Source organism: Haloarcula salinisoli (assembly GCF_019599405.1).
In the GTDB taxonomy this organism is placed as follows: Archaea; Halobacteriota; Halobacteria; order Halobacteriales; family Haloarculaceae; genus Haloarcula; species Haloarcula salinisoli.
Genome location: NZ_RKLQ01000002.1, coordinates 1,168,536 through 1,222,276, shown reverse-complemented (window position 1 = coordinate 1,222,276; position 53,741 = coordinate 1,168,536). Strand labels below are relative to the sequence as shown.

Annotated in this window: 63 protein-coding genes (2 of these 63 cut by a window edge); 27 read left to right on the top strand and 36 right to left on the bottom strand. The window is 64.5% G+C overall.

Annotation, left to right across the window (positions count from 1 at the left end):
- Together arcS and EGD98_RS15555 are read left to right on the top strand one after the other, a co-directional pair.
- On the top strand, positions 1-1,125 hold the 3' portion of the coding sequence (gene arcS, locus EGD98_RS15560; protein WP_220589278.1) for an archaeosine synthase subunit alpha. The gene continues 663 nt to the left of window position 1, outside the view; the window shows 1,125 of its 1,788 coding nt (coding positions 664-1,788); the start codon falls outside the window, past its left edge; its stop codon occupies positions 1,123-1,125.
- 25 nt (positions 1,126-1,150) lie between these two features.
- Positions 1,151-1,546 carry a VanZ family protein gene (locus tag EGD98_RS15555; protein ID WP_220589277.1) on the top strand — a complete coding sequence of 132 codons (396 nt, stop codon included), beginning with the start codon at positions 1,151-1,153 and terminating at the stop codon, positions 1,544-1,546.
- On the opposite strand, the gene EGD98_RS15550 is transcribed toward EGD98_RS15555, so the two are convergent.
- On the bottom strand, positions 1,535-1,804 hold the full coding sequence (locus EGD98_RS15550; protein ID WP_220589276.1) for a hypothetical protein: 270 nt from the start codon (positions 1,802-1,804) through the stop codon (positions 1,535-1,537). The genes EGD98_RS15555 and EGD98_RS15550 overlap by 12 nt on opposite strands.
- Before the next feature lie 154 nt (positions 1,805-1,958).
- Between EGD98_RS15550 and EGD98_RS15545 the strand changes: the two genes are divergently transcribed.
- The gene (locus EGD98_RS15545; protein WP_220589275.1) at positions 1,959-3,035 is read left to right on the top strand and encodes an archaeosine biosynthesis radical SAM protein RaSEA; all 1,077 of its coding nucleotides are present in this window, start codon (positions 1,959-1,961) and stop codon (positions 3,033-3,035) included.
- 1 nt (position 3,036) lies between these two features.
- On the opposite strand, the gene EGD98_RS15540 is transcribed toward EGD98_RS15545, so the two are convergent.
- From EGD98_RS15540 to EGD98_RS15515, 6 genes are all read right to left on the bottom strand, one after another.
- The gene (locus EGD98_RS15540) at positions 3,037-3,336 is read right to left on the bottom strand and encodes a DUF7967 family protein (protein ID WP_220589274.1); all 300 of its coding nucleotides are present in this window, start codon (positions 3,334-3,336) and stop codon (positions 3,037-3,039) included.
- Between the two features lie 196 nt (positions 3,337-3,532).
- The gene (locus tag EGD98_RS15535; RefSeq protein ID WP_220589273.1) at positions 3,533-4,441 is read right to left on the bottom strand and encodes a hypothetical protein; all 909 of its coding nucleotides are present in this window, start codon (positions 4,439-4,441) and stop codon (positions 3,533-3,535) included.
- 87 nt (positions 4,442-4,528) lie between these two features.
- Entirely contained in the window at positions 4,529-5,206 is a 678-nt protein-coding gene (purQ, locus tag EGD98_RS15530) for a phosphoribosylformylglycinamidine synthase I (RefSeq protein ID WP_220589272.1), read from the bottom strand.
- 55 nt (positions 5,207-5,261) lie between these two features.
- The gene (purS, locus tag EGD98_RS15525; protein WP_220589271.1) at positions 5,262-5,513 is read right to left on the bottom strand and encodes a phosphoribosylformylglycinamidine synthase subunit PurS; all 252 of its coding nucleotides are present in this window, start codon (positions 5,511-5,513) and stop codon (positions 5,262-5,264) included.
- A gap of 38 nt (positions 5,514-5,551) precedes the next feature.
- Positions 5,552-6,202, bottom strand: a complete 651-nt coding sequence (locus EGD98_RS15520; RefSeq protein ID WP_220589270.1) for a DUF7504 family protein — start codon at positions 6,200-6,202, stop codon at positions 5,552-5,554.
- A gap of 7 nt (positions 6,203-6,209) precedes the next feature.
- Positions 6,210-7,091, bottom strand: a complete 882-nt coding sequence (locus EGD98_RS15515; RefSeq protein ID WP_220589269.1) for a GAF domain-containing protein — start codon at positions 7,089-7,091, stop codon at positions 6,210-6,212.
- A gap of 122 nt (positions 7,092-7,213) precedes the next feature.
- On the opposite strand from EGD98_RS15515, the gene EGD98_RS15510 reads away from it, so the two are divergent.
- Complete coding sequence (locus EGD98_RS15510; RefSeq protein WP_220589268.1) at positions 7,214-8,191, top strand: formyltetrahydrofolate deformylase; 978 nt, start codon at positions 7,214-7,216, stop codon at positions 8,189-8,191.
- A 221-nt stretch (positions 8,192-8,412) separates the two neighbouring features.
- Here the strand turns inward: EGD98_RS15510 and EGD98_RS15505 are convergent, their stop codons facing one another.
- Positions 8,413-8,565: a hypothetical protein gene (locus EGD98_RS15505; RefSeq protein WP_220589267.1), complete on the bottom strand. Its 153-nt coding sequence runs from the start codon at positions 8,563-8,565 to the stop codon at positions 8,413-8,415.
- A gap of 202 nt (positions 8,566-8,767) precedes the next feature.
- Between EGD98_RS15505 and EGD98_RS15500 the strand changes: the two genes are divergently transcribed.
- Together EGD98_RS15500 and EGD98_RS15495 are read left to right on the top strand one after the other, a co-directional pair.
- Positions 8,768-8,971 (top strand): DUF1328 family protein, encoded by a 204-nt coding sequence (locus tag EGD98_RS15500; protein ID WP_220589266.1) that lies wholly within the window; start codon positions 8,768-8,770, stop codon positions 8,969-8,971.
- Positions 8,972-9,086: 115 nt separating this feature from the next.
- Positions 9,087-9,299, top strand: coding sequence for a hypothetical protein (locus tag EGD98_RS15495; RefSeq protein WP_220589265.1), 213 nt, complete (start codon positions 9,087-9,089; stop codon positions 9,297-9,299).
- A gap of 10 nt (positions 9,300-9,309) precedes the next feature.
- On the opposite strand, the gene EGD98_RS15490 is transcribed toward EGD98_RS15495, so the two are convergent.
- Complete coding sequence (locus tag EGD98_RS15490) at positions 9,310-10,338, bottom strand: phosphoribosylaminoimidazolesuccinocarboxamide synthase (RefSeq protein ID WP_220589264.1); 1,029 nt, start codon at positions 10,336-10,338, stop codon at positions 9,310-9,312.
- A gap of 71 nt (positions 10,339-10,409) precedes the next feature.
- Positions 10,410-11,285, bottom strand: coding sequence for an NAD+ synthase (locus EGD98_RS15485; protein ID WP_220589263.1), 876 nt, complete (start codon positions 11,283-11,285; stop codon positions 10,410-10,412).
- A gap of 184 nt (positions 11,286-11,469) precedes the next feature.
- Here EGD98_RS15485 and EGD98_RS15480 point away from each other — a divergent pair, with 184 nt between their 5' ends.
- From EGD98_RS15480 to EGD98_RS15470, 3 genes are all read left to right on the top strand, one after another.
- On the top strand, positions 11,470-12,480 hold the full coding sequence (locus EGD98_RS15480; RefSeq protein WP_220589262.1) for a sodium:calcium antiporter: 1,011 nt from the start codon (positions 11,470-11,472) through the stop codon (positions 12,478-12,480).
- Positions 12,481-12,643: 163 nt separating this feature from the next.
- On the top strand, positions 12,644-13,984 hold the full coding sequence (gene cofH, locus EGD98_RS15475; protein ID WP_220589261.1) for a 7,8-didemethyl-8-hydroxy-5-deazariboflavin synthase subunit CofH: 1,341 nt from the start codon (positions 12,644-12,646) through the stop codon (positions 13,982-13,984).
- Between the two features lie 217 nt (positions 13,985-14,201).
- Positions 14,202-14,861, top strand: a complete 660-nt coding sequence (locus tag EGD98_RS15470; RefSeq protein WP_220589260.1) for a hypothetical protein — start codon at positions 14,202-14,204, stop codon at positions 14,859-14,861.
- On the opposite strand, the gene EGD98_RS15465 is transcribed toward EGD98_RS15470, so the two are convergent.
- Positions 14,836-16,194 carry a cytochrome P450 gene (locus EGD98_RS15465; RefSeq protein ID WP_220589259.1) on the bottom strand — a complete coding sequence of 453 codons (1,359 nt, stop codon included), beginning with the start codon at positions 16,192-16,194 and terminating at the stop codon, positions 14,836-14,838. The genes EGD98_RS15470 and EGD98_RS15465 overlap by 26 nt on opposite strands.
- A 296-nt stretch (positions 16,195-16,490) precedes the next feature.
- On the opposite strand from EGD98_RS15465, the gene EGD98_RS15460 reads away from it, so the two are divergent.
- Positions 16,491-17,147: a helix-turn-helix domain-containing protein gene (locus EGD98_RS15460; RefSeq protein WP_220589258.1), complete on the top strand. Its 657-nt coding sequence runs from the start codon at positions 16,491-16,493 to the stop codon at positions 17,145-17,147.
- Here EGD98_RS15460 and cofG read toward each other — a convergent pair.
- Genes cofG through EGD98_RS15445 form a run of 3 tightly spaced genes read right to left on the bottom strand, consistent with a single transcriptional unit; the run spans position 17,134 to position 19,490 of the window.
- Entirely contained in the window at positions 17,134-18,252 is a 1,119-nt protein-coding gene (cofG, locus tag EGD98_RS15455; protein ID WP_220589257.1) for a 7,8-didemethyl-8-hydroxy-5-deazariboflavin synthase subunit CofG, read from the bottom strand. The two genes, EGD98_RS15460 and cofG, sit on opposite strands and share 14 nt — an antisense overlap.
- Positions 18,253-18,306: 54 nt before the next feature.
- On the bottom strand, positions 18,307-19,110 hold the full coding sequence (gene speB / locus EGD98_RS15450) for an agmatinase (RefSeq protein ID WP_220589256.1): 804 nt from the start codon (positions 19,108-19,110) through the stop codon (positions 18,307-18,309).
- Positions 19,110-19,490 (bottom strand): translation initiation factor IF-5A, encoded by a 381-nt coding sequence (locus EGD98_RS15445; protein ID WP_220589255.1) that lies wholly within the window; start codon positions 19,488-19,490, stop codon positions 19,110-19,112. Before EGD98_RS15445 ends, speB begins: the two co-directional genes overlap by 1 nt.
- Before the next feature lie 126 nt (positions 19,491-19,616).
- On the opposite strand from EGD98_RS15445, the gene EGD98_RS15440 reads away from it, so the two are divergent.
- From EGD98_RS15440 to EGD98_RS15430, 3 genes are read left to right on the top strand one after another with little or no spacing between them, the layout of a single operon-like run.
- Positions 19,617-20,387, top strand: coding sequence for a phytanoyl-CoA dioxygenase family protein (locus EGD98_RS15440; protein ID WP_220589254.1), 771 nt, complete (start codon positions 19,617-19,619; stop codon positions 20,385-20,387).
- Complete coding sequence (locus tag EGD98_RS15435; protein ID WP_220589253.1) at positions 20,388-21,737, top strand: NRAMP family divalent metal transporter; 1,350 nt, start codon at positions 20,388-20,390, stop codon at positions 21,735-21,737.
- The gene (locus EGD98_RS15430) at positions 21,738-22,289 is read left to right on the top strand and encodes a hypothetical protein (protein ID WP_220589252.1); all 552 of its coding nucleotides are present in this window, start codon (positions 21,738-21,740) and stop codon (positions 22,287-22,289) included. It abuts the gene before it with no gap.
- A 172-nt stretch (positions 22,290-22,461) separates the two neighbouring features.
- Here EGD98_RS15430 and EGD98_RS15425 read toward each other — a convergent pair whose 3' ends face one another.
- The 8 genes from EGD98_RS15425 to EGD98_RS15390 all read right to left on the bottom strand — a co-directional run bounded on the left by EGD98_RS15425 (position 22,462) and on the right by EGD98_RS15390 (position 31,811).
- Positions 22,462-22,707: a DUF4242 domain-containing protein gene (locus EGD98_RS15425; RefSeq protein WP_220589251.1), complete on the bottom strand. Its 246-nt coding sequence runs from the start codon at positions 22,705-22,707 to the stop codon at positions 22,462-22,464.
- A gap of 184 nt (positions 22,708-22,891) precedes the next feature.
- Positions 22,892-23,650 carry a response regulator gene (locus EGD98_RS15420; protein ID WP_220589250.1) on the bottom strand — a complete coding sequence of 253 codons (759 nt, stop codon included), beginning with the start codon at positions 23,648-23,650 and terminating at the stop codon, positions 22,892-22,894.
- 86 nt (positions 23,651-23,736) lie between these two features.
- Positions 23,737-25,431: an ABC1 kinase family protein gene (locus EGD98_RS15415; RefSeq protein WP_220589249.1), complete on the bottom strand. Its 1,695-nt coding sequence runs from the start codon at positions 25,429-25,431 to the stop codon at positions 23,737-23,739.
- A 17-nt stretch (positions 25,432-25,448) separates the two neighbouring features.
- Entirely contained in the window at positions 25,449-25,805 is a 357-nt protein-coding gene (locus EGD98_RS15410; RefSeq protein ID WP_220589248.1) for an Hsp20/alpha crystallin family protein, read from the bottom strand.
- A gap of 1,121 nt (positions 25,806-26,926) precedes the next feature.
- Positions 26,927-27,511: an FkbM family methyltransferase gene (locus EGD98_RS15405; protein WP_220589247.1), complete on the bottom strand. Its 585-nt coding sequence runs from the start codon at positions 27,509-27,511 to the stop codon at positions 26,927-26,929.
- A 338-nt stretch (positions 27,512-27,849) separates the two neighbouring features.
- Positions 27,850-29,268: a glycosyltransferase family 87 protein gene (locus tag EGD98_RS15400; RefSeq protein ID WP_220589246.1), complete on the bottom strand. Its 1,419-nt coding sequence runs from the start codon at positions 29,266-29,268 to the stop codon at positions 27,850-27,852.
- 793 nt (positions 29,269-30,061) lie between these two features.
- Positions 30,062-30,838, bottom strand: coding sequence for a GIDE domain-containing protein (locus EGD98_RS15395; protein WP_220589245.1), 777 nt, complete (start codon positions 30,836-30,838; stop codon positions 30,062-30,064).
- A 199-nt stretch (positions 30,839-31,037) separates the two neighbouring features.
- Positions 31,038-31,811, bottom strand: a complete 774-nt coding sequence (locus tag EGD98_RS15390) for a GIDE domain-containing protein (protein WP_220589244.1) — start codon at positions 31,809-31,811, stop codon at positions 31,038-31,040.
- A 99-nt stretch (positions 31,812-31,910) separates the two neighbouring features.
- Here EGD98_RS15390 and EGD98_RS15385 point away from each other — a divergent pair, with 99 nt between their 5' ends.
- From EGD98_RS15385 to EGD98_RS15370, 4 genes are all read left to right on the top strand, one after another.
- Positions 31,911-32,840, top strand: a complete 930-nt coding sequence (locus EGD98_RS15385; RefSeq protein WP_220589243.1) for a molybdopterin-binding protein — start codon at positions 31,911-31,913, stop codon at positions 32,838-32,840.
- Positions 32,841-32,887: 47 nt separating this feature from the next.
- Positions 32,888-33,670 carry a DUF7537 family lipoprotein gene (locus tag EGD98_RS15380; protein WP_220589242.1) on the top strand — a complete coding sequence of 261 codons (783 nt, stop codon included), beginning with the start codon at positions 32,888-32,890 and terminating at the stop codon, positions 33,668-33,670.
- Positions 33,671-33,768: 98 nt separating this feature from the next.
- A complete protein-coding gene (locus EGD98_RS15375) occupies positions 33,769-34,542 on the top strand; it encodes a DUF7537 family lipoprotein (protein WP_220589241.1) in 774 nt (257 codons plus the stop codon).
- 198 nt (positions 34,543-34,740) lie between these two features.
- Positions 34,741-35,643, top strand: coding sequence for a DUF7537 family lipoprotein (locus EGD98_RS15370; RefSeq protein WP_220589240.1), 903 nt, complete (start codon positions 34,741-34,743; stop codon positions 35,641-35,643).
- 49 nt (positions 35,644-35,692) lie between these two features.
- Here EGD98_RS15370 and EGD98_RS15365 read toward each other — a convergent pair whose 3' ends face one another.
- The 6 genes from EGD98_RS15365 to ahbB form a co-directional block, all read right to left on the bottom strand.
- Complete coding sequence (locus EGD98_RS15365) at positions 35,693-36,319, bottom strand: HAD family hydrolase (RefSeq protein ID WP_220589239.1); 627 nt, start codon at positions 36,317-36,319, stop codon at positions 35,693-35,695.
- Between the two features lie 43 nt (positions 36,320-36,362).
- Entirely contained in the window at positions 36,363-36,752 is a 390-nt protein-coding gene (gene lwrS / locus EGD98_RS15360) for an LWR-salt protein (protein WP_220589238.1), read from the bottom strand.
- Between the two features lies 1 nt (position 36,753).
- Positions 36,754-37,032, bottom strand: a complete 279-nt coding sequence (locus EGD98_RS15355) for a 4a-hydroxytetrahydrobiopterin dehydratase (protein ID WP_220589237.1) — start codon at positions 37,030-37,032, stop codon at positions 36,754-36,756.
- 541 nt (positions 37,033-37,573) lie between these two features.
- On the bottom strand, positions 37,574-38,908 hold the full coding sequence (gene hemA / locus EGD98_RS15350; protein WP_220589236.1) for a glutamyl-tRNA reductase: 1,335 nt from the start codon (positions 38,906-38,908) through the stop codon (positions 37,574-37,576).
- Positions 38,905-39,552 (bottom strand): precorrin-2 dehydrogenase/sirohydrochlorin ferrochelatase family protein, encoded by a 648-nt coding sequence (locus EGD98_RS15345; RefSeq protein ID WP_220589235.1) that lies wholly within the window; start codon positions 39,550-39,552, stop codon positions 38,905-38,907. Before EGD98_RS15345 ends, hemA begins: the two co-directional genes overlap by 4 nt.
- Positions 39,552-40,613 (bottom strand): siroheme decarboxylase subunit beta, encoded by a 1,062-nt coding sequence (gene ahbB / locus EGD98_RS15340; RefSeq protein ID WP_220589234.1) that lies wholly within the window; start codon positions 40,611-40,613, stop codon positions 39,552-39,554. Before ahbB ends, EGD98_RS15345 begins: the two co-directional genes overlap by 1 nt.
- Before the next feature lie 83 nt (positions 40,614-40,696).
- On the opposite strand from ahbB, the gene EGD98_RS15335 reads away from it, so the two are divergent.
- Positions 40,697-40,981 carry a DUF7577 domain-containing protein gene (locus tag EGD98_RS15335; protein WP_220589233.1) on the top strand — a complete coding sequence of 95 codons (285 nt, stop codon included), beginning with the start codon at positions 40,697-40,699 and terminating at the stop codon, positions 40,979-40,981.
- Between the two features lie 7 nt (positions 40,982-40,988).
- Here the strand turns inward: EGD98_RS15335 and EGD98_RS15330 are convergent, their stop codons facing one another.
- The 3 genes from EGD98_RS15330 to EGD98_RS15320 form a co-directional block, all read right to left on the bottom strand.
- Positions 40,989-41,399, bottom strand: coding sequence for a DUF5778 family protein (locus EGD98_RS15330; protein ID WP_220589232.1), 411 nt, complete (start codon positions 41,397-41,399; stop codon positions 40,989-40,991).
- 83 nt (positions 41,400-41,482) lie between these two features.
- Positions 41,483-41,677 carry a cold-shock protein gene (locus EGD98_RS15325; RefSeq protein WP_220589231.1) on the bottom strand — a complete coding sequence of 65 codons (195 nt, stop codon included), beginning with the start codon at positions 41,675-41,677 and terminating at the stop codon, positions 41,483-41,485.
- Between the two features lie 2 nt (positions 41,678-41,679).
- Complete coding sequence (locus EGD98_RS15320; protein WP_008312646.1) at positions 41,680-41,874, bottom strand: cold-shock protein; 195 nt, start codon at positions 41,872-41,874, stop codon at positions 41,680-41,682.
- Positions 41,875-41,967: 93 nt separating this feature from the next.
- Between EGD98_RS15320 and uppS the strand changes: the two genes are divergently transcribed.
- On the top strand, positions 41,968-42,897 hold the full coding sequence (gene uppS / locus EGD98_RS15315) for a polyprenyl diphosphate synthase (RefSeq protein WP_425433353.1): 930 nt from the start codon (positions 41,968-41,970) through the stop codon (positions 42,895-42,897).
- A gap of 7 nt (positions 42,898-42,904) precedes the next feature.
- Here the strand turns inward: uppS and EGD98_RS15310 are convergent, their stop codons facing one another.
- Positions 42,905-43,117, bottom strand: coding sequence for a hypothetical protein (locus EGD98_RS15310; protein WP_220589229.1), 213 nt, complete (start codon positions 43,115-43,117; stop codon positions 42,905-42,907).
- A gap of 306 nt (positions 43,118-43,423) precedes the next feature.
- Positions 43,424-44,032, bottom strand: a complete 609-nt coding sequence (locus EGD98_RS15305) for an undecaprenyl diphosphate synthase family protein (protein ID WP_220589228.1) — start codon at positions 44,030-44,032, stop codon at positions 43,424-43,426.
- 541 nt (positions 44,033-44,573) lie between these two features.
- Here EGD98_RS15305 and EGD98_RS15300 point away from each other — a divergent pair.
- Together EGD98_RS15300 and EGD98_RS15295 are read left to right on the top strand one after the other, a co-directional pair.
- Complete coding sequence (locus EGD98_RS15300) at positions 44,574-45,917, top strand: DUF92 domain-containing protein (protein ID WP_220589227.1); 1,344 nt, start codon at positions 44,574-44,576, stop codon at positions 45,915-45,917.
- Positions 45,914-46,336, top strand: coding sequence for a GNAT family N-acetyltransferase (locus EGD98_RS15295; protein ID WP_220589226.1), 423 nt, complete (start codon positions 45,914-45,916; stop codon positions 46,334-46,336). Before EGD98_RS15300 ends, EGD98_RS15295 begins: the two co-directional genes overlap by 4 nt.
- Here EGD98_RS15295 and dnaG read toward each other — a convergent pair.
- Positions 46,333-47,646, bottom strand: coding sequence for a DNA primase DnaG (dnaG, locus tag EGD98_RS15290; protein WP_220589225.1), 1,314 nt, complete (start codon positions 47,644-47,646; stop codon positions 46,333-46,335). The two genes, EGD98_RS15295 and dnaG, sit on opposite strands and share 4 nt — an antisense overlap.
- 242 nt (positions 47,647-47,888) lie before the next feature.
- Here dnaG and EGD98_RS15285 point away from each other — a divergent pair, with 242 nt between their 5' ends.
- The 3 genes from EGD98_RS15285 (at position 47,889) to EGD98_RS15275 (ending at position 49,294) form a co-directional block, all read left to right on the top strand.
- The gene (locus tag EGD98_RS15285) at positions 47,889-48,371 is read left to right on the top strand and encodes a peroxiredoxin family protein (RefSeq protein WP_220589224.1); all 483 of its coding nucleotides are present in this window, start codon (positions 47,889-47,891) and stop codon (positions 48,369-48,371) included.
- A gap of 42 nt (positions 48,372-48,413) precedes the next feature.
- Positions 48,414-48,809: a YgaP family membrane protein gene (locus tag EGD98_RS15280; protein ID WP_220589223.1), complete on the top strand. Its 396-nt coding sequence runs from the start codon at positions 48,414-48,416 to the stop codon at positions 48,807-48,809.
- Positions 48,810-49,024: 215 nt separating this feature from the next.
- Positions 49,025-49,294 (top strand): DUF7571 family protein, encoded by a 270-nt coding sequence (locus tag EGD98_RS15275; protein ID WP_220589222.1) that lies wholly within the window; start codon positions 49,025-49,027, stop codon positions 49,292-49,294.
- A gap of 103 nt (positions 49,295-49,397) precedes the next feature.
- Here EGD98_RS15275 and EGD98_RS15270 read toward each other — a convergent pair whose 3' ends face one another.
- Positions 49,398-50,453: a hypothetical protein gene (locus EGD98_RS15270; protein WP_220589221.1), complete on the bottom strand. Its 1,056-nt coding sequence runs from the start codon at positions 50,451-50,453 to the stop codon at positions 49,398-49,400.
- A gap of 148 nt (positions 50,454-50,601) precedes the next feature.
- Between EGD98_RS15270 and EGD98_RS15265 the strand changes: the two genes are divergently transcribed.
- From EGD98_RS15265 to EGD98_RS15255, 3 genes are all read left to right on the top strand, one after another.
- A complete protein-coding gene (locus tag EGD98_RS15265; protein WP_220589220.1) occupies positions 50,602-51,519 on the top strand; it encodes an HFX_2341 family transcriptional regulator in 918 nt (305 codons plus the stop codon).
- Between the two features lie 124 nt (positions 51,520-51,643).
- On the top strand, positions 51,644-51,862 hold the full coding sequence (locus EGD98_RS15260) for a DUF3311 domain-containing protein (protein WP_220589219.1): 219 nt from the start codon (positions 51,644-51,646) through the stop codon (positions 51,860-51,862).
- Positions 51,855-53,381: a sodium:solute symporter family protein gene (locus EGD98_RS15255; RefSeq protein WP_220589218.1), complete on the top strand. Its 1,527-nt coding sequence runs from the start codon at positions 51,855-51,857 to the stop codon at positions 53,379-53,381. The genes EGD98_RS15260 and EGD98_RS15255 overlap by 8 nt, the downstream gene beginning before the upstream one ends.
- Before the next feature lie 94 nt (positions 53,382-53,475).
- Here EGD98_RS15255 and EGD98_RS15250 read toward each other — a convergent pair whose 3' ends face one another.
- Positions 53,476-53,741, bottom strand: partial view of a CapA family protein gene (locus EGD98_RS15250; RefSeq protein WP_220589217.1) — the final stretch only. It continues 1,087 nt past the right edge of the window; 266 of the gene's 1,353 nt are visible here — the last part of the coding sequence; the start codon falls outside the window, past its right edge — the gene reads right to left on this strand; its stop codon occupies positions 53,476-53,478.

Sequence of the window (53,741 nt, the reverse complement as noted above, 5' to 3'; positions counted from 1 at the left end):
GTCCACGCGCTCGCGGCCGAGCTCGCACGCGTCCGCCGCCGAGTCAGAGACGGCCGGCTGCGCGACTACATCGAAGGCCAGGCCCGCCAGGACAACTGGCTCACCGCGACCGTCCGTTTGCTCGACCAGCGCTACGGCTACGTCGAGCAGCGGACGCCGCTCATCCGCCGGGCCGAACTCGCCGCAACCACTGAGGACGCCATCCGCCGTGTCGAGATACAGCGCTTCGCCCAGCGGGTCACCGAACGCTACGTGCCGAGATTCGACGACCGGCCGCTCGTGCTGGTCCCGTGTTCGGCCCGCAAGCCCTACAGCGACTCACAGAGCCACAAACAGTACCACGACGCCATCCAGTGGCGTGCTCACGTGGTCTCGATGACCTCGCCCATCGGTGTCGTCCCCCAGGAACTCGAACTCACCTACCCCGCTCAGCACTACGACTCCGTGGTGACGGGCAACTGGTCTGCAAACGAGATCGAGTTCGTCTCCCGGGTGCTGGAACGGTACCTCGAAGGGACCGACTACCCCGAAATCATCGCCCACGTCCCCGGCGAGGGGTACCGGGAGATATGTGAGAACGTCGCCGACTCGCTGGGTCGTGAGTTTACTTACACCGTGCGGGACCACCCGACGACGGCGGACTCCCTCGGGAACCTGGCCGCCGAACTGGAGGGATGGGACACCTACCAGAAGTCCACCCGCGAGCACCGTACGATAAAAGCTATCGCGGACTACCAGTTCGGCGCCGGCGCGGGCGACGAGCTGTTCCCCGACATCGGCACGCAGGGGCGCTATCCGCAGCTTCGGGCCGACGACGCGGACGGCGAACAACTGGCCGCGCTCGCCCAGCAGTACGGTGTCCTCTCGCTGACCACCGCCGGCGCCCGCCGCTGGGTCGAGAGCGACGTGCCGACCAAGACGGTAGAAATCGAGCCGTTCGTCCCCCACGGCTCTGTCCTCGCGCCGGGTATCGTCGACGCCAGCGACGACATCCGGGTGGGCGACGAGGTCGTCGTCACTGGCGATGCGGCCTTCGGCGTCGGCCGCGCGGAGATGCACGGCGCGGAGATGACCTCCTCGACGCGGGGCATCGCCGTCCAGATGCGCCACACCGAGGAGCTGTAGGAGCGCGTCGTCCCCGACAGCGACCATGGACCGACCGACACGTCGATATCTGCCCGCGGTCGCCTTCGCCGCTCTGTTACTCGTCGTCTCGCTGGTGCCGACGCCGGAGACCGGAGGACCGCCCCTCCCCGCGCCGCTCGGAATCGCCCTGGACAAGTGGGTCCACGCGGCCAGCTACGGCGCCCTCACCGGCCTGCTCGCCTGGGCTCGCCGGAGCCGCGAGGTGGTGGTCGTGGGGGCACTGGCCGCGTTCGCCGTCGGCTACGGCGTGGGCATCGAACTCCTGCAGGGACTGGTCCCCTCCCGCGGGACGAGCGGCGCAGACGCGGTCGCCAACGCGGTCGGAGCCGTCGGCGGCAGTGTCCTCTGGCTGACTCTGGGGCGGGTCGGCGCCGGGCAGGACAGACAGTCAGAACAGTGATTTAAGCCACGCCAGCAGTCCGCCGCTGTCGGACGCCGTCCGTCCGTTTCTCTCGGTTCGGTTGTCGGCGGTCGTCCCAGTATCGGCCGTCGGCGTCCCCGCAGACTCCGCCGCGTTCGAAGTCGCCGCCTCGTCGTCCGTCCCCAGTTCCGATTCGGGAACCCTGGTTGGTCGCATCTCGTTTTCGCCACACGACGGACAGCTCCCCAGTGACTCGACCACGTCCCCACAGTTCTGGCACTTGTATGCGTCGACCATCCCTCCCCGTTCGTTTACCACGCTGCCTGAAAGGTGTTCGTGGGGATATCACCGAGCTGGCACGTCTCTCGCCTTCGTGAGAGAGCTGCTCCGCCGCTCTGGGCGGCGACGGGGAACACAGGAGCTATACACGCCCGCGAGCTACCCTGGCGTAATGAGCAAGCCCAGTCCCGACGTCTACGAACAGGAAAAGGGGATGGACGCCCACAACGCCGTGATGCGCGAGGTCCGTTCGCGCAACGATTCCACCTACGACCCGCGCGAGCCGACACGCGTCTGGCTCGACGAGGACAACACGCCCGACGGCGTCTACCAGAGCCTGACTATCATCTTAAACACTGGCGGCTGCCGGTGGGCCCGCGCGGGCGGCTGCACGATGTGTGGGTACGTCGCCGAATCCGTCGAGGGCGGACAGGTAGCCCACGAGGACCTCATGGCCCAGATAGAACACTGTCTGGACCACGAGGAGGAGAACGCGGACGAGAAGTCCGGACTCATCAAGATATACACCTCGGGGAGCTTCCTCGACGAGCGCGAGGTCCCCGCCGAGACCCGGCAGGCCATCGCCGACACCTTCGCCGACCGGGAGCGCATCGTCGTCGAGTCCCTGCCGGACTTCGTCGAGGACGAGCGCGTCTCCGATTTCGTCGACGCCGGCCTGGAGACGGACGTGGCTGTCGGCCTGGAGACCGCGACCGACAGAGTGCGCCACGACTGCGTGAACAAGTACTTCGACTTCGCGGACTTCGAGGACGCCTGCGAGGCCGCTCGCGAGGCCGGCGCGGGCATCAAGGCCTATCTCCTGATGAAGCCGCCCTTCCTCACCGAGTCGGAGGCCGTGGAAGATATGAAATCCTCCGTCCGCCGCTGTGGGGCTGTCGATGGCTGTCACACCGTCTCGATGAACCCGTGTAACGTCCAGCGCTACACGATGGTCGAGGAGCTCTACCACGACGGCGGCTACCGGCCGCCGTGGCTCTGGTCGGTCGCCGACGTGTTGGAATCGACCGCCGACGAGGACGTCATCGTCGTCTCGGACCCCGTCGGTCACGGCTCCGACAGGGGACCTCACAACTGCGGGGAGTGTGACGACCGCGTCCAGCGCGCCATCAAAGACTTCGACCTGCGCCAGGACCCGAGCGTCTTCGAGCAGGTGAGCTGTGAGTGCGAGGCGACCTACGAGGCCGCCCTGGCACGGGAACACAGCTACGCGATGCCGCTGACGCGGTAGGCTACAGCGACTCGTCGGGCTCGTGTTTTTCTTGCATCCGTTCGACCTCGGTTGCGTAGCGCTCGCGGGTTTCGGCGTCGTCGACGGTCCCCAGATTATCCGGGGCGACCGCTATCGAGACCGGCGTCTCGCGGTGGTCGCCAGTGAAGGAGGTCAGCGCCCGCTCCTTGCGGAAGTCCTGGTCGCCCTCGGGCGTCGCGTAGGTGAGGATAATCAGGTTCTGCTCGTCGTCGCCGTAGGTCCGCTCGACGAGCCACACCCGAACAGATTCCTCGGCGGCCGCAGTCTCGTCACTTGTCATACGCCCACTACGAACCCTGACGGAAAGAGTGTGGTGACTGTTCTCACTCCGTGAGCCGACCAGTTTCACTTTCACTCCGGTAGGCTGGCGTTTTTACCAACTGGTATCGTTTAGGGACGTAGGGGCCGCGGACCATGTCACACGCTCCACTGGCCCCATCCTATCCCTTTGGACGAATCGGGTAGCAACTGGTGTCTCACTGGCTCTCGTCGCCGTGTGCACGAGCCTCGCCCGCCTGTTCGTCCCGTTCCCGCATGTTCCGGACGGTCGCGAGTCGTGCCCGGAGTGTCCCCATCTTGCTGTGCATCCGGCTCCCGTTGTCCCGTTCGTCCAGCGCCCGTGTGTCCAGTCGCTTTCGGAGTGACAACCATCGGGCCTGCACCCGGAGCCGTACCCGACGGATAGCTGCTTTCATCCGGTCGCGTACCTCGTACCCCAGCAGTTGCAGTAGCTCGACGATCAGGAAGAGTTTCCCCAGGACCTTTGCGAGCCACCGCAGCCCGTCCAGGATTCGGCGGACGGCCGCTCGCAGGACCCCTGCGCCCCGAGACACGAGGTGTCCCGGACCTGCAAGCAGCGTGCCGAGACCGACGACCCCCAGGAGCCCGGCACCGAGGCCCAGTCCCGCCAGCCCGAGGAGGGCCCCAATCGGGCCGACCGCCAGTTCGTGGCCGCCGACGCCGACCATCCGTTCGACACGGACGTCGCCCGAGGCGACGGCTTCACCGAAGGCCGTAGCCGGGTTCTCCGCCCGAAGAACCTCCTCGAGCGCGGGTTTCGAGGCGAAGACGCGCATGGTCTCGTCCTGCGGGGGGCCCCGACTCACGTCCGTGATCCGCATCTCGTCGTCGGTCCACACGCCGTAGACGGCTTCGCCGCCGTCCGCGCCGCTGACGGTGAGTGACACACGCTCGTTCCGGACGAAGCGGTCGCCGACGAACTGTGGGTCCTCGCTGTCGGCCCAGGCGTTGTGGGCCGCGGCGCCCCGCTCGAGGTCGCCCTGGAACTCCTCGGCCCACGCAGGGCCGCCTTGCACAGCCAGCGCGCCCCCAGTGGCGACCACCAGTGCGGCGGTGACGATGAGGGATGTTACCACCCACCTCATGTTAGATTGTTGACCTTGTCCGACCAAAGCTGTTTCGTCGGGTGGTCGCCGAGGAGGGAGTAGTACGAAAAAGCGGTCTCTGGGGCCCTACTCGGCGAACCCGGACAGCACCGGCTGGCCGTCTGTGCGGCCCAGGTCTTCGAGCGAGGCGCGCTCGGGGTGGGGCATCATCACGGCGACGTGGTCAGAGTCGCCGGTGACACCGGCGACGGCGTGTTTCGAGCCGTTGGGGTTGGCTTCGGGCGAGACCTCGCCATCGGCGTCGCAGTACTTGAAGAGGATACGACCGTCGGCTTCGAGTTCGTCGAGGCGGTCGTCGGTAATCTCGTAGCGCCCCTCGCCGTGGGCGATGGGGAGCTCGATAACCTCGCCCTCCTCGTACTGGCTCGTCCAGGGGGTATCGGCGTTCTCGACGCGCAGATGGACGTGCTCACACTGGAAGCGGGCGCTCTCGTTGGTGGTGAACGCACCGGGGGTCAGCGAGGACTCACAGCCGATCTGGGCGCCGTTGCAGACGCCGAGCACCGGCGTCCCGTCGGCGGCGGCCTCGCGAACCTCCTGCATGATTGGCGAGCGGGCCGCCATCGCACCGGCTCGGAGGTAGTCGCCGTACGAGAAGCCGCCGGGGAGCATGATACCCGTGGTGTCCTCGGGCAGGCCGTCCTCGTGCCAGACGAGTTCGGCGTCAAAGCCCATGGCTTCGAGGGCCTGGACGGAGTCGCGGTCGCAGTTCGAGCCGCCGAACTGGATGACGGAGATTGTCACAGTGACCACCCTGTGTGGGAACAGAGAATCGCCGTCATGGTGGAGGCGATGGTCATTATTGCTCGGCGACCGCCACGTCGTAGTCGTGGATGGTCGGGTTCGCCAGCAGCCGTTCGGCCATCTCCTCGGCGCGGTCGGCGGCGTCCTCGGCGTCCTCGGCGTCGAGGTCGAGTTCGAACACGTCAGCCGAGCGCAGGTCCGCCAGTTCGAAGCCGAGGCGTTCGAGCGAGCGCTGCGTGGTCTCGGCCTCGGGGTCGAGCACTCCGCGTTTCAGCCGGACCGTGACGGTCGCGGTAAAGGCAGTCATTACTGAGCACCGGGCGGGCGGTGGAGAAAACGCTTGTGTTATTCCAGCGCCGGGACGGTCGTCCACTCGGCGGGCTGGTCGGGCAGTCCCGTGACACGAAGCTCGATGGTGCCGTCGACCTCACGGACGTCGACGCGGGCGTCGAACGGCTGGGCGATACTGTTTACCACCTGCTCGTCGTGGGCCGAGGGGTCGATAGCACAGATGCCCAGCCCGTCGGCGGTCCGGATACGGCTGGTGACCGTGTTGACGAAGCGGAAGACCGGCCGGACGTCCTCGCTGTACACCAGCAGGGGCGTCAGCGTGTAGATGCCCGTCCGCACGGTGTCGTAGCCGCGGGCATACACCTGTTCGTACTGGCCCGAATACTCGATACCGATGCCGGTGAGGTCGCCGGGCGAGCCGACCGACGAGACGAACTCACCGAGGTCGTCGTCGCGCTCCTGGGTGCAGCTGACGACACGAACTCGCTCGCGGTCGATGCGCCCGCCGACGTCCTCGAACGCCGCGAGCACCTTGCGAGCGCTGGTGTCGGCGGTGATTATCAGCACCCCGTCGTCGCCGAGCAACAGCCGAAGCAGTAGCTCGCGGGCGCCTTCCAGCGTCGGCCCGGTCAGCAGCAGGTTCGTCCCCGCGTCGACGCTGTTCAGTGGGAGGCCCGGAAACTCGTAGCGGCTGCCGTGTCGCATCGACACGTCAATCACCCCCCATTCCCAGTCGACGGCGCAGTGCCAGCTGCTCTTGGACTTCGTCGGCGAAGCGTCTGAGGTCCTCACGCTCGGCCTGCGTGTACGACCGGGGTTCGCCGTGGATACAGCAGACCGCGCCCAGTGCGTTCCCGTCGTCGTCGGTGATGCGGGCGCCGGCGTAGGACCTGATATCGAGTTCTTCGAGGCGCTCGACAGCGGCGAATCGCGGGTCCTCCTGGACGTTCTCGACGACCATCACGTCGTCCGTGAGGATAGTGTGCGTACAGATGGTGTCCTCGCGGGAAAGCGTCCGCCAGTTCGCCCCCTCACAGGCGACGAAGCGCTCCTCCTGGGCGCCGACCAGCCCGACGAAGGCCACGTCGATGTCGAAGTGAGAGGTTATCAGCGACGTCAGCCGTTCGAAGGTATCCAGCGCCGAGAGCTCATCGACGTCGTACTCGGCGAGGGCGGCCAGCCGTTCGGTCTCGTCCTCGGGGAGTGGGTAGGCCGCCTGCGTCACTTCGGTCGCTGCGGCTGTGACGACCTCGACGAGGCGGTCGTGGGCCCCCGGGACCGACCGCGGGACGTACTCGACGACCTGGTCGCGTCCACCCCGGGGCAGGTCGGCCGGCGGGTCACCCGTAAAGAAGATACAGGGACAGTCCGGACGGCGGTCCCGAACCAGTTCGACCACGTCGAATCCATCCCCGTCGGGGAGCGTGGCTGTCGTTACGACACAGCCGACGCTGTCGTCCATGGCAGTTTCGACGGCCACAACGGAGTCACACGGTCGGACCTCGAACCCTGCAGTCTCCAGTGCCTCGACCGTCGCACTGCGTGTTTCGTCGTCGCCGTCGACACAGACGACGGTCGGCAACTCGGCGCTCACGTGCTCGGGTTACAACTGGAAGGACTAAGCTATATCGCCAGTTGTCTGAAAACGAAGCCTTTTGCATAGCGCCCGCCGAACTGCGGGGCAATGACTACCCAGACCGCCCGGAGGTGCCGACTGTGAGGCACGCGCTGACCGAGATTACCGTCGTCGGCGAGGACGACACGGGGCTCATCGCCGAAGTCACGTCGCTGCTCTTCGAGCGCGGCATCAACATCGAGGACCTGGACCAGGCGGTCCGAGAGGGCGTCTTCCGGATGACGATGCACGTCGACACCGCCGATATGGTGACGACGGAGGAGACACTCCGTGAGGACCTGACCGAACTGGGCGAGGAACTCGGCGTCGACACGCAGGTCCGGTTCCCCGCCGACCGCGAGACCCAGTCCATCGCAGTCCTCGTGACGAAGGAATCACACTGTCTCGAAGCCCTCTTCGAGTCCTGGGCCAACGGTGACCTCGGCGCGGACATCGAGGTCGTCATCGGCAACCACGACGACCTGGAACCGCTCGCCCAGAAGTACGACGTCCCGTTCCACGACATCGGCGACGAGAAGGGCACGCCCGACGAGGAGCGCCTGCTCGAACTGCTCGCCGAGTACGACGCGGACCTCATCGCGCTGGCCCGGTACATGCGCATCCTCTCGCCGGACGTCGTCTTCCGCTACGAGAGCCGGATTATCAACGTTCACCCGAGTCTCCTGCCGGCCTTTCCCGGCGCCTCGGCGTATATGCAGGCCATCGAGGAGGGGGTCCGCATCGCCGGCGTCACCGCCCACTACGTGACGACCGACCTCGACCAGGGGCCGATCATCACCCAGCGGGCCTTTAACGTCCCCGACGACGCCACCGAGGAGGAACTCCAGACGCTGGGCCAGCCGCTGGAAGCCGAGGCGCTCATCGAGGCCATCAAGCTCCACCTCAGCGACGAGGTGACGGTCCACCGCGGCCGGACGAAGCTCCGGGACCCCGAGAACACCGACGCGCAACTGGGCGCGCCCGAAGACCTCGACGACGAGAACCCCGACCGGCCTATCGACGGGCTCGGCGAGTTCGTTGCCGAGGAGGACGAACCGGAGGCAGAGGCCGATGACTAGACCAGCGAAGACCGCGCGGTAGCGCGTGTCTGAGTCCGTAGACGTCGGCCTCACAGAGGCAGACGACTAGCGAGGGTCGCGACCCTCGAACGCGAACGGTGAGCGAAGCGAGGGGGGTGTGCGTAGCACGGCCCTCGAGGCGGAACGGGGAACGGAGTGGCCCGTGGAGCGAAGCGAGCCGTGAGCCAAGCAATAGCGGACCGAAGACAGCGCGTGTCCGACTACGGGCTCGTCAGCTGGCGCTGCTGTCGACAGGTGACACAGAGATAGTCGCCGTCCCGGAGCGCCGCGCGCTCGGACGCCGTGGAACTGACTATCTCGGTGGTACTGACCCGTTCACCGCAGTCCGAACAGGTGTATGCTTTCCCCATCATACGTAAAACTACACTATTTATCATTATTAATCTTCCCCGGCAGCTCGGCTCCGGGCGACGACACTCCGATACACCCCTGACTGATGCTATATTACCCCACAGCCCCAGTGAACCCCCTCCGATACCGTCTCACCGGGGTAAGCCAGTCATACCGGGGTGAACGACCCGTTCATGTCAAGTCTTTGAGCGTAGAACTGACGGTATGGCACTCAGCCAGACACTCCCGCCGACGCAACTCGTCCCCCTCCAGGTCGACGGACTACTCGGTCTCGCGGTCCTCTTCCTGGTCTTGGCGCTGGTCGCCGCGGTGCTTGGCGCCCGCGGCATCGCCGGCCTCAGCATGGACATCGCGAAGTGGCTGGTCATCATCTTCATCGTACTGGCGGTCGTCACCTTCCTACTGTAGCGGACCACAGCAGGTTCGGACCGCCTTAGCCCGGACGCTGTGGAGTCCCGGGTAGGCGAGCGATACCGGCTAAACGACGCTGGTGAGCCAAATGCGTGAGCTGTCAACTGCGTGCGTGTCCCTCACAGCACTCGCTCTCCGCGATACCATCTGGCTGTCGGCGTTGCAGTCCGGCCGCGGGACCGCGGAGGGACTGTTCGTGCTCTTCCTGCTCGCCGCTGTGACCAGCGTGCTCGCCTATCGGGGTATCGGGGGGCAGCTGATGCGTCTCGCCAACCTGGTCCTGATACTCCTCTTCGTGGTCGGCATCGTGTTCGTGCTGCTCTGACGCGCGCCGCTCAGAGGTCTCCCACGGCGTCGACTGCGTCGGCGAGCGGCGGCGCGTCGAAGACCTCACCGTCGACGTAGGCGTTCGTCCCGGCACAGTAGAGGTCCCGAGCGGCCCCGATGACGTCGTCGTCGAGTGACTCCGGTGACGTGTCACACAGCGATTTCCAGTCCGCGATACCCTCGGCGGTGGCCCGCTCCTTCGCGTCGCCGACGGCCTCGACCCACTCGGGCTGGGTTCGCTTGTGATACTGGCGGATGACCTCCTTCGATACCTGCTGGCCGTCGTAGGAGAAGCGGTTCTCGTCGAAGGTGCCGACCACGTCGGCAACGCGGACCTGTCCGTCGTGGTAGAGACACTCGATCTTGCCGTCCTCGTGGACGAGGTCGGCCTCGGCGGCGGTGTCGGTGACGATGTGGTCGACCGCGAGTGCCAGTTCCTCCAGCCGGTCGAGGCTCGCTGTCCCGGCGATGCGGTCGGCCGCCTCGCGGTCGAGATAGCGGTCCTGCTCCTCGTACTTCGTGGAGAACTCGACGATGGGCTCGTCCAGTTCGACGACGCGGTCGGGCCACGTCTCGAAGTCCAGACCGTGGTCGGCGGGGTCGGTCCGTCGTCGCAGCGAGGAGCCGGTCCCGACGCGGTTCCGGAAGACGATCTCCAGGGGGATGAGGTAGTTCTCGCCCGCGTCGGCGTGGTAGGCGTCGTAGTCGTACTCGCCGTCGCGCTCGGGGAGGTCCGGGACCTGGGTGAGCGAGATGACCATCTCCTCGGGCGGCGTGCCGGCCGCGAGGGCCTCGCCGAGGTCCATGATGTCGCCGTCTGTCCGCACCCCTTCGTAGTGGGTCGGCACGTGGTTTGCCTCCAGTAGCTGGAAGTTGTACGCACCCATCGTACAGAGCGAGGCGCCCTTGTCCGGAATCTCGTCGGGCATCTTCCCCCAGTCGAACACCGAGTAGTCGTCCGTGAACACGAACGAGCCCCGGCCGAGGTCGGTGGCGGTCGCCGGCTCGTCGACGCGGAACTCCTTGACGCTCGTCATTGGCGGCGATTTGGGACGGGTGACAAAGACGTTTCTCATACCGAGAGCGAAGACAGGGCGCCCGTGACGACTCAGTCCTCGGCCGTCGGCTGGCGGCTGCGGCCGCCGATGTCCGCGACAGGTGGCATCGTCCGCTTGTGTGCGGTCTCGACACACATCGAAATCAATCGCTGCGCCGTCGATTCGTCGATATCGAGCGCCCCCGCGGCCACGTCGACCGGGTCGCCCTCCTCGATGACCCGGTACAGCAGCGAGTCGATGACGTCGTAGGTCGCCCCGAGGTCGTCGGCGTCGGTCTGACCGGGGTACCGGCCCGTGGTCGGGACCTTCTCCACGATGGGGTCGGGCAGCCCGAGGTGGCCGGCCAGCGCCCGGACCTCGGTCTTGTAGAGCCCGCCCAGCGGGAACAGGTCGGCGGCACCGTCGCCGTACTTCGTGACGTACCCAAGCAGGAGCTCGGAACGGTTCGCCGTGCCGACGACCAGTCGATTCCGCCGGTTGGCGGCGTAGTACGTACAGCACATTCGGAGCCGGGCGATGACGTTGTGTCGGGCCCGGTCCGGCGTCGGCGTCGGGCCGCGGGGCTCCTCGCCAGCCAGGTCCGGGGCGAGTTGCTGTTCGAACCCCTGCAGGAGCGGCTGGAGGTGGACCCGCTTGAACTCGATGCCGAGGTGGTCGGCGACGACGCTCGCCTCCATCGTCGCCGAGGCGTCGGTCTTGTGACAGGGCAGCCCCAGCCCGAGCACGCGGTCGGGGCCGAGCGCCCGGACGGCCAGCGTCGCCGTCACCGTCGAATCGAGCCCGCCGCTCATCGCGACGACGACGCCGTCCACACCGGCGCCGTCGACGCGTTCGCGCAGGAACGCCCGGACGGTCGATTCGACCGCCGCCACGTCCTGGGTCTCGTGAGCGAACGAACTCGCGTGTCGCTGTGGTTCGTCCTTCATAATTGTACGCGCGTATTGTTACTACGTTAAGATGACTCGAACGGCGACTAATACGCCTACTCCTTAAACACATGAAACACTCGGGCACACTGCTAGTGCGAAGGTCTGAACCACCCGGGGACACCACCAGTGCGAGTGGCGCCGATGGGAATCGCTTTAGTTCGGGCGCTGGACGGACCCCACAATGGCACTGCTGGTCGACATCGGCTTCATCCTCGCCGCGACGGCGGCCATCTGGAAGGGCAGCGACTGGCTGGAGGCGGCCAGCGAGCGGCTGGCGGCCTACTACGGACTGCCAGACGTGGTCCAGGGCGCCATCATCGTCGCCGTCGGCTCGTCGTTCCCGGAACTGGCGACGGTGGTCGTCGCGGCCATCGGCGGGTCGATGCCGCTGGGCGTCGGCGCCATCGTCGGGTCGGCCATCTTCAACGTGCTCGTCATCCCGGCCGTCGCCGGTATCGCCACCGACGAGGACGTCGATTCGAACCGCACGCTCGTCTACAAGGAGGCGCAGTTCTACATGCTCGCGGTGTCGGTCCTGCTCATCACGTTCGCGCTGGCGGTCATCTACTACCCAGGTCCGGCGACGCTGTCGGGGACCGTCACCCGCTCGCTTGCGGTTATCCCGCTTGCGCTCTACGGGCTGTACATCTTCATCCAGTATCAGGACACTGCCGACTACGAGCAGGACTCCGACGAGGCCGAGGGCATCGACGTCCGCCGTCAGTGGCTCTTCCTGCTTTCGGGACTGCTCGTCATCCTCCTCGCCGTCGAACGACTGGTCCACTCGGTCGAGGAAATCGGTCTCGCGTTCGGCGTCGAGGAGTTCCTGCTGGGCGTGACCATCCTCGCGGCGGCCACGAGCCTCCCGGACACCCTCGTCAGTGTCAGGGCCGCCCGTGACGGTCGCGGCGTCACGTCGCTGGCCAACGTCCTCGGGTCGAACACCTTCGACCTGCTGGTGGCGATTCCCGTCGGCGTCCTCATCATCGGCACCTGGACCGTCGACTTCGCGATGGCGGTACCGATGTTCGGCGTCCTCACCGGCGCGACAATCCTCCTCTTTACCGCGCTGCGGACGGACCTCGCGCTCTCGACGCTGGAATCGTACGTCCTGCTGGGTGCGTATCTCGTGTTCGTCACCTGGGTCGTCGCCGAGACGGCTAGCATTATCACCGGAATTTTGCCTAGCTGATGTAGATATTCTCGACGTCGAGGGCAGCGTAGAGACTGTTCACGATAACTTCACAAGCCGTTGTTAGCGGGGCTTTCTGGCTGTTCTCAAAACCCCTTACACAACGTGACGTGACTAGGGGTGGAACCACACGTTTTTCTCGGTCGTCCCCTACTCTCCGGTAATGTCGGACGCGACGCCACCGGCCGGCGATATCGAGTTCGCCCAGCAGCCGGTGACCGACCAGTCCTTCGAGAACGCCCTGGCGAAGGCCAGGGCGGGCGAGCGGTTGACGGTGGCCGACGGCGTCGAACTCATCACGACGGGGACCGACGTCGAGGGTATCCACCGCCGTCGCAAGGAGCTGGTGCTCGAAGCCGCCGACCGTCGCCGGGCCGAAGTCGTCGGGGACGAGGTCACCTTCGTCGCGAACCTCAACAACAACGTCACCACGGCGTGTAACACGGGCTGTCTGTTCTGTAACTTCAAGGACCGCTCAGAGCAGTTCCGCAGCGACTATCAGCAGGAACACGGCGGGTTCACCAAGACGCCCGCCGAGTCCCGCGAGATCGTCGAAGACGCGCTGGACCGCGGCATCTACGAGGTGTGTTCGGTGTCGGGCCTCCACCCCGCGCTCGCGCTCGACGCCGAGCACGTCGAGATACTCGAAGCCAGCGACCGGGGCGACCTGAACTACCGGCCGGCGAGCGAGTACGACACGGACCCGGGGACCTACTGCGAGCAGATTCGGGCGATGGACGTCGGCGGCGTCCACGTCCACTCGATGACGCCCGAAGAGGCCTACCACGCCCGGCGGGGGACCGACTGGTCTTATCGCGAGGTGTTCCAGCGCCTGAAAGACGCCGGCCTCGACAGCGTCCCCGGGACCGCAGCCGAGATTCTCGTCGACGAGGTCCGGGAGGTCATCTGCCCCGGGAAAATCGGGAGCGCCGAGTGGATCGAGGCGATGGAAGCCGCCGCCGACGTGGGTCTGGGAACGACGGCGACCATCATGTACGGCCACGTCGAGAACGCCCGACACCGGGTCGAACACCTCCGGAAGGTCCGCAAACTCCAGGACCGGACCGGCTCCATTACCGAGTTCGTCCCGCTCTCCTTCGTCCACGAGGAGACGCCGCTGTACGACCGCGGCATGGTCGAGGGTGGGGCAAGCGCCGACGAAGACGAACTGATGATAGCCGTCTCACGGCTTTTCCTCGATAACGTCGCCCACATCCAGTCCTCGTGGGTGAAATACGGGGACTCGGGCGGGCTGAAGATGCTCACCTGCGGTGCCGACGACTTCATGGGGACCATCCTCTCCGAAGAGATAACCAAGCGGGCCGGTGGAGACTACGGCGAGTTCCGCTCGGTGCGGGAGTACGTCGACATGATAACCGCCATCGGCCGGACGCCCGTCGAGCGCTCGACGGACTACGAGCACCGGCGGGTCGTCGACCCCGACGCCGACGTGCTGGGGCCGACACTCGGGCCGCGTGCCGACGGGACGCCGCTGGTCCGGTGACTGTGAGATGTGGCGGGCACTGGTGGTCACTCACTAGTACAAAATTCACCCGGGAGGGCTGTCAGAGGCACGCCCGGGTACATACTGAGTTACTGTTCGGACGGTATTATAGATATCACCTAGCTATCTAGGTGTCCCGGACGAACGCCCCGCTCACACCACTGGGAACAGACATGCAATCGACACTTTCAGGCATACGGTGCCAGAACAGTTTGGTATGTCCCATCGCGTCCTCGACGCCCTCCGTACGCGATGTAACGGATCGACACTTCTGGGCGTGGCTGTCGTGGTCGCCGTCCTGTGGGTGTTCGACGTGTCACCGACGTCTCTCGCGACGACGCTGATGGTGGCCGGCATCACGGGGACGACTAGCGTGGTCGCGGATGCCTACGACCTCCGCGACAGCGTCGAACGCGCCGGTATCGCTTCGCTGGGTATCTTCTACGGTGTGTCGGGAGTCGTGCTGGGGGAGGAACCTGTCTGGCTCCCGGCTGGGCTGTTCGCCCTCGGCGGCTGGTTCGTCCTCGATGCCCTCCAGACGATACGCCACGACGGTGCGACTGTTCCGGACGACGACCGCGACGGCGACGAGGTGTATCAGTCCTACGTCACCAGTCGGGTCCACGAGACGCTACAGGACGAACCGCACACTCGCCGTGAACTCGGCGAACACCTCGCTATCGAGGAACCATACCTCGACACCGCGGTGGCCAGACTCCGCGACCGGGAGGCGGTCGTCAAACGCGGGAGCGAACTCCGGGTCGTCGAGCGAGACACCGGCTGGTGGGCCAGCAGTCGCCGGTGGCTCGCTCGGTTCGTCGGGCGAATCAGCTGGCCGGTCACTATCGAACTCAGCGACGGTTCGAGCGACTCGTAGCGGGAGCCTGTCGGCTGGCTTCCCCCCGTCGTCGCAGCGTCATCTCGACGTCGGTCGCCGGTTTGAGCGTCACCGCCGGTGCGAGCTCCATGCCCTCGTACTCGCGCTCGAAGCGCCACTCCGACAGCAGGGTCGCGAGCACCAGCTGCGCCTCCGTCATGGCGAACTGTCGACCGATGCAGCGCCGGGGACCGCCGCCGAAGGGGAAGTAGGCAAACTCGGGGCGGTCCGAATCGGCGTCGAGCCACCGGGCAGGCCGGAACTGCTCGGGGGCGTCCCAGAACCGCTCGTCGCGGTGAAGCACCCACACCGGGAGGAGAAGGAGCGACCCCTCGGGGACCGTGTGGTCGCCAAACTGGACGGGTTCGCTCGGCTCGCGTCGAATCTCGTAGGCCGGCGGGTAGAGCCGCATCGATTCCTTGACGACGGCCTCGGTGTACTCGAAGGCGAAGACGTCCTCGATTGTCGGGCGACCCGAGAGGGTCTCGTCCAGTTCCGCGTGGAGCCGTCGCTCGGCCTCGGGGTTGCGCGACAGCAGGTCGAGCGTGTAAGTCAGGGCCAACGCCGTCGTCTCGTGGCCCGCGATGAGGAAGGTCAGCATCTCGTCACGTACCTGCTCGTCGGCCATCGCGGTGTCACTGCCGAGCAACATCGACAGCAGGTCTGTCCGGTCCGCGTCGCTCTCGCGGCGCTGTTCGAGGATGTCCGTCACCGTCTCGCGAAGCTCCCCGCGTGCCCGCTCGGCACGGCGCAACATCGGTACCGGCAGCCAGTCAGGCGCGAACAGCGTGATGGGTTGGTTGTCCGGTTCCAGTGGGGTCTGGAGGGTCCTGACGATGTCGTACAGTCCCCGGTCCTCGAAATCCACGTCCGCCCCGAACATACAGTCGAGCAGGATCTCCAGCGTGGTCTGGGTCAACTCTTCGTGGACGTCGACGGTCTCGCCATGAGTGAACCGGTCGGCGGTCGCGGCAGTCCGGTCGACCATCACGTCAGCGTACCGCTTGATGTGGTCCATGTAGAAGGCGGGCTGGATGGCCCCGCGCTGGCGCTCCCACAGTTCGCCCTCGCTGGTGAGCAATCCCGAGCCAACGATTTCGCTGAGCTGGTCGGTGCTGCCCTCGTGTTTGGGAAACGTCTCGGTGTCGGTCAGCACACGCTCTATGTCCTCGGGGTCGGTCAGCAGATACCGCTCCTGTCCGAGCGCCTCGTAGCGGGCGACGCGGCCGTAGTCGGCGAGCTGTTCGTGAAACGCAAGCGGGTCCCGAGCCCAGCCGAGCGTATTCCCGAGCAGCGGGAGGCCGGTCGGCCCCGGGACGTCTGTCTCCGTCATCGTGTGTAGCTGTACAGGGGACAACCCAGTGGCTATGCTGCCTCGCATCCGTGGGGGATTAAAAAGGAACGGGAGCGGCCACGGCGTCGTGGGGTCAGCGCGGGCGACGCCGCGGCAGCGCAGACAGACACACAGGAGCGCCACCGGTCTGGTGTAGTCAGCGGGGACCGCCAGGTGCCGTGTGGGGGGTGGCCGACACCTGACGCGCCGCCCGTTCGTTACCTCGAATCGGTCCACTGATAACTTGCTGCCGTGTATCCACGGTGAATTTATATTAGGGCCCGCTGGGCTCGGGTATGCGATACGTGACGCTCCGGGTCGCCCCCGTCGGCGACCAACCGCTCCATCCGCTGATGGGTGAGCTCGCGGCCGCCGAGGACATCACGCGAGAGGCCATTCACCGTGTCGAGCTGCTCGAAGACGGGACCGTCGTGATGGTCGGCGAGTCGCGGGGGAACCAGGACCACTTCGAACGTATCATGGCCGACAACGACTACGTGCTGGAGTTCACCACGACGGGCGCCGACGGCCAGTGGTACTCCTACTCCAACTTCGAGCCGACCGAAATCAGCGAGCAGATGCTCCTGGCCCAGCAGCAGACGACGGGCCTCATCGAGATGCCAATCGTCCCGAACGCCGACGGCTCGATAGCGTTCACGCTCGTCGGCGACGAGGCGAGTCTGCAGGAATCGATGCCGCCGGAGATGGACGGCTACACGGTGGAGCTGCTGGAGACAGGGGACCGCGAACCCCGGGCCGGGGACCTCTTTGCCTGTCTCACCGAGCGCCAGCAGACCGTCCTCGAAACCGCTATCGACCGCGGCTACTACGCGAACCCCCGCGAGGCGACCCACGACGACCTCGCCGACGCACTCGACTGTTCGCCCAGTACGGTCGGTGAACACCTCCGCAAGATAGAGGCCCGCGTCTTCGCGCAGTTCAGTCGGAGCTGACCGCAGTCGTCGGGTTCTCGCCCCGCTCTAGGACCGCTCGGAACCGCCGGCCGGCCGCCCCCTCGGCGTCGATAGCCCGCTCGATAGCCGACGGGCACCACCCCTCGTCGACGAACCGCTCGTAGACGGGCAGGCGCTCCCTGAGGGGGACGCCGGCGGCGTCGGCGACGGCCTCGAGCTCCTCGAGGGCCGGCCAGGCGTAGTCCGGGTTGATGTGGTCGTCGGTGACCGGCGACACCCCGCCCAGGTCGTCGATACCGCAGTCGACGAGCTCCCGGGCCGGCGCGAGGTTGGGCGGGACCTGGACCGAGACGTCGTCGGGCAGCCCGGCCCGCGCCATCGCCGTTGCCCGCCGCATCGTCGCCAGGTCGGGCGAGCCACCGCGCCAGCGCTCGTTCTCGACGACCGGCTGGACGATGACCTCCTGAACGTGGTCATATCGCTCGTGCATCGCCGCGATAGCGAGGATACTTTCGGCCCGGTCGCGCCAGTCCTCGCCGATACCCACGAGGATACCCGTCGTGAAGGGCACGCCGAGCTCGCCGGCGGTCCGAATCGTCGCCAGCCGCTGGCCCGGCGACTTGGCCCGCGGCCCGCCGTGGGCCTGGACGTCGGCCGTGGTCTCCAGCATCACGCCCATCGAGGCGTTCAGGTCCGCGACGGTGGCCATCTGCTCGCGGGTCTGGTCGCCGGGATTGGCGTGTGGCAGCAGGCCCTCCGAGAGCGCGATCTCGCAGGCCTCCCGGAGGTACTCGTGGATGCTCTCGTGGCCCAGCTCGGCGAGCTGGTCGTATAGCTCGGTGTAGCGGTCGTCGGGGTCGTCGCCGAACGTAAAGAGCGCCTCCGTACAGCCCGCCGCCGCGCCGGCCCGGCAGGTGTCGCGTATCTCCTCAGGCGTCATGAGCGTCGCCTGCCCCGGCGGGTCGTAGTACGTACAGTAGGTGCAGGTGTACCGACACGCCGTCGTCAGCGGAACGAAGACGTTCCGGCAGTAGGAAAGTTCGGGCGCCGCGTCGACGTCCTCGGGCATCACCGACAGCAGCCGCTGGACCTCGCTGTCGGGGATCGCGATGTCGACGTCGTACTCGTCGGCGCCCGGAATCACGTCTCCGAGTCAGTGGCCGACGGACAAAAGCGTCTAGTAACGAGAGTCAGCGGGTCAGCCATCGGCGTGCGCGAAGACGAACGCCCGCAGCAGCTTCGCGGCGAGTGTCGCGGCCTGACCGTCGTCGCGGTCGTTGACCTCCACGACGTCGAACCCGACGGCGTGGGGGGCGACCGCTCGCACGACGTCCTGAAGCTCTCGGGGGGACAGGCCGAACGGTTCGGGCGTGCCGGTCCCCGGCGCGAACCCGGGGTCTGCGGCGTCGATGTCGACGGAGCAGTAGACCCGCTCGCCGTCCAAGTCGGGCGTCCAGTCGGCCACGTCCTCGGGGGGAACGACCGTCACGTCCCCCTCGCTGGCCCGCTCCCACTCGGCCTCGCTTCCGGTACGAGCGCCCAGAACCACTGCCCGGTCGGCCACATCTAACGCGTGGTGGGTCACGGTCGCGTGCGAGAGGTCGTCGCCGGCGTAGGACTCCCGGAGGTCCAGATGGGCGTCGGTACAGACGAACACGTCCGGGTCCAGCGCGCGGACGGCGGCGACGGTGACGGTGTGCTCGCCGCCGACCAGCAGGGGGACAGCGCCGTCCCTGTCGAACTCACTGATGGCGCTCTCGAGGTAGGTGAGGTATTCGGCGGTGTCGGCCGAGGGGCCGATGTCGCCGTGGTCGTACACACCGAGGTTGGAAAAGTGGGCCCCGGTGTGGTGGTCGAAATCGTCGAACTGTTCGCCGAAGTCACGGACGCGGCGCGGGCCAAAGCGGGTGCCGGGCCGAAACGACGTCGAGACGTCGAGCGGGGCCCCCACGAGGGCGTAGGCCGCCGCCTCGCGGTCGGCGACCGCGCCGGGAAAGGTCATTACGAGCGGGTAATCTTGCGCTGTTCCTCGTATTCGAGGTACTCGATCTCGTCGTCCGGCTCCAGGTCCACGTCGTCGGGCATCAGCATGGTGAACGTCTCGTAGGTCTCCAGGTCCATCACCTGGGCGTCGCCGCCGTCGGTCGAGACGACCTGGCCCTGCTTCCGGTCGACGATGGGGACCCATATCTTCGCGTCGACGGGCTGGGAGAGCGAGCGCTTCTTGCTGTCGAAGACGCCGCGGGCGTCGATGCGGGCCTTCGCGCTGCCGTGTTTGCCCGGCTTGGCCGTGCTGTAGGAGTCGATTTTACACGGTGTGTCGTCTATCATCACGTAGCTTCCCTCGTCGAGTTCACGAACTTCCGTCTGCTGTCGAGCCATACCGCCGTGTTGCCGGTGTTGTAGTATAAACGGTTTGGAATCCGGGGCGCCGCCCCGATTGGCTGCCCGGGCCGCATAACTTGGCGGAGTCGAACGGCTTATTACCGGCAGATAGAACCCAGTGGTATGCAGCTATCCGACGCGCAGTTCGAACAGTACCAGCGCGACGGCTACGTCGTCGTCGAGGATTGTCTCGACGGCGCAGTCGTCGAGCGCGTGACCGAGCGTATCGACTCGTATGTCAGGGGCGAGCGCGAGGAGAGCCAGTTCGAGCGGATGCTCGAACCCGAGGCCGACACCGACGCGCTCGGCGACGCCGACCCCGTCCGGAAGTTCGAGGGGCTGGGGATGGTCCGCGAGGACGACGTCTTCGCCGACCTCGTCCACGACGAGAACGTCGTCGATATCGTGACACAGCTCCAGGGGCCGAACTGCTCCTTGCTCCGCAGCGCGGCCATGCTCAAGCCGCCACGCGTGGGCAGCGAGAAGAAGTACCACCAGGACGCCGCCTACTACCCCATCCACCCGATGGACCACGTGACGGTGTGGATGGCCCTGGACCAGTCGACGACCGAGAACGGCTGTATGCAGGTCGTACCGGGGGCCCACAAGGACGGCCTCCTGGGTCACGAGGCCATCGAGTACGACACCGACATCACCATCGCCGAGACCGATTACGGCCCCGAGGACGCCGTCGCCCTGCCGATGGAGCCCGGCGACGTGCTCTTCCAGCACTGCCTGTTGCCCCACTACACCGCGCCCAACGAGACCGACGACTGGCGGCGGGCCTACATCGCCTCCTATATGCGGAACCGGTCGCGATTCACCGACGAGGACCCGCCGGCGTGGGTCGATAGCGAACACGTCTGTGGCGACACGTTCCCGGGGTGCGTGTAGATGGCGACGAGTGACGCGAGCGACGCAAGCGGGATTGTCGGCAAACTCCAGAACATGGGGCCGACGTGGCTCGCAGGGGCCATCGCCGTCGGGCCGGCGACGATTGGCGCGCTCGTGACTGCGGGGGCGGGCTTTGGCTACACGCTCCTGTGGGTCGTCGTCCTCTCGGCGATGATGGGGACGACCGCGCAGTATCTCGCGATGCGGCTGGGACTGCTGACCGAGGCCGGCATCGTCTCCGCGGTCGAGGACAACCTCGGCTCGTCGTGGGCGTGGCTGCTGGTTGCCGATACGGTCATCGCTGCCGGGCTCGCCCAGCTCGTCATCATGAAGACCCTCGCAGGCGTCTCCGCCGAGGTCACGGGGCTTTCCCCCGTCGTCTGGGCAGTCGCCTGGAGCGTCGTCCTGGCGATTGGACTGGCCGGCGGCGGCTACCGCTACGCCGAGTGGGGTGCGAAGATACTGGTCTCGCTGGTCGTCCTGCTGTTCGTCGCGTCGCTCTTTGTCGTCCCCATCGACGTCGGTGCGGCCGCGACCGGGCTCGTCCCGTCCATTCCGGCCGGCGTCGAGGGCGCGCTGCTCGCGGCCGGCATCCTCGGCGGTGCGGTCCACATCGCCCTGGTGACGATGCAGTCCTACACGATGCGAGCCCGCGGCTGGACGACCGAGGAGTCGGCGCTGGCTCGCTTCGACGTGGCCGCGTCGATGCTGGTCGCCTTCGGCGTCGCCAGCCTCGCCATCTTCCTCGTCGCCGCCTCGGTCCTCTCGGACCCGAGCCTCAGCGTCGTGGCCGCCGCGAACGCGCTCGGACCGCTGGTCGGGAGCAACGCCAAGTGGCTGTTCCTGCTGGGCCTGTGGGGCGCGGCCGTGACGACGCTCGGGGGTAACACCGTCGTCCCGCCGTATCTCGTCGCGGACAAGATGGGCTGGGCACAGGACACCTCGGACTCGCGCTACCAGGCCACTGTGGCCGCGTTCGCGCTCGTCAGCGCGCTGGGCGTGTTCATCCCCGGCGCAGTCTTCGGGCTGCTCGTCCAGGCCCTGGCCATCGGCTTCGTCGGCACCCCCTTCGTGCTCGCGCTGGTCCTCTATCTGCTGAACGACCCGACCGCCGTCCCGCAGACCAACTCCGTCGTCGAGAACGTCGGCGGTCTCCTGCTCGTCGGCATCAGCACCGTGGTCGCGGGCCAGTGGCTCCAGCGCGTGGCCGCGGGCGGGGTGACCGACCCGGTCTCGCTGGCCATCCTGGCCTTCGCCGCCGTGCTGGGCGCGGCGATGGTCGGGCTGCTGGGACTCTCGGTCAGGAACTGGCTCGCCGACGACACCGAGCCCGCGATGGCAGCCGACTGAATGGCGCTCTCGGTTCCACTATACGGCACGACCCTCGTCGTCGGCCCCTCGAACGTCGGGAAGACCCAGCTGACAGCCAGAACGCTCGATAGCTGGGTCGACGAACACGGCCCCGAGGGCATCGTCCTCCTCGATTTCGCGCCCACGGTCGAACGTGACGGGAAGATACTCGGCGGACCGCTCACGCAGTTTACGACCGTTCCCGACGGCGCCTACCACGGTGTCGTCGACGCCCACGCACCCCGCTCGGAGGGCACTGACGACGCCGAGACACTGGCGCTGGCGGTGACTAACGCCGACAACGCGGCCGCGATGCTCGACGCCGCACCGGCCGACCCCGCCGCCGTCTTCGTCAACGACGCCACCATCGCGTTACAGAGTGACCGAGCGCTGACCGAGCGTCTGACCGACTACTGCGACCGGGCCGACTGCGCCGTGCTCAACGCGTTCGAGAGCGACGAACTCGGCGTCGAGAATCCGGTGTCGGAGAACGAGCGGGCGGCGCTTGCGGCGCTGCGAGCGTGGGCCGACCGCGTGGTCGAGCTGTCCTGATACTGCCGGCTGTAGCTCGTGAAAATATTTGCCACCCCCGAGGTGACGAATTATTTGCGTTTGTTACAGCCGGCAGTGTGAATCACGTGGGCGTGGCGGTTGTTTGTATCGTCGCCGTCGGCACAGCAAAACACGGTGACAGGTGTGAGACGGGTCTCACGGGCTTCAGGAGCTAGTGGGATGGCTCGCCCTGGTGGACCTTGTGTATCTCGTCGGCGGTGAGACCGTGGGCGTGTTCGTGGACCTTCTCGCCCGCCTCCTTGCTCGGTCCCTCGAAGAGGCAAAAGACCGCACCCTCGTCCTCGTCGACCCAGTAGTTCAGATACTCGACGTCGTACTCTTGCTGTGTCTCGACGTCTTTCTCATGTGCCTCGATAACGTCATCTACGGTCGCGTCTACGTCTCTGTGAACGTCCATAAACAGTGGCATCGTACCTCGGTAGTTGACACTCGCCAAATATAACAGTATTTTGATATTTGAGACGGCTTGCGTGGAGATGGTGGCCAGGTGTCGCCAGTAACGAGTGAATTACTCCCCGAGAACGCCGGGGCCGTCTGTCCACCGACGCGACGATGGCGCTGGGCCGACGGCGTGGTCGAACTCAGTCGCCGCTGACCGACCCCGTCTGGTCGATATCGGAGACGGCGATGAGAAGCCGTTCGTCGTCGAGCGCCGTCACCAGCTTCGACTCGGTGAAGGTGTCGCCGTCGGCGCGGAGCCCCTCGCTTCGTCCCTCCCACTTGCCGCCCTCCCGAACCACTGGCAACACGTTCGACCTGACGTGGTCGACCTCGCTGTCCGGGTGGAGTTCCGTCCAGTGTTTCCCGACGATTTCGTCGGGTTCGTAGCCGTAGACGGACGCGTACAGCTCGTCCACCCGTTCGAAGCGCTCGTCGGGACCGATGATTCCCACCCCGTCCAGCTCCGCCTCGACCGACGCGTCGAACTGTCCCTCCGAGTGGACGGCGTGTTCGACACGCCGGATGAGCATCGTGTACGGCTCCGTCCCGTACCCCTTCTGGAGGTAATCCGAGAGGCCGGCACTGATTATCTCCGCGGCGACGCTGTCGGTCTCCTCCCTGGAGAACAGCAGGACCGGCAAGGTCGGCTCTGTCTCCCGAATCGCGTCGAGCAGTTCGATGCCAGTCATCCCCGGCATCCGGTAATCGGTAACGACACAGTCGAACGCCGTCTCGCTCCCGCGAATGCGCTCTAGGGCATCTCGGGGAGCCGTCTCGGTCGTCACTTCACAACGTAGGCCGCTCTCACCGGCCTCCAAATAGTGCTGGACCAGGTCGCCAAGTCCGGAGCTATCGTCCACGTGGAGCACCTGAACGGGCTCGTCGGTGGTAGTGGCCATTCTGTGCGTACGTTAGCGAGCGGTGAGATAATAGTTCGCTCGCGATTCTCAGCGGTGAAAACAGCCAACAACGTGCAAAGTGTGGCCTACTCGTCCTCGCCGGGCAGCCCCATCGCGCCGACGTTGCCGCCCTCACGTTCGCGCATACTCTGTCGGGTGAACTGCGGTTTCGCGCGGACGCCCTTCTTCTGGCGGAACGACCACCACAGCGCGAGCGCGAGCGCGAGCACCGCGAGGCCGGCGATACCCGAGACGACCAGCCCCGCCTCTGCGTAGAGGAACGCCGTCGAGAACAGCGTGCTGGCGAGCAACATTCCCAGGATGAGGCGTTTGGTCATCGTCGCCAGCAGGCGGTCGGAGTCCTCGATGTCGGCCCGAACGGTGAGTTCCTCCCGCTCGACCCTGTCGAGGACCGATTCGAGTTTCGGTGGGATTCGAACGGCGGACTGGGCGGCGTCGGTCACCTCGGTGGCGCGGTCCTCGACGTAGTTTTTCACGCCGGCGGTGATGTGCCCCTCCTCTCGGAGGAAGCCGGTCGCGACCGAGATGAAGTCGAAATCGGGATCCAGCGTCACACAGACCCCCTCGACGACGGTGGCGACCCGGAGGACGAGCGCCAGGTTCGCGGGCAACCGGAGTGGAAACTCGTAGATGGTGTCCTCTACCTGCTGGACGATCTGCTGGACGCGGTACTGCTCGATGTCCTCCCCGCGGGCGTCGGCGATTGCCAGCTCCATCACGTCGCCCATCACCTGCCGGTCGGCCTCGGGCGAGAGGGTCCCCATCTCGATGAGGGCGTCGAGGATAGCCTCGATGTTCTGGTCGGCGACGGCGGCGTAGAAGTCGACAATCTTCTCCTGGACGAACGGGTCGACCCGGCCCGACATCCCGAAGTCGTAGAAGACGAGCTTGCCGTCCGCCTGGACGGCGAGGTTGCCGGGGTGGGGGTCGGCGTGGAAGACGCCGTCGTCGATTATCATCTGGAGGTACGCCTCCTGCAGCGTCTCCGCGAGTTCGGTCCGGTCGAACCCCCGCTCGTCGAGGTCGTCGATGTCGTTTATCTTCGTGCCGGGGACGTACTCCATCGTGAGCACGCGCCGGGTGGAGTGGCTCTCCATCACGGCGGGGATGCGGATGCGGTCGTTGTCCGTGAAGTTGCCCCGAATCTCCCGGAGCATGTCGGCCTCCCGCTCGTAGTCCATCTCCTCGCGGATGGTCTTGGCGAACTCGTCGGCCAGGGTCTCCAGCGAGAACGACCGTGCGTCGCCGAGGAAGTACATCAGGATGGGCAGAGACCAGCGGATGACCCGGAGGTCGGCCTCGACGAGGTCCTCGATTTCGGGCCGTCGGATCTTCACGGCGACGTCCTGGCCGTCGACCCGGGCTTGATACACCTGGCCCAGCGACGCGCCGCTGATGGCGTCGGTGTCGAACTCGGCGAAGCGCTCGTCGACGGGGCCGAGTTCCTCTTCGAGGACGACCTTCGCACGGTCCCAGTCGGCCGGCGGCACACGGTCCTGCAGCGCCGCGAACTCGTCGATATACTCCGGCGGGAGCACGTCCGGCCGCGTCGACAGCAGCTGTCCGAGTTTGATGAACGTCGGGCCAAGCGTCAACAGCGAATCGAGCAGCGACTGGGCACGCTCGCGGCGCTGTTCGCTCGTGACTCGCCGCGACGACCCGAACAGGAGGAACCGCTTCCGGTCGCGGGCGTACGCGAGCATCAGGGGGAGGAACTGCCGGGCGACGACGAGGAACCGCCAGTACGCGCGGAGATTCACCTACAGGGCACCTCTTCTCACGCCTCGTCGATGGGAATCGTCGTGCTCGGCGCGGCCGAGGCCTTCGGAATCGTGAGTTCGAGGACCCCGCGAGAGACCGTCCCCTCTGCGCCCTGGCCGGTGGCGTCCGGCGGCAGGGGCAGCTCGACGTCGAGGAACACCGAGCGGTCCTCGCGGACGAAGCGGAACTCCCGAGGCACGTCCTTGCTGCGCTGGCCCTCGATAACGAGACGGCCGCCCTCGACCGAGACTTCGAGGCTGTCGGCGGTCACGCCCGGCAGGTCCAACACGAGCAGGTACCCCTCCTCGGATTCGAGCACGTCCGCGAACACGGCGTCTGGAAGCGACCCTAACGCTTCACGCAGCGCTGACATAGGGCGACCTAGGGATGGCGCAGTGGTAAACCCGGCGGTTTCGACAGTCTCGCCGACTGCGGGTCGTCACTCACAGGCTGGTCAACGGCCTGTAGTCGAAGCCGACCGGGACGGTGTGAGTCTGCATACGTGGGACAACGGCACGGTGTTTAAATAAAGCACCAGTTTCGCTGCCGTTGATACCCACATTGCCGATGTTTGCCGCCACGCCCTCGTGGGCTTTCATACATACGTAGGGGCCGTAGCCGTTTCAGTCCTCCCCCGCTTTCGGAGCGAATACGCAGACAAGAGCCCCTGAAGGAGCCGATTCATGGTGTTTCGGGAATTCTGGGACCACTGTTACCCAACACACGACCGGGTTCACGAGTATCGTTGGTTAATCCTAAGTGGCTTCGACGCGCGAGCGCGGCGGGAACACTGTGCCACCAGAGTTCAACCAGAGCGCCGACAGCCAATGTGCGAGGCTTCAAAGACTTATTGAGTAATGGGGCATCAGTTCTATCGACGCCTGTGAGCCGTTCAGTGTCTTCAAAAGCGGCCGAGAGTTCAGACTATCCTAAAACCTCTGTGTCTCTTACCGTACTATACTACTGTAAGAAACATTGAGGCCGAAACCTCGTCGTCGCACTCAAACATTCCCAATCGGGGGTGGAATTTGAAAGCCGAACCTCTGAAATTGGTTTGGCACTCTATGCTGGTATTCACCGCTCTGAAACCACCCGCCGAACAGGGAGAAACTGATTCGTCACCACCGCCGCTGATGATCAGACACGTTCGTCACCACAATCCCTGTGGTGGGTACCGTCCCGGTAGAGGGATAGGGCCGCCTCACCCGGTCGCCGGTGACAGGTGTCGTCTCATTCCCTCTGTGACACTCGCGGCGCCGTTTGGGCACGGGGAGGCACCCGGGGGGACGGGTGGTGGGCCAGCCGGGTGTCCGGCGAGGGGGACAGATGGGGTCGCCGGGGGTCACTGGGTGACCAAGAAGATAGTAGTCTCTATTAGTCTGGTTGCCGCCGAGGAGACAGTTAACAATCCCTACAGAGGGGCCACCTACCTTGGGAATCAATCTCCGACACTCGATTGAATATCACAGACTCAACGAGACAATCGTTCAGCCACTATGTTTCTCTTTTCGCAATCAGATGGTAATTTTCATCGTTTCTCTGCGACAATGTCTCTACGTTGAAACCGTCCAAAAGCTCGTATAATTCGGACTCTGTGGCTCTAAATTGACCTAATAGGTCTCTATGCACCTCAATAACAAGCAGTCTACATTCCGGACGGGCCAATATTTGGGAAAGTCCCTTAAGTACATCAACCTCTGCACCTTCAACATCGATTTTTAGTACTGTTGGCACCTCTATACGCGATTCATTAACAACGGAATCGCCCGGTCGAACAGCCGTTTGAATTGCACCATCGCTCTCGGTCAAGCCTCCCGGGTTCTTCCCTTCAATTGCTACTGTTAGTTCCTTACGTTCTGCTCCAAGTGCGAATTGGTTAATGGTTGCCGATAGATCATTTTGAGAGAGATTCCGCTTGATTTTATTCGCTCGGTCGGGGACTGGTTCAAACACGGAGACATCTGCACCAGTTGCGGCCAGCGGCGTCGTAAACATCCCCCAGCTGCCTCCAATATCCCACACAGTGTCATCTGACCTAACCTCGGATACGAGTGTTTCCAATACCTCTCTCTCTCCCATAAGGGTCTCCCAACGCTTTGTTTCACGCCAATTTTTTGTAACAAATTCTACCTCAATGTCATTTGTTGAAATAGTTATTGTCTCGTTACTGGATAGGTGGCGAATTTGCCAGTAATAGGGCCGTAACTTGTAATTAAGAAACTGACGTGTGCCAACGGCAAGGCCTCGAATCCCACCGTTTTGAAGCCGTGTGAGGGCCCGAGAGTAAAGTTCTAACATAATGTGTGCTATCTCGTTCTGTCTGCATCTATCTTCTGGCCTGCTTACTATTCAGATGGATTAGATGTCCGCTCAAGTAAGTGAGGCATGGGGGGCGCACGGGGGACCAGACGGAGGGGTCAGAAGCCTCTCCGAATCCAACCAACTAAAGACACGCCTGAAGCATTTTCCCACGACTGGGATATTATGTATCCTATCAATAGTGCCATCCCATAGAGTGCAGGTTGAAGAAGTGGGATAATCGGAGTTATCCGTTCGATTTCTGGATAAATTCGGGGGCCAAACTTACTAACGAATTCAATTGTGTAGGGATGGATATGTATGAGAAGGGCACTAACGATTAGCAGTTTTGGAAAATCCCCATCGTTTTCCATTTCATAAAATCCAACCATTACGATAGCCGGGATAGCCGTACTCAAGGCAAGTGTGTTTGTCGTTGGCCCTGCTATCGGGACAATGGCCACACCAAGTGCGAAAATATACTCAATTGGTATCTTTGACTCGTTTGAATGCAATGCCAATCCAATTGTAATAAAAACGAGGATGATTCTTGGGAGGTGTTTTAGTGAACCCAATAGGAAAAAGGGGTTGAAGTGACCGGCGTTCCACTTATTTGGCTCCAGTGTTGTGGACTCCCATCCTTTCCCTCCTATAAGAATATTTAGGTATTCCACGTGGCTCTCTAATCCAAATATCAGCAACCCGAACAGAAGAACAAAAAGACCCGTCCATAGAGAAGAAAATAAACGTTTACGACTCCGAAGTAAATGTGCACCACTTGTTGCATAAAAAGGTTTAATAGCACTACCAAGTGTCGTAAGCATACCACTTTGACCATCCCGTTTTGTGCGAAGAGCAGCACCTGATAAACAAAGTAATCCAGTCAGTAGGCCAGATACTTGCCCCGCTTTAATCCAAGTTATTGTTGGCGCAAAAGATATAACAGATAGATATAACAGAACTCGGCTGCTATCCGTAATATTCACAGTGAATGTGGAAACTAATTTTGAAACTGACCAGACAAGGAACACAAGTACCAATATATCCCAAACCAAACCGGCAGCTGTGGCCGGTAAAACAGTAAAAGGGACAAACAATAATATAAAAATAGGTGGATAAAGGTACGGCATATCCCCGGAAATCTCTGCCTGTATAGAAGGAATTTCTTGGGTCGTTTGGTAAAGTGGAGCGCCGTTAAGGAATCGAACAGCACCATTATAGTAGGCCCCAAAATCCTGCAATCTCGGTTGTTGTACTAATCCGACATACATGAGAATTAAGTTCAAAGGAATATACAGAACGATTGGAGAAAGTAATATACACCACAGTATATCTTCTCTCGATTCTGTAGAAGAAATCTGGAGACGGAATATACCATAACTTGAAATTAAAAATACGAACCCAATTACAAATGCTGATATCATCCAGATAGGGGATATTCCAATAGTAGGAATCAAAATGCCAATTCCTACCACCAACCCCAATAAGAGCGAGTAGAACCCAAGACGGGCGAATATATTCTCTATTTCACTCAACATGGTATCCGCTTATACCAGATGGTACAATTACTGTTCCGAAATCCTGTTAAGAATTGTGTCATTTTTGTCATTAATTGACCACGTTCATGGAATAAGACGAAGAATCGATATAAGCGATTTAGGAGTCGCGCGATTCACCTGTAACCCTAAATCCCTTGACCCCCCCCGCCCTCTGTGATTGTCCGATTCTCTGGGTAGAATTGCCGCGAAGGAATGACCATGGTGGTTTATATCTTAAACACCCTTGTTGTCATTTTTCGGACACTGATTGAAGGCCATTTCGTCAGTCAATATCCCCGATAAGACGAGCCAACGCGACGGCCAATTTTGTTCTTTGCTCGGTAAATTCTCGACTGCGCTTGTCTTCGAGTTCGGCAAGCAGGTGGCCTCGTATTCAGGTATATTGGCTTCCGGGAATTCGTCCTGCTTCTGGATATATGATTGTTCGACGCCGTCGTCAAGTATTTCCGGGTACATAGAGCGTTGAGTTGGCCTTCGAGCGAAACGTTGTTCAGGTCTTGGGCACGGTACTGCTGGAACCGGAGCAGGTCACCCCCGAAAGCCGGTTCAGATTCGCTACGTCTTCCGTCCCGCACCCCTCTACGAACTTTTCGAGTTTGTACTCCGGTAGGGGTCGCTGGTCGCGTCGGTTACTTCGTTCTGACGGGCACGCAGGTAGAGGCGAACTGCCTCGTCCGAAGCGATGAGTTAGAGCGTGGTTTCGGACCTTGGTGAATATCTCCGAAAGTACGATAGAGGCTGTAATCGGCGCGATGAGCCGGTCGTAGAACAATCACATTAGCAGGACGAAAAATCCACCCAACCACAGGGTGATGAGCAGTCCGAACCCCGCTTTCCGGAGTCCCCGCCAGGCGACTCGCCGCGCCGCCCCTCCCTGGTCCGTGTCCGAAATGACGAACATCGGCGCTTCGTCGCCGTCGCCCACCATCACGTCGACGAGGCTACTCCCCCACTCGACGGACGGCCCGCGTCGGGCCTGCCCGTAGACGTGTACATCGTCGCCCGGGTGGAGACGGCGCTCGGTGTATCGCTGTTTGTTGTCCCGGATTAGCCGGAGTGGTTCGTCGGCATCGTCTGTGGGTTGTTTGAGCTCGCTGAACCCGAACGCTTTCTCATTCGAGTCCACGGATTCGACGACATCATCTGTGAGTGTTCTGCGGTAGGTGAACCCGTATACTTTCTCACTCGAGTCGATGAATTCGACGGCGTCGCTGACGTTGGGTGGCTCGCGTCCGGACCTGACCCGCTCCGAGTGAGGTTGGCAATTGATATCCGCGCCGTTGGGGTCGACGACCACCCGTCCGGTGCCGTCGTCGACGACGAACTCGACACCGTCCATCCCCGCTCCGACCGTCGCCCACTTCCGGTTACCTCCTTCCCGGACGTATTCCTCGAGCTTGTAACTGTAGGCCAGACAGCGGGTTCCGGTCAAGGGCGACTCGACGGTGCCGTCGTCGCCCTCGACGGCCTGTCCCTCGATCTCGACGGGACCGCGGTGACCGTGGAGTTGCGCCACCGGCAGCGGGTCGTTGCTGAGTATCGGGTACACACGAGTCAGTCGGCGAAAAGCTTTGTAACAGATGTGGAGGCCGAGGGCGACACCGGCGAGGCACACGAGCTGGAAGAAGAAAGGCTTGGGGTCGCTAGCGAAGACGGTGGCCAAAATGTGCTCCGGAAGGCCCATACGTTCAAGCCAGTCAAGTCGTATAAAAGCGTTTTCAGTGTGTGAGATGGAGTCTATCGGATTCTCACACGAGCGCCGAGAGTGTGAGTCCCACGGCGGCCGCGACCAGAGCGAGACCCAGCCCGGCCCGCCAGAGCCCGCCACGAGCGATTCGCCACGCCGTCCCGCGTTCGTCGGTATCGGAGATGACGAACACCGGCGTCCCCGCTCCGTCGCCCACGAGCGCGTCGACGAGGTTGCTCCCCCACTCGGCGGATGGCCCCCGTGTCGCCTGCCCGTAGACGTACACCGTCTCGCCGACGTCGAGGCGGCGCTCGGTGAACCGCTGGTTGTTACCGACCTCGAACTGCGTTATCTTCAGGTCTATCACCCGGTCCTGCGGGTCGACGTTCTCGTTTTCGGCGACGTACTGGGCGATTCGCTCGGGCAACTCGGTGTTGGGCGGAATCGTCACCGAGTGCGATTCGAGGTGGATGTCCGCGCCGTCGGGATTGACGACCACCCGCCCGGTGCCGTCGTCGACGACGAAGTCGACGCCGCCCATCCCGGTGTCCAGCGTCTTCCAGGACTGGGTCTTGCCCGACTGGCGAAGCTCTTCGACCTCGTAGGTGTAGGCCAGACAGCGCGAGCCGGTGAAGGGTGCCTCGACGGTGCCGGCGTCGCCCTCGACGGCCCGGCCCTCTATCTCGACGGGGCCGCGGTGGCCGTGGAGGTCGCGCACGGGCAGGGGGTCGTTCCGGAGGATGTGGAAGACGGTCTGGAGTCGACGGCCGCCGGTGTAACAGAAGTAGCCACCGACGGCGAGGGCACCGAGGGCGACGAGCTGCGGGAGGACCATATCTTCGGGACCGTCTGGCCGAATCAAAAGCGTTGTCGGTATATGTGAACCCATCCCAGGACTCCGGACGCTTTTGCCCCAGTAGCGCCAACAGCGAATATGGCCGGGGCCTCGCCGACCGACGTAGAGGAGTGTACGCTGGAGACCGCTCGCCGCCAGCTTGGCAGTTACGCGGTGCCGGTCGACCGGACCGACCGCATCCCGCTGTCGGTCGCGGTCGGGCGCGTGCTGGCGACCGACGCGACGGCCAACGACCGGATTTCCGGCGCCGACGTCGGCGTCGACGACACCGTCTTCCAGCGTGGCCACCAGCTCCGACCCGCCGACCTGGGGCTGTTGAAGGCCGCGGGCGTGAACGAGGTACTCGCCCGACAGCGTCCGCAGGTCGGCATCGTCCCGACCGGCGACGGGCTCGTCGAGTACGACGCCGGCCCGGACGAGCGGGTCGAGACGGCCGGATTCACGCTCGCCCAGTACGCCGACCGGTGGGGCGGCAAGGTGACCTACCGCAACGCCGTCGCCGACGACGCCCCCGCCCTGCGGATGGCCGTCCAGCGCGACCTCACGCGGGACGTCGTGGTTCTGACCGGCACCGAGCCGGGCGATACGGTGCGCGAGGTAGTCCGCGAACTGGGCGACATCGTCGCCGACCGCGTCGCCATCGCACCTGGCCGCGAAACGGGGCTGGCCGTGGTCCAGGACCGGCCCGTCCTCTTGCTGCCGGAGTCGCCCGTCGCCGCTCGCGTGGGTGCGGTCCAGCTGCTTCGGCCCCTGCTGAAGGGCTTTGGCGACGCACCGCTGTCGGACCACCCGACCCGTCAGGCGACGCTGGCCGACTCACTCGAAACGGACCCCGCCGTCCGGTCGTTCGTCCCGGTCGCGCTCGAGGACAGTGCGGCGACGCCGCTGTCGGGGACCGACCTGGCGACCGCGACGCGGGCCGACGGCTGGGTGACGGCGCCGGCCGAAGAGCCCGACCCCGGTGCCGGTGATACCGCCACGGTCGAGGACTGGGACTATATTCCGTGATTTAGATGGGGAAAATTTATGCCAGCGTGTCTGAAACGTGGCTGTAGATGCGAACGATAACGACCGTTTTGGTGGTACTGACCGTCCTGCTGGCCGGCTGTAACACCGGCGGAACTGGTGGAACTCCCACAGCGACGGGAACGGCGGACTCGAACGAATCGGCACCGACGATAGGGAACACGACCGTCAACGACCTGGCGGGCGTCGAGAACGGCGCGGTAACGAACATCTCCGCGCTGCTTGAGACCTTCAACCAGGATGGGTTGTCGGGGCACGCGGACCTAGATTTCTCAACAGAGAGCTCGACAGAGAACGAGAGCGCCAGCATCACCGTCAGCTATCGGAACGACACCAACGCCCAGCTCTACGAGTTTTCGGATGTGAATCAGACCGGGAAGACGGTTACCTACGTCCACAACGGGACCGACGCCGAGCGAAACACGACGACGGGCGAGGTCACCTACGGAAAAGTGTACATCCCGCAGTTCCCGCTGTTGTACGTCCAGGCACTCACATCCCAAGCAGAAACCTTGGAGTGGGAAACTGCCGGAACCACGACTGTCGACGGCGAACTGCGCTACGTCCTCGAATCGAATTCGGTTAACGACACTGCGGCCAAGAACGAGAACTACTCCGTCAGGTCGTCGAACACGACGGTCGACGCACGCCTGACCGTCGACAGCGATGGCATCATCCGGAGCGGGGACTTCGACATATCGAGCGAGGATATGTCAATTCAGATGGTTTTCTCACTCGATACCAGCGAGAGCATCACCGTCTCACAGCCCGACTGGTACGACGAGGACGAAGCGACGGCAGCGGCCGAGTAGCGACGGCCCACAGCGGTTCAGCACCGACCTGAACCGATTCCCAACGTGGGGTTCGGGATGCCGTAACATCTATTATATATTATACGGCACGTGGTACCATGCGAAAAATTGCGACTATCCTGGTTGTCCTAACGGTGCTTCTGGCCGGCTGTAACACCGGCGGAACCGGTGGGACACCGACAGCGACGGGGACGGCGGACTCGAACGAATCGGCACCCACGATGGAGGGCTCCATCAACGACCTCGACGGCGTCGAGAACGGCGAGGTCACGAATGTTTCCTCGCTTCTTGACACTTTCTACGGTGAGGGGTTGTCGGGGTACGTGGACTTCGACTTCTCCGCGGAGGAGAAAAACAGCGGATACACAGTTGGTTATCGGAACGACACCAAATCGCAGCTCTACGAAATCTCGACGACGAATCAGAGCGGGAAAACGATCTACTATGTCCACAACGGGACCGACGCCAAGCGAAACACCACGACGGGCGAGACCACCTACGGAGAACAGCGTTTCGCTAGTTTCGTGCTGTTCGTCCCCAGCATTTACGTGAGTACCTTCGAGGTCATGGAGTGGGAAACTGCGGGCACAACGACCGTCGACGGTGAGCCGCGCTACGTCCTCGAATCGAGTTCGATAAACGACACCGCGGCCGAGAGGCAAAACTCCTCTTTCAGGTCGTCGAACACCACGGTCGATGCACGTGTGACCGTCGACAGCGATGGCATCATCCGGAGCGGACAGATGAACATATCGACCACGGAAGATTCGGCAACGATGACGTTCACGCTCGATACCAGCGAGAGCATCACGGTTACGCAGCCCGACTGGTACGACGAAGCCGAAGCGCAAGCCGAGTCGTCCAGTTCCTGAAGTTACGCGCTGGCCCTTTAGCGGACATTTTTCCGATTGAAGACCGGGCCAGGCAGGGGGACCGAACCGATTCCCCGGTGCCACTGACCCGACGGTCAGCGCCGCTATCTGTCCGCCCGATTCAGGCGAATGCTGTGACTATTACCGGAAAATTTCATTGTGAAATTTTTTTATCAACCTTGACTGAGTATAGAAATAATGCGAAAAGGAATCGCTGTTCTGGTCGTCTGTATGGTCGCCCTGGCCGGCTGTAGCACGGGTGACACCGGTTCGACGCCGACGACGGAGATGGGCGACGACCAGACCGAGACGGGGACAGACACCATGAGCGACACCACCCCCAGCGAGGAGATGGGGACGGAGTCCGGGACGGAAACGGACACCGGTGACGACGGCGATATGGACACCGGTGACGACAACAGTACCACCACCGGTGACGGCTTCAACAGCCTCCCGGGCGTCTCGAACGGCGAGGTGACCAACACTTCTGCGCTAGTTAACGCAAGCGGCGACCAGGTGTTCGATTCGCCGACCGACTTCGAGCTCTCCGGCCCCGCAACCGAGGGCCGGTTTACTTTCACGCTCCGAAACGACAGTGAGCAGACGCTGATGGTGATAAACGAAACGAGTACGAGCAGCAAATTGGAGTACTACATTACCGAAGACGAGACCTACGCGAAGCGTAACACCACCAGCGGTGAGATCTCGTACGGGAACAACGAGAGCAGCCTCTCGTTCGAAACGAGAATTAGATTCCTCATCCCAGTGATGTACATCGACTATCTTGGACTGATGGAGTGGGAGACGGCCGGCACGACGACTGTCGACGGTGAAGAGGCGTACGTGTTCGAGTCGAGCGCCATCAACCAGACCGCGTTACAGGAGTCCGACTACAACGCACCGGCGCTGGAGAACGCCACCGCGGCGTCGGGGCGGCTCGTGGTCGGCCCTGACGGCGTGATGCACGACGCGAGCATCGAGACCGAATCACCCGAAGGCGGGGCAACGATGCGCTACAACCTGAGCACGGACGCCAGTACCGACGTCACCCAGCCGAGCTGGTTCGACGAGGCCGAAGCGGAAGCGAGCAGTCAGGGCTAGGGCTGGACCGTCCACGACCCGCTTTTTTCCCACACACACACCGAGGACGCTACAGCTCTCGCAGCGACCTGACCCGGTGGTCGCCCCTGACACAGCGGTCTTTCGACAGCGGCGAGTCGCGCTCGACGTGGATACCGTCGAGACCGGCGTTCCAGGCGGCACCGATGTCGCCCGGGTTGTCGCCGGCGAGGACGCCGGTGTGACCGTTGTGGCCCACACCGAGGTCGGCCATCGCGCGGTGGACCGGGTCCGGGTCCGGTTTCCAGCCGATGTCGTCGTCACAGCAGACGACGGTGTCGAACCAGTCGCCGATGTCCAGCCCGTCGAGAATCGGCCCGGTCAGATACTCCTGACAGTGGGTGACCAGCCCCACGGGCTCCGTTCGCTCGCTGAGGAAGGTCTCGACGTCGTCGTACAGATAGGTCGCCTCGGCACGGGCGAGCGGGTCTTCCTCCTCGTGGAAGATATCCCAGAACCGCTGGGGGTCGACCTCGCGCTCGGCCAGCAGGCTGCGTCGAGCTTCACCCTGGCCGTACCACAGCAGCGCGGCCTCCCGCTCGCTGAACCCCTGGCCGAGCCGGTCGCCGACCCGCTCCATCACGTCGACCGGGTACGCCGGGTCGACGTCGACGAGCGTCCCGTCGAGGTCGAACAGCCAGAAGTCGTACTCTGCCATTGGAGCGATAGATAGGGGAGTCGCGTGTAAAGCCTTTCTGCCCCTACGTAACGTGAATCGAACTCCCCAGATACTTCTTCAGCACCTCCGAGACGTTCTCGGCGTTGAACGCGTCGAGTTCTTCGGCGATAGCGGCTTTCAGGTCGTCGAGATACGCCTCGCTCGTCCGGAGTTCGCTGAACGTTACCGACTCGACCGGGACCTCGAGGGCGTCCTCGGCCAGCCGACGACCGTGGGCGGCGTCACCGAGTTCGCCGCGCCAGAGCGTGTCCCGGAAGAACAGCCAGCCGTCCTCGACGGGTGGGTCGGCCGCTCTGGAGAGGACGGTCTCGAACGTGTCGGGGTCGGCGCGGTAGCCTGGCAGGGGGTCGAGCCGGACGGTCACGCGGAAGACGTACCGGGCCCCCGTCCCGGCCGGGTCGTGGGCGACCACGCTACTCGTAGACGTTGTCCAGCCGTTCGGCCATGTCGATGTCGTTGCCGGTGATACCGCCGGCGTCGTGGGTCGTCAGCCGTACCTCACACTCCCCCCAGCGGACGGTCATCTCGGGGTGATGCCAGGCGTCCTCGGCGACGCCCGCGGCGGCGGCGAGAAAGCCCGAGGCACCGAGATAGTCGTCGAACTCGTAGACGCGGACGATTTCGTCGCCCTCGCGGTCCCACGCCGCGGGAAGCTGGTCGCTTATCTCGTCGTCGGAAAGCAGGTCTGCCATACCGGCAGGTGGCCTGCCAGCCTCAAAGTGGTTTGGCCGCTAGGAATTGTTGTGTTCGACTGAGAGAACCATAGTGCTAACAGCCAGAAAGCCCCGAACCGTTCGACTCGGGGGTGGTTCGAAAGACGGCAAAGCCGTCTTTCGTCATCACGAAAATCGAAGATTTTCGAACGAGCTCGCTGCGCGCCTCGGTCGCATTGCTCCCTCGGTGCTTACTTCGCCCGCCGAGTCGAACGGTTCGCCCCTTTCAGTCCACCCGTAGCCGGTTGGTCAGCCAGCATGGGCGGGACTGAAAGGGGCGGCGGTCTGGACGAAGGCGGACGACGCTAGCACGCGAGCGAAGTGAGCGCGCGTGGTTCGAAAGGCGCACAACGCCTTTCGTTCATCACGAGAGAGCTTCGCTCTCTCGGACGACAGCGAGTCCCCCGAGTCCAGACCGGCGGGGCTTTCTGGCTGTCGGCAGTGTAGCTGCCGGTAGTTTCAGGGTATCTATAGCTGTTCAGAGGGAGTCCACTCGCGTCAAAGGAAACACCGGCTACAGCTAGTCGTCGGCCAGCTGTTCGAGCACTGCCGGGGGGATGTCGTCGCGCATCCCTTCTGGGATGTCCTCGATGTTCATCCCCTCGACGAACTCGGGCGGTTCGGGCCCGAAGTCGGGGTCGAACAGTTCGAGCGCGGTGTGGATGGTCTCCCAGTCGTCCTCCTCGGCGGCGTCGCGCAGGCTCTTGGTCGGGGCCGCGAGCAGCTGGGAGACGATGGAGTCGGCCATCGCTTCCAGCACCTCGCGCTGGCCCTCGTCGAAGTCGGCCTGAGCCATCGCGGTGTTGAGTTCGGCCGCTTTCACCCGCTCGGCGCTCTCGTACATCGCGGAGATGACGCGGTCGGCCCGCTTGCGTTTGTACTGGGTCAGCAGGTGGTCGAACTCCTCGTCGACTAAGGCCTCGACGGCCTCGGCGGCCCGCTGGCGCTGTTGCCTGGTCTCGGCGGTCACCGACTCCAGCGCGTCGAGGTCGTACACCGTCACGGAGGGGAGCCGGTCGGCCCCCGCAGGCACGTCACGGGGCTGGGCGATGTCGACGACGGCCGTCTCGCCCGCGTCGGCGAAAGCGCCCACGTCGAACACCTGGCCGTTGGACCCGGTCGCCGAGACGACGACGCGGGCCTCAGCGAGGGCGGCCTCTATCGCGTCGAGCGCCACCGCGCTGGCCTCTGTGTCGACGGTCTCGGCGACGTGTTCGGCGTGTGGGACCGTGCGGTTCGCGACGATAACCCGGTCGACTCGTTCGGCGAGGGCTTTCGCTGCTAGCTGGCCCATCTCGCCGGCACCCACGACGAGGGCTGTCTCCCCCTCCAGTGAGCACTCGCGGTCGACCAGCCGGACGGCGGCCGAGGCCAGCGAGACGACCCCCTCGTTGATGGCCGTCTCCGACCGGGCGCGCTCGCCGACGTGGATGGCCTTGGTGATACCGTCCTCGAGGAGCGTTCCGATACCGCCGACCCCGCGGGCGTCCTCGTAGGCGTCCCGGAGCTGGCCGAGAATCTGGTCCTCGCCCAGCACGATGGATTCGAGGCCGGCCGCGACCCGCATGAGGTGGCGCAGGCTGGCCTCGTGGCCCATCTCGACGACGACCTCGTCGGTGACGGCCCGTGTGAAGAGCTCCAGTGCCTCCAGACCCGTCTCGTGGTCCGGCGCGACGACGTACCCCTCGGTCCGGTTGCACGTCTGGAGGGCAAAGGCCTCCGAGATGCCGGGCTCGGTGAGCAGGGACTCGACGGCGTGGCGCTGGCTGTCGGCAGCGGCCGTCTCCAGCTGGTCGACGCTGGCGTGCTCGTGGCTCACACACACGCCGACGATAACCCCGTTATCCTGTCTCACGACGTATCACCCATTTGGTATCCAATCACGTCTGCTGCTACTTGTCGTGCCTTGGACCTGCCACTATCTAAAGCCTTCCAAACCTCGTCGGATCTGACCACCGTTCTGACCGCATCACGACGTTCTGTTGGCGTCATGTCAGTGGACTTCAACTCTTCGCGGAGCTTTCCGGACAGTTCGGCCATTTCTCCCGCGTCGGCGAACTGGTCTTCGAACGACTCCCGCAGATGTTTCGAGAGCGCGGGCGAGTGCCCGCCCGTGGCGACGGCCATCACCACCGGGTCCGACCGGACCGTGGCTGGGACCACGACGTTACCGACGTCCTGCTCGCCGTGGTCGTCGGCGCGGTTGACCAGGGCACCCCGCTCGCGGGCGGCGGTCTCAGCGACCGCGTTCAGCTCGGCGTCGTCCGTGGCCGCGACCACCAGCGCCGGGTCGGTCCGGTCGACCCACGTCCTGACGCCGTCGGCGTCGGGCGCTTCCCGGACGAGTTCGGCCGCGCCGAAGTCCCGGTCGGCGAAGTCGGGGCTGACGACGACCACGCTGGCCTCGGCCCCGAAGCGGCGGGCTTTCCGGGCGCCGACCGGCCCGCCGCCGAAGACCAGCACCGTCTCGCCCGTGAAGTCGTGGAGGAGCGGAATCATCAGTCCCCAGCGGCGTCGGCGTTGGCCTCCGCGCGCTCGTCCAGTCTGATACCCGTCTTCTTCAGGATACGCGTCGAGAACAGCGTGTCCCAGTCGTCCTCCTCGACGTCCCAGAACTCCGTCATCCGGTCGTGGACCTGCTGGATGCGCTGCTCGCTCTCGTCCTCACTGCGGCCGTGAGTCATCGCGAAGAAGTTGTACGGCCAGACCCCCTCGTGACGCGGGCGCTCGTAGCAGTGGGTCACGAAGTCGAATTCGGCGATGGCCGGCCCCACCTCGTCGATGACCTCGTCGGGCACGTCCCAGACGGTCATCCCGTTCTCCGAGTAGCCCAGCGCGTAGTGGTTCGGGATGGCCCCCACGCGGCGGACCTTCCCCTCCTCGTTGAACCGCTTGATAGTACTGATGACCCACTCGGTGTCGGCACCGATGGCGTCGGCCACGTCGGCGTAGGGCGTCTCGGTGATGGGGAGCCCGCCCTGGATCTCCAGCACGAGGTCGAGTTCCTCGGGCGTCAGGGAGCGGTGGTCGGTCGGCTCGACGGCCGGGCCGGCGTCGCTGCAGTCGACGGCCTGGGTCTGTGGCCCCTCGACGGGGAACTTCGCTCCCACGTGGAACTCCTGCTGTTTGGGCAAGTTGTAGGTCGGCTCGCCGGTCTCGGCCTCTATCTCGGCCAGTACTTCCTCGACGCGGTCCTCGTCGACCACGCTGAGCACGAACCACATGTTGAGATAGGGGTGTTCGCGCTCGTAGTTGTGGGCGACCTCCGGATGGGCGTTGACGAGTTCGACGTGGTCGTCGTAGCTGTCCTCGGGAGCGTGGGTCGCGACCAGCGTCGCCGTCCCGCCGATTTCCTCGGCGTTGATGAGCGCGCCAAAGCGGCTGAGCACCCCCCGCTCGTCCAGGTCCTGGACCCGTTCGAGCAGCTCCGCGCCCGTAATGTCGATATCGTGGTCGGCCAGTGCCGCGGCGGCCGGCTCGAATGGCCGGGAAACGACGGGGAACCCCCCCTGGAAGGCGTTGAGAATCGCGCGGTCTACCCGCCCGAGCTCGTCAGTCATAGGGGACGGTCAGGACTCGGCGAATAAAAACGGCGCGGGAGCGAGCCTGCAAATTTTACGACGCTGGCCGCCCTAGGAGAGATGTGGCAATTTCCACCACGGAGCTGGCCGTTCGATTGCTGGTCTACGGCTTCGTACTGGTCGGTGCGCCGCTCTTTTTCGTCCTCATGTTCCGCCTCATGGACTACGCCGCCCACGACACGCTCGTCGAGCAGTTCAGCGGCCAGCGCACGGGCCCCGACACCGGCCAGCTGAACGCTTACTTCGAGCAGGCCGCCGTCGAAGCGACCAGCTGTGGCATCTGTGGCGCCGCCAACGGCCCCGACTACACCTACTGCCACAACTGCCAGGAACGGCTCCCCGACTGACGCGGTACTAGTCCCCGCGAACGCCCGTCACAGCGAACCCGTCGTTTTCGATAGCGTCGAGGATGGCCTCGTGGTCGGCGCTGGCCTCGTAGTAGAAGACGAGGTCGAACGAGCCGTTGCGCAGCAGCTGCTGGCACTCCCAGACGAACTCCTCGTCGTCCAGCGTGAGCCCCTGGTGCTGGTTCGAGGAGAACTGCGGGTCGTCGCTGCCAGAGTAGACGAACGTGTCGGTTGGGTCCATCCCGTAGCCTTCCGCGATTATCTCGCCGACGTCGATGGTCGCCTGCATCATCTCTATCTCCTCGCTGTTGTCGTACTCCGTATGGACCACCGCGCCGTTGAGCTGTATCTCACCGGGTTCCAGCAGTTGCTTGGTTCGCCGATAGAGGTCCTCGTCGAGTGCGTCGCCGTCGCTCATACCCGTGGCTTGCCGGGCACGTCCTAATGGGCTTCGGATTGGTGGGGCGGGCTCGAACGAGCCCGCGTCTCTGACTCTCGCTGCTACAGCCGCGTTACGTTCTCGGCTCGCGGCCCCTTGTCGGCCTGGACGATGTCGAACTCGACCTCCTGACCCTCTTCGAGGTCTGGACCGCCGACGTCCTCCATGTGGAAGAAGACGTCCTCGTCAGCGTCCTCGGTATCGATGAAGCCGTACCCGCCGGTGTCGTTGAAGAAATCGACTTTGCCTGTCGCCATCGTTATAGCCTCGTGAGGTTCTTCGCGCGCGGACCCTTGTCCGCCTGTTCGATTTCGAACTCGACTTCCTGCCCCTCCTCGAGGTCAGGACCTTCGATGTCCTCCATGTGGAAGAAGACGTCCTCGTCGGAGTCCTCTGTGTCGATGAAGCCGTATCCGCCAGTGTCGTTGAAGAAGTCTACCGTACCGGTCGCCATTGCGCTTTCGAGTTCTCACCCGCGCCTAATAAATCTATGTGGGCGGTTCGCACGCCCGCGCCCAAGCCACAAACGCCTTATCGGCTCGTTGATATGCTTCGGGTGATGCGAGAGCGGATCGAACGGTGGGGGTACGCGGCCTACGAGCGGTTGCTACAGCGGGAACTATCGGGAACACCCAGCCACGTCGCGGTCATCATGGACGGGAACCGACGCTACGCCCGCAAGCAGGGCGTCGAGACGACCCAGGGCCACAGCGAGGGTGCCGAGACAACCGAGGCGATGCTCCACTGGTGTGACGAACTCGACATCGACGAGGTGACGCTGTACACCTTCTCGACCGAGAACTTCGACCGACCCGAGGAACAGCGCGAGTACATCTTCGACCTCGTCGAGGAGAAACTCCGAAACTTCGCCGACGCCGACCGCGTCCACGAGGCCGAGGTCTGTATCCGGGCCATCGGCGAGACGGAGATGCTCCCCGAGCGGGTCCGCGGAGCCATCGACTACGCCCAACGGCGAACCGCGCAGTACGACCGCCTCAACCTCAACGTCGCGCTGGCCTACGGCGGCCGCGCCGAGCTGCTCGGGGCGGCCCGTGACATCGCCGAGGCCGTCGACGCCGGCGAGCTCGACCCCGAGGACATCGACGCCGACACCGTCGAACGCTGTCTCTACGAGGGCCCTACCTGCGACGTAGACCTCATCGTCCGGACCGGCGGTGACGAACGCACCTCGAATTTCCTCCCGTGGCACGCCAACGGCAACGAGGCCGCGACCTTTTTCTGTACGCCCTACTGGCCCGAATTCCGGAAAATCGACTTCCTTCGGGCGATTCGGACCTACCAGAACCGCGAGGCCTCCTGGCGCACCACCCGCGCCCGTCGCGCTGTGTCACTCGTCCAGGCCGTCGAGGACGCCGAGCTCTCCAAGGCACGGCAGGTCCTGGGTCGGTTCTGTGACGCCCTGCCGAGCAAGGAACGGGCGGCCGTCGAGGACGACATCGAGCCGGTGGCCGACTGAGCGCCGCTCAGTCCGCCTCGGTTGGATACATCGCGTACTGGACGACGGCCATCGTGACAGCCATCGTTACGGCCTCGAAGACGACCGGTTCGGCCAGGAGCCAGCCGAGCAGCAACACAGCCGTCCCGCTGGTCACGCCCCCGAGCAAAGCGTATCCGGTCCGCGAGCGGTTCCGAACCCAGGCGTCCAGGCGACGGTAGAGCGGTCGGAGACGGGCCACAGTCGGAGCCGCGGCCGCTATCCGGATAACGATTTCCCGTCGCTATCCGTGGACAGCCGTTCGGGTGGCCGTGTTCGCTCCAGCCCAGCCGGAGACTGAACAACCGAGAACCGCACCTCGTTCACGTATCGGCGGTAAGACGGCGTGGTGTGCTCACCGGCCAAACCGTTCCTGAGCGAAGCTCAGTAGGATTCGGTCTATCGACCGAACTACCGAGAGACTCACAAAATTCGTCTCTCGGCGTTTGGACGGCTCGCTGCGCTCACCGGCCAAACCGCTGCTGACCGGAGGTCAGCATGCTTCGGCCTATCGGCCGAATCTCCGCTGGCGTTCCTGATAATCCCGCAGCGCCCGCAGGTAATCCCGCTGGCGGAAGTTCTGCCAGTTCACGTCGGTGAAATACAGCTCCGAGTACACCGACTGCCATATCATGAAATCCGAGAGCCGCTCTGCGCCGGTCTTGATGACCAGGTCTGGCGCCGTCGGGAAGACGAGATGCTCCTCGACGGCCGCCTCGTCGATGTCTTCGGGCGTGAGCTCGCCGGCGTCGACGGCCTCGGCGAGCTTGCGGACCGCCGTCGCGAACTCCGACTGACCCCCGAGTCCGATGGAAATCTGGATGGGCGCGGCGGCGGCCCGCTGGTCCCCGGGCCCGCGGACGGCGACGTCGGTCGGCGCACGGAGGTCCGACAGCTCCCGCCGGAGCGTCGGCACCACCTCCTCGTCCAGCACGCTGACGTAGACCACGACCGTCTCGGCGCCGTGCCGGACTGCCCACTCGAAAAAGCGCTCCAGGGTGGTGTAGGCTCCGTCGGTCAGCAGGTCCCGCTCGGTGATGACTACGGCGACCGTCTCCGGGAGGTCGGCGTCGCTCCGCCGGAGTCGGAGCGCGAGATACCGTTCGTACAGACCCACGCTCACCGCTACAGCGACCGCTCGCCTAAAGCTCACGGTCCTCGAAGCAGTCCCGGACACCTTCACCGGAAAGAATAGTGACAGCAGTGCGAACAGCCAGAAAGCCCCGACCTGTTCGACTCGGGGGGCTCGCTGTGCTCTTCCCTCGCTCACTCCGTTCGCTCGGTCCAGTGCTTACTTCGCCCGCCGTCCTCAGAAATCGGAGATTTCTGATGGGCTGCACGAGAGCTTCGCTCTCGTGAACGCCGTCGAACAGGTCGCCCCTTTCAGTCCCACCCGTAGCCGGTTGGTCAAACAGTGCGGGTGGGACTGAAAGGGGCGGTTGGCTCCGGGAAGACGGCTGACGCAAGCACGCGAGCGGGGCGAGCGCGCGCAGCGAAGCCCTCGACCGGAGCCAAGCGGGGCTTTCTGGCTGTCCATGATGCTGTACGCGGTCGCAGGGATGTTCCGCCTCTTGACAGCGTTCAGTTCAGAATCACAAACAGTTCCTAGCCCGGGAAGTTCGGAAAGAGTAAGTGCCTCTCGGGGATACCGGCGGCACGTGACAACCACAGTCCGACGGGCGGGCGCGTTCGCCGCGGTCGGCACACTGGCCTTTGCCGTGCCGGTCGCTGCCGGGCTCACATCGCCCGCCGTCGCGACTGTCGCCGCGACCGCGCCCTTCCTCGTGGTCGCCTTTTTCGCCATGTTCGCCATCGGCCCCGACACGCCGATGTTCGATATCTTCGCCCGGCCGGGCGATTACGAGGACGGCCGGCTCTACGGGCTCGCCGCGTTCGCGCTGGCGGCGGCCAGTCTGGCCTTCCTCGCGATACAGTTCGGCCTGCCGGTCTGGGTGTTCGTCGCCACCGTCGTCATCGTCGCCTACGGCAACTTCGGCCAGCGCGTGGCCCATCGGCTCCACAGCGACGAGGTGGTGGCGACGGCCGGCTTCGTCGTCACCGGCTTCGCCTGTGGGACCGCCGCGGCCATCATCGCGGCCCGGACGGGGGCCGGGAGCGTCGCACTCCCGACTGCCCTGTTCCTGGCCGGCACCGGTGCCCTGGTCGCCGCGCTGTTTCGCTCCGTCCTCTTCGAGCGCGACGACCCGCTCGTGGTGCTGTCTGTCGGCCTGTTGCTCTGGCTCCTGTTCGAACTCGACCCCGGCGCGGGGACCGGGCGCGTGTTCGTCGCACTGGGCGTCTCGGCGGTGCTTGGCTACATCGCCTACGCGCTCGATACGGCCTCGCTCCCGGGGATGTTGACCGGCGTCTTGCTCTCCCTGCTCACTATCGTGCTCGGGGGCTACGGCTGGTTCGCCATGCTCATCACCTTCTTCGGGCTCGGTGGTCTCTCGACGAAGTACCAGTACGAGGCCAAACAGGACCGGGGCATCGCCGAGGAGAACGAGGGCGCCCGCGGGAGTGGGAACGTGCTCGCAAACTCCATCGTCGCCCTGGTCGCGGTGTTGCTGTGGGCCGCCAGCCCGACCCACCTCGCGGTCGAACCGACGCTGTTCCTCTATGCCTTCGCGGGCGCCGTCGCCGCCGCCATGACCGACACCTTCTCCAGTGAGTTCGGCGGCCTGTACGACAACCCGCGGCTCATCACGACCTTCGAACGCGTCGAACCGGGCACCGACGGCGGCGTTACCTGGCAGGGCATCGTCGCCGGGCTCGTCGGCGCCGCCATTATCGCCGGCATCGCCGCGGCCACCCTGGAGGTCGTCGGCCCGACCGGCGCCGCGCTCATCGTCGGCTGTGGGTTCGTCGGGATGACCGTCGACAGCGTGCTCGGCGCCACCGTCGAGGGCACCGTCGTCGGCAACCAGGGCGTCAACACGCTGGCGACGCTGGCGGCGGCCCTGACCGGCGTCGGCGCGGCGCTGGCGACCAGTCTGATATGATTCGTGCCGCCGTCGATGCCGACGAGTCCCGCCTGCGAGCCATCCAGTCGGCTGCCCTCGACGACCCCTGGCCCGAGTTGCTGGCAGTCGCCATCGACGGCCCGCCCCACGTGCTGGTTCTCGACGAGGGCGAAGGGCCCATCGCCTACACGCTGACGGTCCCGGACCACCCCGTCGCCTACGTCGCCGAACTCGCCGTCGCCCCCGGACTGCAGGGCCAGGGCCACGGTTCGGCGTTGCTGTCGGCGCTGTTCGAGGAGTTGCGGACAGGCGGGTTCGAGACGGTGCGCCTCACCGCTCGTGCGGACGACGAGCGCGTGCGGTCGTTCTACGGAAGTTTCGGGTTCACCGTTGAGGGCGATCTGCCCGACCACTACGACGACGGCGGGGCGGGCGTGTTGCTGGTCCGGGAGCTCTAGACCGTCCGGACCTGCACGCTGGTGGGCTGTTTGACGTACTCGCCGTCACCGGTGGCGACGACGACCTCGACGCCGCGCTGGGCGGCGACGTCCAGCACTTTCTGGCTGCAGATGTCGTCGAGGACAACCGTCTGTGGCGGCGGGTCACAGCCCTCGATGAGCGACACCGCCTCGGTGGCGTTGCCCTCCGAGAGAACGGTCAGCTCCGCGTCGAGCAGGCGGACGGTGTCGCTGTCGGTCCCGATGACAGCGTCGATTTGGTCCGAGAGGACAGTCGGTGTGTCGGTGGCGCTGTCGGCGTCCACATCGCTCTCCTCGGCCGTCTCCACTGACTCCTCTGGCTCCGACGTGGTATCGGGGCGGCCCCCGGCGGTGGCCGCCCCCGCCGTCGACTCGCCCTCGACGCCGGCGACGGCGGTCGCCGCGTCGCCCTCTCCGGCACCCGGCTGGAGTGCTACGGACTCCTCGCCGCCACCGTCGGCGTCGAAGGCGGCCGCGGGACTCTCGGCGTCGGCGACGGTCTCGTAGGGAATCTTCTCCCGCAAGGCGGACATGACGGCCTCGTACGGGAGGTCCTCGACCGAGCGGCCACGCGGCGCGACGGCGACGTAGTCTAGCTTGCCGACCTGGGAAAGCTCTTCTAAGATGAGGTCGCCGCCGCGGTCGCCGTCCAGGAAGGCCGTGACGGTCCGTTCGCGGGTCAGGGCCGCGACGGCCTCGGGGACGTCGGTCCCCTCGACGGCGATGGCGTTCTTGACGCCGTGTTTCAGGAGCTGGAGGACGTCGGCTCGGCCCTCCACGACGACGATGGCGTCCGAGTCCGCCACCCGGGGGCCAGCCGGGAGTCCCTCGTAGGAGGTGATGTCCTCGACGCGGGCCCGCTGGCGGACCGTCTCGACGATGTCCTCGGTCCGGACAGCGTCAGCGTCGAAGTCGGCGAGCAGTTCCGTCGCTCGCTCGACGACCGTGCGGCGCTTGGCACTCCGGATGTCCTCGATATCCGTGACGACGATTTCGGCGCTGCAGGGTCCGACCTGCTCGATGGTCTCGAGTGCCGCCGCGAGGATGGCCGTCTCGACCTTGTCGAGCCCACTTCCTACCGTAATATCGCCGTAGGAGTTGCCGCCCTCGGAGCGAATATCGACGTCGATGCGCCCGACCTTCTTCGAGTCCTGCAGGTCACGGAGGTCGAGCTCGTCGCCGAGCAGCCCCTCCGTCTGACCGAACACCGCGCCGACGACGTCGCTGCGCTCGACGACGCCGGCGGCGGTTATCTCCGCGTGTATCAGATACTTTGCTGTCTCGTCCATTGCTGTCTCCGGTTCCGTCGCACAACGCCGGCGACGGCCCACTGCGACTATGGTTACGTAGGCGACGACGGCCCAAATAACCTGCCCACCTGGCTGCGGGACTATCGCCAGCGGGTCCTGTCCGCGAGCGACGGCCGTCCGGGCGTCCGGGCATCGCTGGGAGGACCGGTCACCCCGATGGAACGTCCGCCCCACCACACAGCCGCCAAGCGGTTATCCCGCGCAACCGCCGACGGACGCGTGTGTCCCTTCACAACGAAGACGCACCGGAGTTCACACTCGAAACCACCGCCGGCGGCGAAGTGTCGCTTGCCGACCGCCGCGAAGACGGGCCCGTCGTCGTGCTCATCAACCGCGGCCACTGGTGTAGCTTCTGTGCCGAACAGCTACAGACCTTCAGCGAGGTCGCCTACGACCTCTGGTTCAACGACGATGTCGACATCCTCCCCGTGGTCACTGACCCCGTTCCGGAGCTGGTCGAGATGCGCGACCGCTTCGACCTGGATTTCCAGCTGCTGGCCGACCCCGACGGCGAGGTCGCCGAGCAGTACAGCGGCACCGAGGAGACGAGCCACGGCCGCACCGGCATCGCCGGGACGTACGTAATCGATACCGACGGCGTCGTTCGCTACGAGCAGGTGGCCGACCACCCGGCCGACCGGACCTACGGCAACTGGGTACGATACTTCGTCCGAAACGACTTCGAGGACGTCTTCGCCCAGTAGCGGGCGCCCAACCTACAAGGGCGTCCGGGCCGACGTTCGGGTATGGACGACACGAAGAACGTCGGCGGCCGCGACCGCCTCGTTCGCTTCCTCCTGGCTGCCGTGCTGAGTATCGTATCGGTTCGCTGGCTCCGTAGCGGAAAACGTGTGCGCGGCCTGCTGGCCGGCGTCGGCGCGCTGGGGTTCGGGTACAACGCTACCACCGGCTACTGTGGCGTCAACGACGCCCTGGACGTCGATACGACCGGCGAGAGCGAGGAGGTCAGCATCGAGTTCGACGAGTCCGACGACCCGACGAGCGGCCCATCTGACGAAGCCGAGGGCAAGAAGAAGCAGCGAAACCAGCTCACCTGTGCTGCCTGTGGCGACCCTATCGTCCCCGGCCAGTCACGGGGTCCGAACGCGGACGACGATATCGTCCACGACGGCTGCGCGTAATCGGGACGCCAAACCGGTCGACGTCCCATCGCTCGAGCAGAGTCAGTCTCTCATCGGTCATTTTTCTACCGGTTGCGGTCCTCAGAGACGTGTTTGTGGATGAGCCGTGGTCCGAAGCTCGGTCATAGCAACACCGCACGAGCGAGTCCGGTCGCAGTCGTTGCCCGGGTCGGTAGATACTTGTGACATGGTCCCATGGAACAAACCGGATCGTTATGCAACCGTGCCACAACTGTCAGGCGGTCATCGACGAGTACATCCTGGATAAACAACTCGAACCCCTGCGGGAGCTGACAGTCGACGACTTCAACCTCTGTGTCGACTGTACCACCATCGTCGAGGATGCGTGCGTGGAGTGTGACGGTGCAGTGTACGTCCCCCGGACAGTGAGCGAGACGCCGGACTACTGCCCGGCGTGTCGCGCGGACCTACTCAAACAGACGGGACAGGACCCCGGCTGGGTCGCCGACGCGGCGTCGAGCTGACGGAGCAGCTGCGATCGCGGTTCGTTTTTCCGGACTCACCCACCAGTCCAGACTGTAGCGCCAGCGTGGCCCACCGGAGAACGCGAAGGAGTTCGTCCGTCGGTCAGACGGTAGCCCCTGAGATGCTGAACGAGCGACTTTCAGCTCTTTCAGCCGGCCGCTCTCCGGTGTAGACCGGGTACGTAATCCCGCTCGTCGCCTCGGCCTCGTCGGTGTCCAGACCCGTTATCAGGATATCTACGGCGAGCGTATCGGCCGTGGTCGTGATTCCCACCTGGACAACACCATCGACAACGGCAGTCTCGGTGATTTCGATATCGACCTCACCCTCGTCGTTCCGTCGTTCGCCGCTGGTTTCTTCAACGACAACGCCTCCACCACCGATATCCACATCTACCTCACGGAGTGGGGCGAGAGCCAGTCTGAGCGCTATCTCGTCGGTCGCACGCTCGACGACGATACCGACCTGCTGTGCGGTCTCCCCGATGCGGATGTCCGACGGCCGGACACGAAGCACGTTCTCTATTTCGTCCGGGTCTATCACGTCGTAGGTATCTGTTTTCCCAGTGGTAAAGTCGGGCCCACCGGCGGACATGGAGAGCGTCACAGCGTGTTCGAGACCCACCATTTGTTCGACCGCTTCGGTACGGAGACCGGTCACAGCGATATTCACAGTCGCGAAGTCCGCTGCCCCATCTACATCCTGACGGGCAACAGTCACGCGAACTACGATACCGGCGCTGTCGATAATCGCAGCGTCTGCGACCAGCCAGCCGGGAGACACGGACGAGGTTTCTGCCACGATGCCGAGCCCTTGTGTGTCGATGTTCGTCTCGGTTAGACTCGTTAAATCCACGTACAGGTCCCTCTCTTCGGCGGGTTCTGTACCAGAAAGTCGGACGTTGACATCCTGGCTCTCGTCCCCGATTCTGATGTCGGAAGCGTGGAGGGCTTCTATTTGCGCTCCTCCCGCAGCAGTTTCCGTTGGACCTGCCCCCGCGTCCGAGACGTTCGTTGCTGTCGCATCCATATCGTCGGACTCACTCCCGAGACAGCCGGCTCCCCCAGTCACAATTGCCCCCGCAGAGAGACCCAAGACATCCCGCCGGGTGGGTCTCGCTACACCGTCCTCTCGGGCGGAAGGCTCGTTGTCGTCCATTTCACTATCTATCCATTTCGACCCCGTACACTAACGTTTTCCCCGAGTCGCGCGGACGAGCGTGGATATCGACCGCCGGGGGAGCGACAGCGTCCCCGCCGGTACGCGAACTGGGACATTATTTAACCGCCCCGAAGAACTGTAGCGTATGCAGACCCACATCGTCCCGGTCGGCTTCGACTACGACCGGCTCATCGCGCCGCTGGTGCGCGAGCAACTCGACGTGGACCGCGTCATCTTGCTGGAGGGGGCGGTCGGGTCCGAAGCCAACGTCGAGTACTCGCGCAACCTCGCCGAGAAACTGGAGAAAGACTACCAGAACCTGCTCGGGGCCGAGACCGAGCGGGTCGTCGTCGCCGACGTCTACGACTACGACGAGGCCTTCGAGCAGGCCTTCGCCCTCATCAACGCCGAACTGGACTCGGGCAGCGAGGTGTGGGTCAACGTCTCCGCGATGCCACGGACAGTCTCGTTTGCCTTCGCGACCGCCTCCCACTCCATCATGGTCGAGCGCGAGGGCGACCGCGAACGCATCCACACCTACTACACGGTCCCCGAGAAGTACTTAGAGACCGAACTCGCCGAGGAGCTACGCAAGCAGATAGCCCTGCTGGAGGACTTACAGTCCGGCGAGGCCGTCGACGACCGCGTCGACGAGCGGCTGTCGACGGCGCTTTCCTTGCTCTCCGAGTTCGACGAGCGCGGGACGACCATCGGCGCCAAGGAGATAGACGGCTCACACATCGTCGAACTCCCCGTGGCCTCCTTCTCGAACGTCAAACCGTTCGAGGAGGTCATCCTCTTTACCCTGGGCGAGCACGGCGAGTTCGAGTCCGTCTCGGAACTTGCCCAGGCGCTGGCCCGGGATATGGGCGAGGAGTACACCGACTCGTTCCGCTCGAAAGTCATCTACAACGTCGACCGGCTGGGCCCCGGCGGGAAGGGGTACATCGAACAGGAGGAACACGGGAAGTCCTACCGGACGAAGTTGTCGCGTATCGGCGAGCTATGGGTCAGAGCACACTCCGCGGAGGACCGCGAGCGCGGCGATGCCGAGCTGCCCTGACTGCCGGCGACGGTTCGTCTCGGACGGCGCTGCCCGCCCGATTTGCTGAAGAGAATAGTTCTTCAGAATAACTGTGTGAAGAAACACTACGCATTAGTAGCGACAACCGTTAGACAGAGCTAGAATGAGCACCGTTCGAATCGTCGGCTGGACAGTCGTCGCGCTGGTGCTGATGGCACTCGCCGTGCCGTGGTTCCTCTGGGGAGCCAGTCAGACAGCCCTGGGTCTCCCGGTGTGGCTCTGGTGGCACGTTGGCTGGATGGCGCTGGCCAGTGTGGTCTTTGCCGTCTTCGCGCGGACTGGCTGGGGACTGGGCGTCGAGGAGGTGGAGCCTCGTGGCTGAGACGGCGCTGCAACTGGGCATCGTGGGCGCGTACATGGTCGTCGCGCTCGCGGTCGGCGTCGTCGCATATCGCCTGACCGACCGCACCGCCGAGGACTACTATCTCGCGAGCCGCACGCTCGGGACCGTCGTCCTGCTGTTTACGACCTTCGCGACGCTGCTGTCGGCCTTTACGTTCTTCGGCGGTCCGAACCTCGCCTACAGCGCCGGCCCAGAGTGGATACTCGTCATGGGGCTGATGGACGGCATCATCTTCGCCGTCCTCTGGTACGTGCTGGGGTACAAGCAGTGGCTCGTCGGCAAGCGCCACGGCTACGTGACGCTGGGGGAGATGCTCGGCGACCGCTTTGGCTCCAGACCCCTCAGAATCGTCGTCGCCGCCGTCAGCCTCTTCTGGCTGTTTCCCTACGTCATGCTCCAGCAGAAGGGCGCGGGCCAGGCTATCGTCGGACTCACCGGCGGCGCGGTCCCGTTCTGGGTCGGCGCCGGCGGTATCACCCTGTTCATGGTCCTGTACGTCACGCTCTCGGGGATGCGCGGGGTCGCCTGGACCGACACGCTCCAGGGACTCTTTATGCTCTCGCTCGTCTGGGTCGCACTCGCGTGGGTCCTCTCGGCCGTCGGCGGCGCCGGCGAAGCGACCGCCGCGCTCGGGGCGAGCAACCCCGAGTTCCTCGGTCTGGGCGGCGGGCTCTACACGCCCCAGTATATCATCTCTACGGCGGTGAGCATCGCCTTCGGCGTGACGATGTTCCCCCAGATAAACCAGCGCTTTTTCGCCGCCGGATCGAAGAAAGTCCTCAAGCGAACGTTCGCGCTGTGGCCGATACTCGTCGTGCTCCTCTTTGTCCCGGCGTTCATGCTGGGCGCCTGGGCGGCCGGGCTCGGCGTCACCGTCCCGGAGGGCGGGAACGTCATCCCCGCGATACTGGGCGAGTACACGCCGCCCTGGTTCGCCGCGCTGGTCATCGCCGGCGCGATGGCCGCGATGATGTCCTCCAGTGACTCCATGCTGCTGTCGGGGTCGTCGTATCTGACACGGGACCTCTACCGGCCACTGACAGGGCGCGACGACGAAAGCGACGAGCGGACCGACCGCCGGGAGACGCTCGTCGCTCGCGTGGGCGTCGTGGTGTTCGCAACCCTCTCCTTCGTCGCCAGCCTCTACACGCCGGGGACGCTGGTCCAGATCGGCGACACCGCCTTCAGCGGCTTCGCACAGCTCACGATACCGGTCGCGCTGGCGTTGTACTGGCGCGGGACGACCCAGAGCGGGATGTTCGCCGGCGTCGTCGGAAGCCAGCTGTTCTACGGGCTCCACGTCTTCCCCGTCGTCTCGGCGCTTTCGGGACTGGTGGGCGCGGACCTCGCTCTTCCCGCGGCGTATCTCGGCTGGACGCCGGGCATCGTCGGTATCCTCGTCGGCGCCCTGCTGACGGTCACCGTCTCGCTGGTGACCGCGCCCGCCGCGACCGAGGACCGGACCGCCTACGCCGTCTCCGGCGTCGAGAGTGACTGATACGGTCGGTTGTAACGATGTGCCGGTGATTTTGCCGGAGCGGGTCCGGCAAATCCCGGCGATGGCTTCCAACTGACCGTATGACGGACCGCGCTTAGAGTTCGACCACACCGACGTTCCCGTCACGCCGTATCCGCGTCCCGAACGGCTCCGAACGCCGTTCGACGGTGTCCAGAACCGAGTCAGCTGTGTCGCCGGTCGCCAGAGCTGGGGTCCCCCGCCGCGGCGGGTCGGCAGTGGGTCCCAGCGTGCAGGGGTAGAGCGTCAGCTCCGAGAGTCCGCCGTCGGCGTCGAACGCACAGACCGGCACGACGGAGCGCCAGTTGTCGACGTCGTGTGACCCATCGGCGTCCTCACCGG

Excerpts from the sequence above, each read along its gene's own strand:
- speB (WP_220589256.1), bottom strand. The coding sequence starts at position 19,110 with ATGACCTTTCCCGGCGCGGTCGCCGACCGCGAGGCGGCGGCCTACGCC.
- EGD98_RS15505 (WP_220589267.1), bottom strand. The coding sequence starts at position 8,565 with ATGATGGGGAAAGCATACACCTGTTCGGACTGCGGTGAACGGGTCAGT.
- EGD98_RS15490 (WP_220589264.1), bottom strand. The coding sequence starts at position 10,338 with ATGACGAGCGTCAAGGAGTTCCGCGTCGACGAGCCGGCGACCGCCACC.
- EGD98_RS15385 (WP_220589243.1), top strand. The coding sequence starts at position 31,911 with ATGGCCGGGGCCTCGCCGACCGACGTAGAGGAGTGTACGCTGGAGACC.
- EGD98_RS15480 (WP_220589262.1), top strand. The coding sequence starts at position 11,470 with ATGGCACTGCTGGTCGACATCGGCTTCATCCTCGCCGCGACGGCGGCC.
- EGD98_RS15400 (WP_220589246.1), bottom strand. The coding sequence starts at position 29,268 with ATGTTGAGTGAAATAGAGAATATATTCGCCCGTCTTGGGTTCTACTCG.
- EGD98_RS15420 (WP_220589250.1), bottom strand. The coding sequence starts at position 23,650 with ATGGCCACTACCACCGACGAGCCCGTTCAGGTGCTCCACGTGGACGAT.
- EGD98_RS15520 (WP_220589270.1), bottom strand. The coding sequence starts at position 6,202 with ATGCGACACGGCAGCCGCTACGAGTTTCCGGGCCTCCCACTGAACAGC.
- EGD98_RS15270 (WP_220589221.1), bottom strand. The coding sequence starts at position 50,453 with ATGGACGACAACGAGCCTTCCGCCCGAGAGGACGGTGTAGCGAGACCC.
- EGD98_RS15355 (WP_220589237.1), bottom strand. The coding sequence starts at position 37,032 with ATGGCAGACCTGCTTTCCGACGACGAGATAAGCGACCAGCTTCCCGCG.
- cofH (WP_220589261.1), top strand. The coding sequence starts at position 12,644 with ATGTCGGACGCGACGCCACCGGCCGGCGATATCGAGTTCGCCCAGCAG.
- EGD98_RS15445 (WP_220589255.1), bottom strand. The coding sequence starts at position 19,490 with ATGGCTCGACAGCAGACGGAAGTTCGTGAACTCGACGAGGGAAGCTAC.
- dnaG (WP_220589225.1), bottom strand. The coding sequence starts at position 47,646 with ATGGACGAGACAGCAAAGTATCTGATACACGCGGAGATAACCGCCGCC.
- EGD98_RS15430 (WP_220589252.1), top strand. The coding sequence starts at position 21,738 with ATGGCGCTCTCGGTTCCACTATACGGCACGACCCTCGTCGTCGGCCCC.
- EGD98_RS15500 (WP_220589266.1), top strand. The coding sequence starts at position 8,768 with ATGGCACTCAGCCAGACACTCCCGCCGACGCAACTCGTCCCCCTCCAG.
- EGD98_RS15545 (WP_220589275.1), top strand. The coding sequence starts at position 1,959 with ATGAGCAAGCCCAGTCCCGACGTCTACGAACAGGAAAAGGGGATGGAC.
- EGD98_RS15555 (WP_220589277.1), top strand. The coding sequence starts at position 1,151 with ATGGACCGACCGACACGTCGATATCTGCCCGCGGTCGCCTTCGCCGCT.
- EGD98_RS15435 (WP_220589253.1), top strand. The coding sequence starts at position 20,388 with ATGGCGACGAGTGACGCGAGCGACGCAAGCGGGATTGTCGGCAAACTC.
- uppS (WP_425433353.1), top strand. The coding sequence starts at position 41,968 with ATGCTTCGGGTGATGCGAGAGCGGATCGAACGGTGGGGGTACGCGGCC.
- EGD98_RS15380 (WP_220589242.1), top strand. The coding sequence starts at position 32,888 with ATGCGAACGATAACGACCGTTTTGGTGGTACTGACCGTCCTGCTGGCC.
- EGD98_RS15425 (WP_220589251.1), bottom strand. The coding sequence starts at position 22,707 with ATGGACGTTCACAGAGACGTAGACGCGACCGTAGATGACGTTATCGAG.
- EGD98_RS15280 (WP_220589223.1), top strand. The coding sequence starts at position 48,414 with ATGGACGACACGAAGAACGTCGGCGGCCGCGACCGCCTCGTTCGCTTC.
- EGD98_RS15440 (WP_220589254.1), top strand. The coding sequence starts at position 19,617 with ATGCAGCTATCCGACGCGCAGTTCGAACAGTACCAGCGCGACGGCTAC.
- EGD98_RS15535 (WP_220589273.1), bottom strand. The coding sequence starts at position 4,441 with ATGAGGTGGGTGGTAACATCCCTCATCGTCACCGCCGCACTGGTGGTC.
- EGD98_RS15460 (WP_220589258.1), top strand. The coding sequence starts at position 16,491 with ATGCGATACGTGACGCTCCGGGTCGCCCCCGTCGGCGACCAACCGCTC.
- EGD98_RS15485 (WP_220589263.1), bottom strand. The coding sequence starts at position 11,285 with ATGAAGGACGAACCACAGCGACACGCGAGTTCGTTCGCTCACGAGACC.
- purS (WP_220589271.1), bottom strand. The coding sequence starts at position 5,513 with ATGACTGCCTTTACCGCGACCGTCACGGTCCGGCTGAAACGCGGAGTG.
- EGD98_RS15470 (WP_220589260.1), top strand. The coding sequence starts at position 14,202 with ATGTCCCATCGCGTCCTCGACGCCCTCCGTACGCGATGTAACGGATCG.
- EGD98_RS15365 (WP_220589239.1), bottom strand. The coding sequence starts at position 36,319 with ATGGCAGAGTACGACTTCTGGCTGTTCGACCTCGACGGGACGCTCGTC.
- EGD98_RS15405 (WP_220589247.1), bottom strand. The coding sequence starts at position 27,511 with ATGGGAGAGAGAGAGGTATTGGAAACACTCGTATCCGAGGTTAGGTCA.
- EGD98_RS15260 (WP_220589219.1), top strand. The coding sequence starts at position 51,644 with ATGAGCACCGTTCGAATCGTCGGCTGGACAGTCGTCGCGCTGGTGCTG.
- ahbB (WP_220589234.1), bottom strand. The coding sequence starts at position 40,613 with ATGACTGACGAGCTCGGGCGGGTAGACCGCGCGATTCTCAACGCCTTC.
- EGD98_RS15465 (WP_220589259.1), bottom strand. The coding sequence starts at position 16,194 with ATGACGGAGACAGACGTCCCGGGGCCGACCGGCCTCCCGCTGCTCGGG.
- EGD98_RS15330 (WP_220589232.1), bottom strand. The coding sequence starts at position 41,399 with ATGAGCGACGGCGACGCACTCGACGAGGACCTCTATCGGCGAACCAAG.
- EGD98_RS15375 (WP_220589241.1), top strand. The coding sequence starts at position 33,769 with ATGCGAAAAATTGCGACTATCCTGGTTGTCCTAACGGTGCTTCTGGCC.
- EGD98_RS15550 (WP_220589276.1), bottom strand. The coding sequence starts at position 1,804 with ATGGTCGACGCATACAAGTGCCAGAACTGTGGGGACGTGGTCGAGTCA.
- EGD98_RS15410 (WP_220589248.1), bottom strand. The coding sequence starts at position 25,805 with ATGTCAGCGCTGCGTGAAGCGTTAGGGTCGCTTCCAGACGCCGTGTTC.
- EGD98_RS15325 (WP_220589231.1), bottom strand. The coding sequence starts at position 41,677 with ATGGCGACAGGCAAAGTCGATTTCTTCAACGACACCGGCGGGTACGGC.
- EGD98_RS15275 (WP_220589222.1), top strand. The coding sequence starts at position 49,025 with ATGCAACCGTGCCACAACTGTCAGGCGGTCATCGACGAGTACATCCTG.
- EGD98_RS15320 (WP_008312646.1), bottom strand. The coding sequence starts at position 41,874 with ATGGCGACCGGTACGGTAGACTTCTTCAACGACACTGGCGGATACGGC.
- EGD98_RS15345 (WP_220589235.1), bottom strand. The coding sequence starts at position 39,552 with ATGATTCCGCTCCTCCACGACTTCACGGGCGAGACGGTGCTGGTCTTC.
- EGD98_RS15295 (WP_220589226.1), top strand. The coding sequence starts at position 45,914 with ATGATTCGTGCCGCCGTCGATGCCGACGAGTCCCGCCTGCGAGCCATC.
- EGD98_RS15540 (WP_220589274.1), bottom strand. The coding sequence starts at position 3,336 with ATGACAAGTGACGAGACTGCGGCCGCCGAGGAATCTGTTCGGGTGTGG.
- EGD98_RS15390 (WP_220589244.1), bottom strand. The coding sequence starts at position 31,811 with ATGGTCCTCCCGCAGCTCGTCGCCCTCGGTGCCCTCGCCGTCGGTGGC.
- EGD98_RS15370 (WP_220589240.1), top strand. The coding sequence starts at position 34,741 with ATGCGAAAAGGAATCGCTGTTCTGGTCGTCTGTATGGTCGCCCTGGCC.
- EGD98_RS15265 (WP_220589220.1), top strand. The coding sequence starts at position 50,602 with ATGCAGACCCACATCGTCCCGGTCGGCTTCGACTACGACCGGCTCATC.